General features: G+C 39.9%; 42 protein-coding genes, 1 tRNA gene and 1 pseudogene (1 of these 44 running past the window's edge). 34 read left to right on the top strand and 10 right to left on the bottom strand.

The genetic code is table 11. The annotated features are described in order from the left end of the window. Positions 1 to 518: 518 nt before the first annotated feature. From dmeF to OHT75_RS10405, 3 genes are all read left to right on the top strand, one after another. Positions 519 to 1,511, top strand: a complete 993-nt coding sequence (dmeF, locus tag OHT75_RS10395) for a CDF family Co(II)/Ni(II) efflux transporter DmeF (RefSeq protein WP_264726412.1) — start codon at positions 519 to 521, stop codon at positions 1,509 to 1,511. A 116-nt stretch (positions 1,512 to 1,627) separates the two neighbouring features. Further along, positions 1,628 to 1,704 (top strand) — tRNA-Trp (locus OHT75_RS10400). A gap of 455 nt (positions 1,705 to 2,159) precedes the next feature. Continuing rightward, complete coding sequence (locus OHT75_RS10405; RefSeq protein WP_264726413.1) at positions 2,160 to 3,917, top strand: class I SAM-dependent methyltransferase; 1,758 nt, start codon at positions 2,160 to 2,162, stop codon at positions 3,915 to 3,917. Between the two features lie 155 nt (positions 3,918 to 4,072). Here OHT75_RS10405 and OHT75_RS10410 read toward each other — a convergent pair whose 3' ends face one another. Continuing rightward, positions 4,073 to 4,939: a helix-turn-helix transcriptional regulator gene (locus OHT75_RS10410; protein WP_264726414.1), complete on the bottom strand. Its 867-nt coding sequence runs from the start codon at positions 4,937 to 4,939 to the stop codon at positions 4,073 to 4,075. A 141-nt stretch (positions 4,940 to 5,080) separates the two neighbouring features. On the opposite strand from OHT75_RS10410, the gene OHT75_RS10415 reads away from it, so the two are divergent. Both OHT75_RS10415 and OHT75_RS10420 read left to right on the top strand, forming a co-directional pair. Beyond that, positions 5,081 to 8,551 (top strand): hypothetical protein, encoded by a 3,471-nt coding sequence (locus OHT75_RS10415; RefSeq protein ID WP_264726415.1) that lies wholly within the window; start codon positions 5,081 to 5,083, stop codon positions 8,549 to 8,551. A gap of 17 nt (positions 8,552 to 8,568) precedes the next feature. Beyond that, positions 8,569 to 10,539, top strand: a complete 1,971-nt coding sequence (locus OHT75_RS10420) for a hypothetical protein (RefSeq protein ID WP_264726416.1) — start codon at positions 8,569 to 8,571, stop codon at positions 10,537 to 10,539. Between the two features lie 267 nt (positions 10,540 to 10,806). Here OHT75_RS10420 and OHT75_RS10425 read toward each other — a convergent pair. Both OHT75_RS10425 and OHT75_RS10430 read right to left on the bottom strand, forming a co-directional pair. Then, a pseudogene (locus OHT75_RS10425) lies at positions 10,807 to 11,055 on the bottom strand (Arm DNA-binding domain-containing protein); the annotation flags it as partial. A 247-nt stretch (positions 11,056 to 11,302) separates the two neighbouring features. After that, positions 11,303 to 11,506 carry a helix-turn-helix domain-containing protein gene (locus OHT75_RS10430; RefSeq protein WP_264726417.1) on the bottom strand — a complete coding sequence of 68 codons (204 nt, stop codon included), beginning with the start codon at positions 11,504 to 11,506 and terminating at the stop codon, positions 11,303 to 11,305. A 128-nt stretch (positions 11,507 to 11,634) separates the two neighbouring features. On the opposite strand from OHT75_RS10430, the gene OHT75_RS10435 reads away from it, so the two are divergent. From OHT75_RS10435 to OHT75_RS10445, 3 genes are all read left to right on the top strand, one after another. Further along, positions 11,635 to 11,841, top strand: a complete 207-nt coding sequence (locus OHT75_RS10435) for a hypothetical protein (RefSeq protein WP_264726418.1) — start codon at positions 11,635 to 11,637, stop codon at positions 11,839 to 11,841. A gap of 12 nt (positions 11,842 to 11,853) precedes the next feature. Beyond that, positions 11,854 to 13,017 (top strand): site-specific integrase, encoded by a 1,164-nt coding sequence (locus tag OHT75_RS10440; RefSeq protein ID WP_264726419.1) that lies wholly within the window; start codon positions 11,854 to 11,856, stop codon positions 13,015 to 13,017. Positions 13,018 to 13,446: 429 nt separating this feature from the next. Further along, on the top strand, positions 13,447 to 13,812 hold the full coding sequence (locus tag OHT75_RS10445) for a hypothetical protein (protein WP_264726420.1): 366 nt from the start codon (positions 13,447 to 13,449) through the stop codon (positions 13,810 to 13,812). A gap of 9 nt (positions 13,813 to 13,821) precedes the next feature. Here the strand turns inward: OHT75_RS10445 and OHT75_RS10450 are convergent, their stop codons facing one another. From OHT75_RS10450 to OHT75_RS10460, 3 genes are read right to left on the bottom strand one after another with little or no spacing between them, the layout of a single operon-like run. Further along, positions 13,822 to 16,851, bottom strand: coding sequence for a tyrosine-type recombinase/integrase (locus tag OHT75_RS10450; protein WP_264726421.1), 3,030 nt, complete (start codon positions 16,849 to 16,851; stop codon positions 13,822 to 13,824). Then, complete coding sequence (locus tag OHT75_RS10455; RefSeq protein WP_264726422.1) at positions 16,844 to 19,072, bottom strand: hypothetical protein; 2,229 nt, start codon at positions 19,070 to 19,072, stop codon at positions 16,844 to 16,846. The genes OHT75_RS10450 and OHT75_RS10455 overlap by 8 nt, the downstream gene beginning before the upstream one ends. After that, complete coding sequence (locus OHT75_RS10460) at positions 19,062 to 19,682, bottom strand: hypothetical protein (RefSeq protein ID WP_264726423.1); 621 nt, start codon at positions 19,680 to 19,682, stop codon at positions 19,062 to 19,064. The genes OHT75_RS10455 and OHT75_RS10460 overlap by 11 nt, the downstream gene beginning before the upstream one ends. 1,221 nt (positions 19,683 to 20,903) lie before the next feature. Between OHT75_RS10460 and OHT75_RS10465 the strand changes: the two genes are divergently transcribed. The 14 genes from OHT75_RS10465 to OHT75_RS10530 all read left to right on the top strand — a co-directional run bounded on the left by OHT75_RS10465 (position 20,904) and on the right by OHT75_RS10530 (position 39,296). Beyond that, on the top strand, positions 20,904 to 21,185 hold the full coding sequence (locus OHT75_RS10465; protein WP_264726424.1) for a helix-turn-helix domain-containing protein: 282 nt from the start codon (positions 20,904 to 20,906) through the stop codon (positions 21,183 to 21,185). Next, the gene (locus OHT75_RS10470; protein ID WP_264726425.1) at positions 21,185 to 22,492 is read left to right on the top strand and encodes a type II toxin-antitoxin system HipA family toxin; all 1,308 of its coding nucleotides are present in this window, start codon (positions 21,185 to 21,187) and stop codon (positions 22,490 to 22,492) included. Before OHT75_RS10465 ends, OHT75_RS10470 begins: the two co-directional genes overlap by 1 nt. Before the next feature lie 1,036 nt (positions 22,493 to 23,528). Then, positions 23,529 to 24,467, top strand: coding sequence for a DmsE family decaheme c-type cytochrome (locus OHT75_RS10475; RefSeq protein ID WP_264726599.1), 939 nt, complete (start codon positions 23,529 to 23,531; stop codon positions 24,465 to 24,467). A gap of 14 nt (positions 24,468 to 24,481) precedes the next feature. Then, positions 24,482 to 26,476, top strand: a complete 1,995-nt coding sequence (locus tag OHT75_RS10480; RefSeq protein WP_264726426.1) for an MtrB/PioB family decaheme-associated outer membrane protein — start codon at positions 24,482 to 24,484, stop codon at positions 26,474 to 26,476. Between the two features lie 32 nt (positions 26,477 to 26,508). Beyond that, the gene (locus OHT75_RS10485; protein ID WP_264726427.1) at positions 26,509 to 28,908 is read left to right on the top strand and encodes a DMSO/selenate family reductase complex A subunit; all 2,400 of its coding nucleotides are present in this window, start codon (positions 26,509 to 26,511) and stop codon (positions 28,906 to 28,908) included. 22 nt (positions 28,909 to 28,930) lie between these two features. Continuing rightward, the gene (locus tag OHT75_RS10490) at positions 28,931 to 29,557 is read left to right on the top strand and encodes a DMSO/selenate family reductase complex B subunit (protein WP_167680093.1); all 627 of its coding nucleotides are present in this window, start codon (positions 28,931 to 28,933) and stop codon (positions 29,555 to 29,557) included. Between the two features lie 35 nt (positions 29,558 to 29,592). Further along, on the top strand, positions 29,593 to 30,222 hold the full coding sequence (locus tag OHT75_RS10495; protein WP_264726428.1) for a TorD/DmsD family molecular chaperone: 630 nt from the start codon (positions 29,593 to 29,595) through the stop codon (positions 30,220 to 30,222). 79 nt (positions 30,223 to 30,301) lie between these two features. Further along, positions 30,302 to 30,754 carry a hypothetical protein gene (locus OHT75_RS10500; RefSeq protein WP_264726429.1) on the top strand — a complete coding sequence of 151 codons (453 nt, stop codon included), beginning with the start codon at positions 30,302 to 30,304 and terminating at the stop codon, positions 30,752 to 30,754. 498 nt (positions 30,755 to 31,252) lie between these two features. After that, positions 31,253 to 31,783 (top strand): type IV toxin-antitoxin system AbiEi family antitoxin, encoded by a 531-nt coding sequence (gene abiEi, locus OHT75_RS10505; protein ID WP_264726430.1) that lies wholly within the window; start codon positions 31,253 to 31,255, stop codon positions 31,781 to 31,783. 22 nt (positions 31,784 to 31,805) lie between these two features. Then, the gene (locus OHT75_RS10510) at positions 31,806 to 32,690 is read left to right on the top strand and encodes a nucleotidyl transferase AbiEii/AbiGii toxin family protein (protein WP_264726431.1); all 885 of its coding nucleotides are present in this window, start codon (positions 31,806 to 31,808) and stop codon (positions 32,688 to 32,690) included. Between the two features lie 1,054 nt (positions 32,691 to 33,744). Then, positions 33,745 to 36,576, top strand: coding sequence for a xanthine dehydrogenase family protein molybdopterin-binding subunit (locus tag OHT75_RS10515; RefSeq protein WP_264726432.1), 2,832 nt, complete (start codon positions 33,745 to 33,747; stop codon positions 36,574 to 36,576). A gap of 2 nt (positions 36,577 to 36,578) precedes the next feature. Further along, on the top strand, positions 36,579 to 37,109 hold the full coding sequence (locus tag OHT75_RS10520) for a (2Fe-2S)-binding protein (RefSeq protein ID WP_264726433.1): 531 nt from the start codon (positions 36,579 to 36,581) through the stop codon (positions 37,107 to 37,109). Next, the gene (locus OHT75_RS10525; protein WP_264726434.1) at positions 37,109 to 38,332 is read left to right on the top strand and encodes a c-type cytochrome; all 1,224 of its coding nucleotides are present in this window, start codon (positions 37,109 to 37,111) and stop codon (positions 38,330 to 38,332) included. The genes OHT75_RS10520 and OHT75_RS10525 overlap by 1 nt, the downstream gene beginning before the upstream one ends. Then, positions 38,319 to 39,296: an XdhC family protein gene (locus OHT75_RS10530; RefSeq protein WP_264726435.1), complete on the top strand. Its 978-nt coding sequence runs from the start codon at positions 38,319 to 38,321 to the stop codon at positions 39,294 to 39,296. Before OHT75_RS10525 ends, OHT75_RS10530 begins: the two co-directional genes overlap by 14 nt. Positions 39,297 to 39,579: 283 nt before the next feature. On the opposite strand, the gene hutZ is transcribed toward OHT75_RS10530, so the two are convergent. From hutZ to OHT75_RS10545, 3 genes are all read right to left on the bottom strand, one after another. Continuing rightward, positions 39,580 to 40,122: a heme utilization protein HutZ gene (gene hutZ / locus OHT75_RS10535; protein WP_264726436.1), complete on the bottom strand. Its 543-nt coding sequence runs from the start codon at positions 40,120 to 40,122 to the stop codon at positions 39,580 to 39,582. A gap of 64 nt (positions 40,123 to 40,186) precedes the next feature. Next, positions 40,187 to 40,696, bottom strand: a complete 510-nt coding sequence (gene hutX / locus OHT75_RS10540; RefSeq protein ID WP_264726437.1) for a heme utilization cystosolic carrier protein HutX — start codon at positions 40,694 to 40,696, stop codon at positions 40,187 to 40,189. Between the two features lie 169 nt (positions 40,697 to 40,865). Continuing rightward, positions 40,866 to 42,875, bottom strand: coding sequence for a TonB-dependent hemoglobin/transferrin/lactoferrin family receptor (locus OHT75_RS10545; protein ID WP_406682011.1), 2,010 nt, complete (start codon positions 42,873 to 42,875; stop codon positions 40,866 to 40,868). Between the two features lie 388 nt (positions 42,876 to 43,263). Between OHT75_RS10545 and OHT75_RS10550 the strand changes: the two genes are divergently transcribed. The 10 genes from OHT75_RS10550 to OHT75_RS10595 all read left to right on the top strand — a co-directional run bounded on the left by OHT75_RS10550 (position 43,264) and on the right by OHT75_RS10595 (position 54,773). Then, entirely contained in the window at positions 43,264 to 44,040 is a 777-nt protein-coding gene (locus tag OHT75_RS10550) for an energy transducer TonB (RefSeq protein WP_264726439.1), read from the top strand. 20 nt (positions 44,041 to 44,060) lie between these two features. Next, complete coding sequence (locus tag OHT75_RS10555) at positions 44,061 to 44,807, top strand: MotA/TolQ/ExbB proton channel family protein (protein ID WP_264726440.1); 747 nt, start codon at positions 44,061 to 44,063, stop codon at positions 44,805 to 44,807. Then, positions 44,807 to 45,229 carry an ExbD/TolR family protein gene (locus OHT75_RS10560; RefSeq protein ID WP_264726441.1) on the top strand — a complete coding sequence of 141 codons (423 nt, stop codon included), beginning with the start codon at positions 44,807 to 44,809 and terminating at the stop codon, positions 45,227 to 45,229. The genes OHT75_RS10555 and OHT75_RS10560 overlap by 1 nt, the downstream gene beginning before the upstream one ends. 59 nt (positions 45,230 to 45,288) lie before the next feature. Continuing rightward, positions 45,289 to 46,194: a heme/hemin ABC transporter substrate-binding protein gene (locus OHT75_RS10565; protein ID WP_264726442.1), complete on the top strand. Its 906-nt coding sequence runs from the start codon at positions 45,289 to 45,291 to the stop codon at positions 46,192 to 46,194. Positions 46,195 to 46,251: 57 nt separating this feature from the next. Next, on the top strand, positions 46,252 to 47,268 hold the full coding sequence (locus OHT75_RS10570) for a FecCD family ABC transporter permease (RefSeq protein ID WP_264726443.1): 1,017 nt from the start codon (positions 46,252 to 46,254) through the stop codon (positions 47,266 to 47,268). 28 nt (positions 47,269 to 47,296) lie between these two features. Continuing rightward, positions 47,297 to 48,142: a heme ABC transporter ATP-binding protein gene (locus OHT75_RS10575; protein ID WP_406682008.1), complete on the top strand. Its 846-nt coding sequence runs from the start codon at positions 47,297 to 47,299 to the stop codon at positions 48,140 to 48,142. Between the two features lie 98 nt (positions 48,143 to 48,240). Further along, the gene (locus OHT75_RS10580) at positions 48,241 to 50,115 is read left to right on the top strand and encodes an ABC transporter ATP-binding protein (RefSeq protein WP_264726444.1); all 1,875 of its coding nucleotides are present in this window, start codon (positions 48,241 to 48,243) and stop codon (positions 50,113 to 50,115) included. A 182-nt stretch (positions 50,116 to 50,297) separates the two neighbouring features. Continuing rightward, a complete protein-coding gene (hutW, locus tag OHT75_RS10585) occupies positions 50,298 to 51,671 on the top strand; it encodes a heme anaerobic degradation radical SAM methyltransferase ChuW/HutW (RefSeq protein WP_264726445.1) in 1,374 nt (457 codons plus the stop codon). 614 nt (positions 51,672 to 52,285) lie between these two features. Further along, positions 52,286 to 52,786, top strand: coding sequence for a pilus assembly FimT family protein (locus OHT75_RS10590; RefSeq protein WP_264726446.1), 501 nt, complete (start codon positions 52,286 to 52,288; stop codon positions 52,784 to 52,786). Between the two features lie 304 nt (positions 52,787 to 53,090). Beyond that, positions 53,091 to 54,773: a cation:proton antiporter domain-containing protein gene (locus OHT75_RS10595; protein WP_264726447.1), complete on the top strand. Its 1,683-nt coding sequence runs from the start codon at positions 53,091 to 53,093 to the stop codon at positions 54,771 to 54,773. Between the two features lie 66 nt (positions 54,774 to 54,839). Here the strand turns inward: OHT75_RS10595 and OHT75_RS10600 are convergent, their stop codons facing one another. Continuing rightward, positions 54,840 to 55,742: a LysR family transcriptional regulator gene (locus OHT75_RS10600; protein WP_264726448.1), complete on the bottom strand. Its 903-nt coding sequence runs from the start codon at positions 55,740 to 55,742 to the stop codon at positions 54,840 to 54,842. Between the two features lie 97 nt (positions 55,743 to 55,839). Between OHT75_RS10600 and OHT75_RS10605 the strand changes: the two genes are divergently transcribed. Both OHT75_RS10605 and OHT75_RS10610 read left to right on the top strand, forming a co-directional pair. Continuing rightward, on the top strand, positions 55,840 to 57,438 hold the full coding sequence (locus tag OHT75_RS10605) for an NADH-quinone oxidoreductase subunit L (RefSeq protein WP_264726449.1): 1,599 nt from the start codon (positions 55,840 to 55,842) through the stop codon (positions 57,436 to 57,438). A gap of 1 nt (position 57,439) precedes the next feature. Continuing rightward, positions 57,440 to 57,671, top strand: partial view of a YbcC family protein gene (locus tag OHT75_RS10610; RefSeq protein ID WP_264726450.1) — the 5' end (the start) only. It continues 2,216 nt past the right edge of the window; only the first 232 of its 2,448 coding nucleotides appear in the window; its start codon is at positions 57,440 to 57,442; the stop codon falls past the right edge of the window.

Raw genomic sequence — 57,671 nt, forward strand, 5'->3', positions numbered from 1 at the left:
TGTGGGGTCTCCCCATGTGAGAGTAGGTCATTTCCAGGCGCCTAATTTACTCGCAAGAGTAGTGATAAGCCCGTTACAAATGTAACGGGCTTTTTTACATGTGAAATTTGAGCATGAAAGTTATGTGGCCGACATGCCCATGTGGGAGTACGTCATTTCCAAGCGCCTAATTAACTCGCAAGAGTAGTGATAAGCCCGTTGCAAATGTAACGGGCTTTTTTACATCTGAAATTTGAGCATGAAAGTTATGTGGCCGACATGCCCATGTGTGAGTACGTCATTTCCAAGCGCCTAATTTACTCACAAGTGTAGTGATAAGCCCGTTACGAATGTAGCGGGCTTTTTTACATCGGAAATTTGAGCATAAAAGTTGTGTGGACAACATGCCCATGTGGGAATTCGCATTATTATATATGATTATTCGCTCACAATTTTTACTCGCAAACTTGTTAGTTTTGGCAAAGCTGTATATAACTTTGTGGTAACTTAACGCTATATTGCCCATCCTTAATGCAACTATGAAAACTCATTCAACAGAAAAATGGTCTCAAACACATAATTTTAATCATCATAACTATGAAGGTGAAAAAAATACCCGGTACGTTCTGATATTGACCGTAGTGACAATGATCATTGAGATTGTTGCTGGTACCGTTTATGGTTCTATGGCCTTGTTAGCTGATGGCTGGCATATGGGAACCCATGCTGCAGCCTTTATGATCACCCTATTTGCTTACCATTATGCTAGAAAGCACGCGGACTCACCGCAGTTTGCATTTGGTACTGGTAAAGTAAGCGTGCTGGGTGGTTTTACAAGCGCAATAGCGCTGGGTATGGTGGCATTACTCATGTTGGCAGAGTCGTTATCGCGAATAGTTAACCCTCATGAGATTCAATTTGAACAAGCTATATTTGTTGCCGTGATTGGCTTAACCGTTAATATTGTTAGTGCATTTTTGTTAAAAGATCATCATTCTCACGACCATCACGACCATCACGACCATCATTCACATGCCCATCATTCGAATGAGCATAGCCATCATGGGCATCACCATCATGATCACAATTTGAATGCTGCCTACATGCATGTTTTGGCAGATGCTCTGACATCATTATTAGCGATATTTGCGCTTGTGTTAGGTAAATACTTAGGTTGGTTATGGCTTGACCCTATTATGGGAGTCGTAGGTGCAATTATCATAACCAAGTGGGCCTATGGGCTCATTATGCATACAAGCCCAATATTATTAGATGATAACCAAGCTGCAAAACAGCAAGAAGCCATAAAAGTATATGTAGAACAACACTATGCCTGTGTGATAAGCGATATCCATTTATGGCGAGCAAACTCTGCTGATTTTGTATTGGTGCTGTCAGTGGTGACTCATGAACAGATTGATAACCTGCAATTTAAACGGCAATTACAGTCAAAATTTAACCAAGTTAAACACATTACCCTTGAGGTTCATCAATGCGATTTACCTGAATGTGCTGCTGAAATAGTTAACTAATTTGGCTTTTAAATGATTCCAATGGCTAACTTGGCTGAAAATACTTCAGTTAACGGTTTTTATTGAAAAAGTGCTTTACCTTTTACAGTGGTTTTTGCATAATGCCCCTCGTCAACAGGGGTGTAGTTCCAATTGGTAGAACAGCGGTCTCCAAAACCGATGGTTGCGGGTTCGAGTCCTGCCACCCCTGCCAAATTTAGAAGGCCTAGCAGAAATGCTAGGCCTTTGTCTTTTCTAGCTTTTTTAAATTTTTTACTCTTCAGTTTAGTCTCAATTCATTACGCTATAAAAGCTCAATTTTGCAAATGGTGACCAAATGGTGACCAAATGGTGACAACAACTTTTTCTGATGCAGATTTATGTTCAGACACTCCTAATTAAGATAGTGTGATTTTTTGGAGTTTTGCTATTAGATTAATTAGGCTAAGACGTACTATAAAATGAATTGATATGGCTTGTTTTTGCTAATATCGATACATTATCTTCATACCATTTTTAGTCATTATCAAATCATGAGTAACATAAAAGTAATTGACGATAAACCGTCGTATTGATTACATGATACAAAGATGGGTAATGCTATTATTTTATCACTTAATCATAAATTAATCAGATTTGGCATATTAACTATCGTTCTAAGGTGGATCATTGGCGACAGAATTTTATAATCAAAACGCAAGTAACCTAGCACAGCAATATCTTTCAAAGTCATTTGAGGAGGTACATGAAAGCTGGGCAGATTTTTTGCCATCAATTATTAGTAATCCCAATGCTAGAATTTTAGATCTTGGCGCTGGTGCTGGGCGAGATGCAAAATATCTATCTTCCTTGGCTCAGGACACCCATCAAGCAAATAATAATATCCAAGTACTAGCAGTAGAACCGGCTTTAGAACTATCAAAAATCGGACAACAGAGTACTCATGATTTAAATGTTAAATGGTTAAGTGATACTCTTCCAGCTCTTGATTCTGTAACAAAATTAGAAGTCAGTTTTGATTTAATACTACTTAGTGCTGTATGGATGCATATAGCTCCCAGTGACCGTGCGAGAGCCATACGTAAGCTAGCTAACATTCTTAAGCCTGGTGGAAAAATTGTTATCTCACTTAGGCATGGGCAGACAGAAGAAGATTTTACGAAGCGTAAAATGTACGTTGTTTGTGCAGATGAGTTAAAAAAGCTCGCCTCTAATGTAGGGCTGTTTTGTAAGTTAGAGACGCCAAAAGAGATAGACAAGCTTGGTCGTAATCATGTTTCTTGGCAAACTGTTGTTTTACAGATGCCAGACGATGGCACGGGGGCATTTCCTTTCATTAGGCACGTTGCCATAAATGATGGAAAGTCAGCCACACATAAGCTTGCATTACTGCGGGTTTTATTGAGGATTGCCGATGGCCATCCCGGAGCCGTAATAAGAAGAGAACCGTCAATATTTGGTGATAGAGTCATATTGCCTGTAGGTCTGGTCGCTTTGTATTGGTGCCATCAATATAAAGATTTAATTGACCAACATAAGCTTTTTCAAACGCCAAACAATAAGCCCAATATGGGGTTTATGAAAGATGATGGTTGGCACAAATTAACTCACCGCACAGCATCAGATTATCGCATTGGAAATTTGTTTACAGGGGATGATGCCATTGCCTTGTATAAAACCATTTCGGCATCAGTACAAAATATAAAAACAATGCCTTGTAAATATATTACTCTTCCAAATAGTAACAAGGCAGTATTTGAAGTTGATAATAAAACGGTAAGGGCTAAGGACAGTATTTTTCTCGACTTACCAACTTTAGAGCAATGGGGTGAATTTTCATTACCAGAGTCCACTTGGTTAGCTTTCAATCGTTATGCATGTTGGATCGAACCTGTTCTAATTAGTGAATGGGTTAAAACAATGGCAACCTATAAAGGTAACGCAAAATTCCGTGATCCTGATAGCCATCTTCATTTATATCGAGCTTTGAATTGGCTTGAGCCAAAAAGGACAACAATAGAAGTAAGAAATCGATTCGAAGAGTTGAAATCGATGCATGATATACCGTGCGTTTGGTCAGCTAAGAAACTTACAAAAAATTACGATATAGATCATAGTCTTCCTTTCGCTCGTTGGCCTAATAATGATCTTTGGAATTTACTACCAACAGATAGCATTATAAACAATCAAAAAAGTGATAAATTACCAACTGAGTTAAGGTTATTAAGTGCTAAATCAAGAATAACTGAATGGTGGAAAGATGCATGGCTAAATGCAGGTGAAGCATCTCATCATAGGTTCTTTGCAGAGGCGAATATAGCATTGCCCGGTTTAGACTCACATAATGGTTCAATTGATGACTTGTTTGAAGCATTGGTTACACAACGAGGTCGATTACGGGAAATGCAACAATTGCAAGAATGGTAAATTACCGGTTAAGCTTGAGCATCTTCATTATATGACCGCAATCTTTAGTGTTTTGGTAGAGATAATAGCCCTGATCTTGACATCGGTCTAAACTGGTTCTATTTCTAGCAGACCTAAATTATTAGGGAGTCTGCCAGAGTAGTTGTAACTATGGGCTATTTATAGGTTGGCAAAAAGGACTTAAGCTCATCTAAATTTCTTACAATAATTTGTTGCCCTTTAGGATTTGAATCCAGAGTATTAATATCGATATTGTAAGCATTTATAACGTAGCGAATCAACGAGGCATTAGTCGGTATTTTAAGGATGCCATCTTTCATCCCGTAGTCTTGGGCAATAACCAAGGCCTGTGCATCGGATAATCTTGGATCAGGTATGATTTCAATGGAAATTGAAGTGTTCCACAAGTCATCTTGCTTCTTACCTATTACTTTATTACTTTCAATAATTGGAATACCTCTAATTCGGCTGAGCACGAAATCGCGAAAGCCTTTTGCATGTTCGCAATATGCCCGAACATGCCAGCGTAATGGAGTGCATACAAGTGTGTGGGGTGAGATAATTCTCTCTGTTTGTTCCCCGTCACTGAGTGATGTGTAGCTTATATCGACACGTTTTTTTTCTCTAATGGCTTGCACGAGAGGGCGAAGTATCTTGGGTGAAATGTTACGTGTTACGGGCCTGACCATGGTCGTATTATCAAAACCCATATCGAGTTCTTTAAAGGTAATAGTCATATCTTCAGTGCGTGAGAGGATATGTAAATATTCATCGGCGTGACCGCTTGTTAATTTTGGGGCGAAGTTTTTATCTGGCTTGTAGCCTTTTAACCATTTGTCATAAACAAGGTTGCCTGGTGCAATATCAGCTAAGTAGCTATTAATGTCTTTTGAAGCTTGCTGTCTGCCAATCCCAAAACTTTGAATTAAGTGGTTGGTCGTTAACCTACCTTCCCATAGTGCAATGACTTCTATCAGTCGGTAACGCGATAGTAGATCCCAGCGTATTGGCCATTTACCCATGATTTAATTCCTGTCTAGTTACGCTACGTGTATATGTATTCAGTGTTTACCTGTAATCAATGGCGACATATTATGATTTGGGTATTCTATCGTCAAGTTGATAGATTGCTAATTGCTAGGAGTTATTATGGGACGAGGGTTATGAGCGCATTACTTCACACATATCTAGAGATAGCAGGTCCTGGAACCTGTCAGTCAAAGGACGGTTTTTTGGCAATCATTGATGCTCAGACCGGCCTTGGAAAGACCTATCAGGCTACTGAACTTCAACTTGAACATCTTTTAGCTGATTCGCAAATAACACTAATTTACTCAACGAATTTAAGAGTTAACGTGATGGAAGCGTACGAAGCTTTGCTTGAGCGTATCGATGAGAAGGCGACGCTTAGTGACATACAAAAAGAAAAATTGAAACGCAACGTTGTTTGGATTCCGGCCCAAGATACCGCCATTGCTGAATTATCAGTTGAGGATTGGGCTACGATATTCGAGGTGCTCGATACACAACAGCAAAGAGAAATTAAAACAATACTTGATAAGGTCGAGTTGCTAAGTCAAGCGAAGTGCAGCAGTAATACCTCAGTATTTGATGAAGAATTACGTGCTCAGCGCAGTAAGATTTTCACATTACTTAAAGCATGCCTTAAAGGGAAAGAAATCCAAGGTGTGAAGATAAATGAAATACTAGATTGTATATTCCCGGCAAGAAGGATAGAACAGGGTAAAACTCAGGTACTCTTTTTAACCACATCTAAGTTGCTCTACCCGTGGCATGGCATTGATAAAAGCTACAGAGTGAGTGATTTTCTTGAAAACTCACTGTTGATCCTTGATGAATTTGATCGTCAACAAGGTGAGTTCCTTACTCATTTAATCAATACTGTCTCTGACTACGATATCATTGATCTAACACGCAAGTTTTATTCGAGTTTTGACAGCTTCAGAATTCATGGTTCTCCTGAGTTTAATGGCGTTGATCAGTGTTTTGACCGTTTTCGTCATGCGCTTAAGGAATATCAAAACAAATGGTTTGTTAATTATCGTCCTTTTATCACAGATGCAACTATACAGAAGGGGAGTGAAAACCAAAGGCGGATATTCACGCTACTTTCTGACAGAATGTCCATTCATGCTATCAACTTTAAGCACGATGTACTGCGGTCACAATTCAATCATGTGTTAAGTAGCCATGAGATTGGTCCAGGTGGCAGTGAAAGTGCAATACAATTTATTAACAATGGCGCCCAGCTTGTTAGAACATTTTGCAACGGAATGCTAAGTGCCGTTCTGAAGCTAAAACAGAACTTAGAGAGTTTAGAAGATCCAAAAACCTACACCACAGAGAATCTAGTAGGTAAAGTGCTCAATAACTTAGGGCTGGTGGAGCTGACTCCAAGTATCATGTCGTTAATCTCTGCCAGGTTGAGCTTCAAAGTTCAAAACGAACATAAAGCATATAGTTTCCACGATAGCGGGTACGAAATCGCTAACATTGCTAGATACAATGACACAGACAATACCGCTAGCGCTTACACGTTTGATTTAGCGTTAACATCAACAGGCTTGCTTGCTCACTGGGTTTTGGCTGGAGCAAGGGTCCTTGGAATTAGCGCAACTGCCACAAGTCGTACCGCAATCCATAATTTTGACCTTGAGTATCTAAGTGATGTTCTGTCTGAACGTTTGGTCCTTCTCAATCCCACACAGAAAGCGGCCATACAAGCAGAGTACAGTGATAAGCGAAGGTATGAAGAAAACCAAATTCAGGTTTGTGTGCAAGGTATCTCTGAGCGTGTAAATTGGGGGGGAATTGAAGATTTATATCAAGAATTCAGAGGGATAAAGATTCATCCAGCATTACTTGAAAATGAATTGTGCCAGCTATTAAGCGTGGAGCCGAGGCAATTAAAGTTTGCCGTAAATCGAGCCAATAAGTTGGTAGAATCCATTCGTCAATTTTCATTGCATTCAAGCAATCGATACCATTTTTGCATGCTGAATAAAAGTTATAAAAATCCTGAGTTTATCGACTTTATGGCTAGAGTTAGCCAAAAGCACGGGGTTACAATTTTTGAGAATATCAATGCCGCTTCGTTCAGGAATGATAAGTTCCAGGCAATATTAAACCTGTTGGAAAATACCACGGAAAAAGTTGTGGTAATAACCAACTATCAGGCCACTGGAGCTGGGTTATCTCCGTCGTACAAAATTGGTGAAAACCATACATTAACGTATGTTGGTCCAAAGGGGATTGAACCATTTCAATATAAAACGGATATTGATTCTATCTATATAGAACAACCCACGAGCCTGATTGGTAGTCGAATTGGCGAGGCGCTGGTTGGGAAGGAGCGAGATCTTGCAATTAAAAAAAACATCCACGATGCGCTAATGCTTCACGAAAAAGGCATTGTCGTTGCGAACGAAGTTAAAGAAAAGCTCAAGTCTCTCATTTCACCAAAGGTGAATAGCTTTGCCGTAGGGGCAATGATCAGCACCTATAAGGGGAGTGAAGACTACCGATATGCCGTTTATCGTTTCATCGAGCAAGCGCTTGGTCGAATGTGTCGTACTGAGTGGAAGCAAGCTGAAATCACTATCATGTATGACGCGACTGCTGATTTTGTCGAAACATTGGCTAAAGACAGTCGTAACCTTTCGTATCTGTCATACGAGTATCAAGCATTAATTACGGATATTAAGAAGTGCTACAAAGTACAGAAGCATGAAAAACAATGTATGTCTTATCATCCAAGGGCTTCTCGTAATTATGCGCATATCCAAAGGTTGGTAACCAGTGTTTATGAACACCAAAACGAGAACGCCATTGGTCAGTATGAGAGGTTGCGTTTGTGGATGCTTAAAAAGCCTACCATGCAGTTAACGCCAACAGGTGAAGAGGTTCGTTACTATGTTGATGTGCAAGCTCCATTGGGGGAGTATCAGTATCAAATCGATTACTCTAATGACAAAGGTATCACTGAAATTTTTGTTAATCCTTCAGATGTCTCGGGGGTGCGAGAAGTGTCAGAGCATTCGGCCCGGTTACCTTTGCTTATGCAGAATTCTTTGGTCAAGGCACATTTTAAAGCGAATGACTTTGCTACCACATTTGATAGTGCTCAGTTTGTGCTAGCTCCGGCAATGTTTGATCTTTATATGGGGGCTCTTGGCGAAGAAGCTGTAAAGGCAATTCTGAGGAAGTTTGACCACGAAATTTTACCCATGCCGAAGGGATGTGTTGAGTGGTTTGATGGATACATAGAGCTTGGTAACCGAATTTTGTTGATTGACGTTAAACACTGGGATTTAGAATTGGGTTGTTTGGTTCATGAAAACACCTTGGAAAAGTGTCAGGCCAAATTGGAACAAATCAGGATGAAGCCTCCCATTGAATTTGCAAACAAGGTTTTGCAAGCTGTGTATATCAATACTATTTGGAGCGGAGCAGAAGGGATTAATTCACGAAAATACGTGAGTAATGAGCTTCAGTTTGTCGAACACAGTAATCCAGAACTAGCTGACGTTATCGAGATCCCAGGAATCATCGACTGTGTATCAGGTACTAATAACGTCCCGCCAATGACCCAATTAATTGAATTACTGAACTAATTTTTGGAGTGAAGAACATGAGTCGAAGTTTAACTACTCTCATAGACCTAACCTTTGATTTTGAAGCGTTAAGCCAAAAGTACATTATTTACAAAGCAACATTAGATAAAAGCATGGGGAAGGTCGATTACGCTAAGCAACTTAGTTTAGTCGAGCAATCATCTGCCCCTAAAGCGTTGATCAGACACTCAGGCTACCATTGGGTCTTATGCGACAAGCAAAAAAATACTAAACCTGAATCAGCAGAAATCGCGTTTGAACATGTGAAGTTTGAAGATTGTGATCAGCTTTTATTGGGGCGCCTTTTTGTGCGCGCGCTTGGCAAAGTGGCGCCAAACCAGTTTTTTTCAGGGCTTGGTGAGACGTATCTTTTTGTTGAGCCAGATAGTTTTTTTGAGCATACATTGTACAAGTGTTTAAAGTTTGAACTAAAAGAGAGTGTACGCTTTAACTCTCTATTTATTTCTATGGATGGTACAACCTTTTCGCCTATCGAAACGGTATACAAGCCAACAGGATACATTGAAAAACAAGCCAAATTTGAATTTGACTTGGGAAGTGGATTATTGAGACGTAATCCAAATGGCAATCTTATTGTTTATAGTCCAGGGAATAAAAAATTCACCACCAATGCTATTGATATTTCAGGTCAAGAACCAATATCGCTGCAAAAGACGAAAACAGGCGCCATTTATCAATTCGTTGAGTTGATGAATACACATTTCTCAGGTTATTTATCGCTGCAATTAAAACCTATTGAGGCCAGTTGGCGTGAGCACTACAAGAAACGTGATGTTGAAGCAGTTTACCAGCGTATTTATCAAGTTATTGATAATGCTGGTGGCCTTCAAGTGGTGAATGCATCCTTGAAAGAGGATGGTTACGAGAAGTTAAAACATCAAAATTGGCCAGTTCAAGTTGAATTTATTGACCAGACTGAAATTGATAATAAAAAGCCGTTGCTTGTGGTTTTAGACTCTGCCGAAGAATATGAAAAGGCTGGTCTATCTGATCCTAAAGCGGAGTTCTATTCATTAGAAAGAGTGTCGCAAAGTATCTACAACTCGACGATAACCTCTGTGCGTCTGAAGCTTAAGGGAAATGAGTTAAACCCAATTATTGATGCCGTAGTAAAGGAGCTAGTAATCAAACAAGAGTGCTTGCAAGGCCGTTTTGGTATTCAACATTTGCTGGGAAATTATTGGTTTGTCGAGAGAGAAGATCCTAAGTATGGAGATCAGGAACCAATTTTCCATATTTTAAAATGTGACAATGGCGCTTTTCAATATGAGCAACAAGATGAGTTTTACTTTGATGAACTCAATATCGAATTGCCTGAAAAGCAGCGCTATTTCGAAACGTTAAACTACGTGATAGACATGGCGCAGCAACCACCTAAAATCTGCATCATTGTTCATGAAGAAATCGCTGCTATTCCGGATGCAGAAAACCTTTTTGAAGTACTTGACCACCTGAAGGCTAGTAATCAACGTGGTATAAGTCGTGAATTTATTGATCACTATTTGTCAGATTCTAATTACTTAAGCGATCCAATTCATGACAAACTCAAGTCTATGTTGGAAATGCATCCAATACAGAGTGAATTTTACAAAGAAGACTTAAAAGCTGCCAATATAGGTTATCGTTCCATTGCCGAACAAGCGCTTATTGATGGTTACTTTGAAGAGACTGGAGTGATGCTGAATTATTCATTGAAAGGTGAACACAATGAATATCTAGAAGCATTAACAGGACACTTCTTTGATGCAGAGCACTCCGCCTATTTTGTTGGCAGTGAGAAGGGCGGCTTTAAGTTTAGTCGTGGACAATTCAATCATATTAGGTACCTTGAGGGCCCAGATGAGCTAAAGCAACTTTGTTTAGATTTAACCAAGAGCTACTTCGTTCGCAATAAGCTTGCTACAGTGCGACCTTTTCCATTTAAGTACTTATCTGAATGTCGAGAAAGTCAGAAGTGGCAAAAGTGAACTGTTGCTAACAATAAATTGAAGGAAAATTAGATTGTTTCTGAGTCTCAACTTGTTTCTTGTTACATTGAGTCGATTTACGACAACCGTTAGCTGATTGTGTGCTTCACAATATAGTCTTGGGGGCTACGAAGATGATTTTAAAACTACCTATGAGTGTCAAAAATGATTGGCACGTCAAGGGCTGAATGCTCAGCCTTGACGATTATTGGACGTTGGTGCGAATACGTTAAGGAAAATATGTTCCTTAATGTTGACTCTTATTCCTTAGCGAATTGCACGGTAGGTAATAATCAGCAAAGAGATCATTGATGGTTTTAATTTTGGCTTGTTGGCGCGCTTCTTGGCAACGAGAGGATCTAAGCCATCAAGAAACTGCTTCATTTTAATTCGTGCATTTGCCAATGAAAGATCACTGTGTTTAGCCAGTGTCATCTCTTTGCGTTTTTTGTTGGCGGTGTAGCGGAGCATCCAAAATGGTTTGCCGGATTTGGGAACGACAAAATATAAACCTTCACCATCAGCGAATCGACTAAGCTTTCCCTTGGTTTTTGCTGTAACTACCTTCGCGGTTAACTTCCCCGTAAGCCCTTAGACTCCAGTCAAAACTATGGCGGGTTATTTACCCACCCAATTACCCACCATTTTGTGTTGGTAAGTGGTGGGTGTTAATGGACCTCTTTAGACTGATATTTAATTAAATCTTTTAAAATCAATGATAAAAAGTTTTGCTTCATTCAATGTTTTGAATTTTCTTATTGAATTAGTCGTCAAGTATTTCCAATAAGTCACCTATTTCCACATCTAAATATCTGCATAGTGTTTCAATCACATCTAGTTCAACTCTTGTCGCTGTCTCATTGTAGAGGCGATGAAGAGTATTCTTGTTGATGCCAGTTACCCTCGCAACCTCAGCAACTTTTAACTTTTTGTCTCCAAGTATTTTGGACAGATGGCACTTAATCATAACCCTCCAAGGTAAAAAATACCTGTTGCGAGTATTTTTTACTTGCAAATGTCTTAAATGATGATAATGTACCTTCTGCGGGTACAAAATTGTTGTTTAAGTTATTTAGTTTGTTTAAGGAGTATATTATGTCTAATACCTATTTAACAGCGGAAGAGTTATCAATGCGCATTAAATATGATGCGAGAACAATTCGTGATCAGTTGAAGGATGCCATTTTGCTGGAGGGCGTGCACTACATTCGTCCATTTGGCGGTCGGAAGATTTTATTTATTTGGGAAAGTGTCGAGCAGTTAATGCTGTTTGGTTATTCAGATGTTTTACCAACAAAATAGAGGTGGCTTACCATGGGTAGTATTAATGTTCGCTACAACAAATTACAGCTTGATTTTAGATTCAAGGGGATACGTTGCAGAGAAATGACCACGCTTGAGAATACTTCTGCAAATCGCAAGCGAGTGGCAGCTGTGCTAAAGCGGATTGAAGCCGAAATCCAACTTAATCAATTTGAATATGCTCGTCATTTTCCAAATAGTAAATTTGTGGAAAAGTTTGCTGCTTATGATCGCCTAACGGCCCAAGGAGGAAAATCGGATTCAATCACACTCGAAGAATTTGTTGAGCAATGGCTTATCGAGAAAAAAGCTGAATGGCGTCCGTCTCAACTTCGAACGATTGAAGATATCTTGAACCTTTATATTTTACCTCGATTTGGCGATAAGGAAATTAGCTCTATTACCAAGTCTGACATTATGAAGTTTCGAGCGGATTTAGTAGACGGTCAAGCATTTGCAAAAGAGCTGTCAGCTTCACGTATTAATCAAATATTGTCACCTTTGCGCGTGATATTAAATGATGCAGCTGAGCGATATGAGTTTAGTAGTCCTTGGAAATCAATTAAACCTTTGCCTGTTAATCGTAAGCCGGTTCATCCCTTTACGCTTGAAGAGGTACTTAAATTTTTGGACTTTGTCCGTCAGGATTTTCGCTGTTATTTCTTAGTCCGTTTTTTTACAGGGCTTCGTACCGGTGAAATTGATGGTTTGCAATGGGAAAATGTTGATTTTGAACGTCGTCAAATACTCGTTCGCCAGTCATGGGTAAGAAACAAATTGGGCCCGGTAAAAACAAAAACGTCTCTTCGTGAAATTGATATGAATGACTTGGTATATGAGTCAATGGTCCAGCATTTCAAACTCTCAGATGGTCGTGGTTTTGTTTTTCAAACATCAGGTGGCAAGCCTATGAACAACAAGAATATGTCTTATCGTGTTTGGTATCCCACATTGGATATCTTAAAAATACCAAGACGTAACCCATATCAGACTAGGCATACAGCGGCTACCTTATGGTTGGCTTCGGGTGAGTCACCTGAATGGATAGCGAAACAAATGGGCCATGCTAATACCAATATGCTTTTTACTGTGTATTCGCGTTATGTACCTAATTTAACTCGCCGTGATGGCAGTGCTTTTGAAGCATTTTTAAATCAAAAACTGAAAGGGGAATAACTATGAACCATGATACTCGTGTTAACCTTGCGTATTACTTATGCCAACGATTCTATTGTCAACCAACAGGAAGAGAGCTGAGCTGTATTTTGGATTTACCACGTTCTTCTAATAATTTAGCAGCATTGGTGGAATGGATTAACCAATTGTATTTTACAGAAAGAGGTAATGATTTGTTGTGGTGGGAGAGGCGGTTGCAAAGACAACTGGAGTCTAAGGGGTATCAACTTTGACATACCGCAATGATTAATTTTAATTGACGCTAATAACCAAAATGCACCTTCATTTTTGATAGGTGTATTTTGCTTATTAATGTTAGTGATAAATACCGGTAATCAATTCGTTTTCAGGCATATAATTTGACGACAATTAGCTTGAAGAACACAATAAATTCAAGTCATGTAATATTATAATGGTAACGAGGTGCATATGAGTAAAGATAACCTTATAGATGAAAATATGGCAAGAGAAGAGCTGAAAGCCGCCTTGATTATTTTAGATAAATGGCAATGTAATACTGCGCAGATTGAGAAATTACTTGATTTGGAGTTTGCTGATAGTGAATTGAAATTTGCACCTGATTTGACTAGAAATCAGCAATTAAGGATCAGCTATATTCTTAATATACATGCTACTTTACGGAGCTTATTTTCGAACTCTGACAATATATACGGTTATATGAACATGATAAATCATAATGCACTATTCAATGGCTCGACGCCGCTTGATGTTGCAATGGAGCATGATGGGCTAAAGCGCGTGATGGATCATGTGATGATTATGGGGCAATGGTAGGTTAGTGGATTACTGTGGGTTCTCTGCTTTTTTCATCATTATACCCATCATATGAAACAGAAATATTATTGAGCTAGACGAGTGCTTTTTCTGTTTGCCGTGGGCAATGATGTCTTTTTCATCAGAATGTCTTAATTCTAACCAGACAGCCCCATTTCCTGTTCGCCCCTTACTTGAAGATGATTTAGACGTAACAACTTGAATGTCTTTGTAAGCATTTTGCCAACACTTTTTCTGAATGCTGTGCTTCATCGAAAGGGTTAATACACGCCATTTGTTTTTTGAAATAGCAAATGAAAAGGCATCAACAAAGCGCGCCAAATCGTCTGGTGATGAGAAATATATACCAGATTTACTGTAGCTTTTATTATTAAGTGCATAATCTAGCCCCCATAGGATCTCTTGACGATTGTTGGGGAACTCGTGTCTGACTTTGGTAATAATTGTATCAAGCCATGCTAACTCTGTTTTTGCATTTGGTTTGGAAGGAAGCAGTGATTGATTGCTACGTTTTGTTTGTAACCGAGATGAACCATAACGTGTTTTTATTGACATTAATGCCTTGGCATTGCTGCACCATTTATCAATTATATTTGGTTCAATATGGTACTTAAAAGCTAATTCTATCGGATCTATTCCGCGTTCTATTTGAGCTAAAATACTATAACAAGTTTCAATGTTTATAATCGGTTTTGGCGGCGATTTTGGTGATTCTGACGATACAGACAAAGGTGCTTTTGTGTCTGGTGCCTGTATTGGTGTGATCTTAAGTTTTTTCGTGGTGTAATCAAGAAAGCTATCTATGCGCCAACACTCGTTTTTATTTTTTGATTGGGCAAATTGACGTAAATGCCTTCTAGACCCAAGGCCTAGATTAACTAATTGTTTTTGGGTTAGATCAAGTCTCATTTTAAGTAAGTTACAGTAAAGTATTAAATCACAAAAATGAAAGTAGTGATTAAAGCAGGTCTCTGGCGATGAATGGCCATCAAATGCAGCAATGGCGTAATATTTATTACGTAATGTTTTACCCGTTATGATGTAAGTTATTTTGTCGATTTGCTTGGCTGTATAGGGAACAATTTCAGAATAATTGGCACAATCTTCCGCGCCAAGCTCAAACATGAATTGTAATCTAGATACCGCACTATGTCTTAAGTGATGAAAAACCAAGTGCTCAAGCCCTGAAATCGCCCTAAGAGCCGTTGAGGTAAAGTTCGATATTAGAAACCTATCTATCGGTTGGTTTTTATCTTGTCCAATCGTAAAGGCTAAACGGTTCTCTGTCCCATTGATATTGTCTTGTCGTGACATATTAAGTGATGCTGTAACAATCTTTATTTCATGCTCGAGTAATAATATATAAAGCGGCACTTTTCGCAGTGAAGAAGAGCTCTTATTATTACCAAATTTGTTTTCTCTAACTTTGAGCCAGCCTTCTTGTGAATTTTCAATATCTATAAATCTAAGTTTGAGGGTTTCGCTAATACGTAAGCCACATCGATAAGAAATAATTAATATGCTTTTTATAACTAGCTTGTTTTTAAAGTCTAAATCAATAATTTGATCAGCAGCATCTAAAAGTGCCTTAAATAGTGTTTCATCGACAAAACCTGCATTAGTATGACTTTTATGTTGAGAATCATTGGATATCGGCTCTAGTAATAATGGAAAATCATATTCTTGGACTGCAAAAGCATGAAAGTCACTTAGTCTAGCTGCAAGTTTAGTTTTTTGTTTCTGGTAATAAGTGAGTTCGATTAATTCATTGTAAAGATCTTGAAAATCTTGCTCTTCAGCATCTTCTAAATTGATCCCTTCCGTTTGATATAACCATTTTCTTGATAAGGTCGAATGATAGGTTCGAATTGTTGATGGTTTGCAAGTCTTGAGTTTATCAATAAACCATTTAATGAGCACTTCTTGCTCTGTTGATAAGTCATATCCACTGACGAAATTTTCGAGCCTTTTGGACAAGGACTGAGATGTTAATTTCTTCTTAGCATTTTCCTTTAACTCCTCCGTTAAAGTCTGGTAAAAATTTGACAGAGGTAAGTTAGGTGTTAAACGCTGTTTTGATTTTCTTTTATTCTGCCTTAATGGGGTAAAAAAATGAAGCTTAAGGGGCTGTTTAGTTGGGCAAGTAGCCAATCGAGCTAGATTGTTGTTAGGTAAGCTATACGCTTTGTTATTTCCCATTGAATATTCAATTATTGCTTGTGATATTCTCACATTAGGTGTCTGTGAAATTAGGTTTGCAGCAGATTTTGCAAGTTTTTTTAGGGTATTAGCCAAAGGTATGGGACCAACATAATTTTCAACGATCAAAGCGTGGATGTTTTTATTTTCACAAGGAGCTTGCCAAAGTGCATTTTTATTAACTTTTTTAAGAGTTAAATAATGGCTGATGCAGCTAATGGTTATCGGGGATAAGTAGCAAGTGATTTGGGTTGAATGTTTATCTGAATTAACAACATTTGTATTGAATCCACCTTCATCAATTTCTAGGTTTATAAATGGTAAATTATTGATCGTTGAAATGTCTAATGTGCCATTTAATTGATTTGATAGTGCTTTTAAAAGATGGTGGTTTAGGCAGCCTGAGTGACAAATGAATGACATAATAATATCGCGATAAGCATCTACTATATTGTTACTTTTTCTATTGTTAGATAAGTTGTCAAACCAATGGGTATAATGCCAAGTAAATGCAAGTCCATCTTGAATAAATGTTTGAGTGTAGATTGAACTTTCAGCTTTTTGAGTGATCAAATAAGAAGGAATATTTATCTCACTTTGCTTTTCCTTGATAAGAGCAATGCAATGATTAAAGGCTCTTTTAAAGTCTACTTGGGATCTGAAAATCTTAGTGAGGTCTTCAGTTAGCTCAAGCCAAATAGATTCAATATTTTCTGATGGTGGCAAGTTTGCTCCACTTGGAAAATACTTTTCACTCCGCTCTTTTGCTTTTTTTAGTACATTATTTTGATGGCGATTGCGTCGCTGTTGGCGTGCCTCTTTACCAATGAGTTTAGACAAAACTTATCTCCTTACAATTGACAGAAGTTAGTTTTTTGTTGATTAAGCTACTGATTTTATTCAAGTCGCCAATGGAGTAAGAACTAAATCGAGTAAATGCTGGTTCATTTAATTGAGCATGTCCCATCCATGCTGCAATCAGTTCGGGATGTATTTCTTTCTTAAAAAGTAGTGATCTCACGTAATGTCGATGCCAATTTAACGGTAATGGAAGTACGCTATCAAAATGAGCTGCCATGGTTGAAGGTGTGACTTCTTCGATTGCATCATCAGTAATGAAGAAAAACAGATGTTGTTCTCCTGTTATCGCTTGTTGGTACCGAGCTGAAATATCTAAGTTGACTCTACTGGCATCAACTGCTCCTGCTTTTAAATACTGTAAATAACGTTTTAAAATTCGTAATGCTATTTTCGGAAGAATGATGAGCCTACCTGTCTCAGATTGGAGCATTTCTTTATCAGAGATCCAAAGGCTTAAATTCAATAGATTATAATCAGTTATTTTCCCAAGCCATCCTGTAACTGGGCGATATCCAGAAGATATAGCGAGAGTAAATAATACATAGTAGGTGACAAAATTATGCTGCTGCGAAGAGTAGCTTCCTGATATTGAGTTAATTCTTGTTTCTAAGGTTTCAAAAAAAGTGCTAAGAACTTCATCACTCATCACCAGCGGACTGCCAATTTGGCCTTGTATTGTTCTACAATCTTGATGTTCAAACTTTATTTTTGTTGTTTTGCTACTGAGGTTCTCTAAATAGGATAAAAAGCGATCATATGTTTGCTTAACATCTAGATCTGATAGATGCGTATAGGATAATTCGGGGTTTGTTTTCGCCGTTTCCCCTTGAATTAATGCAATTATGGTGGGATCAATAGACTCTTTTTTAAGTAAGAATCGTAGGTATGACGATATTTTTGTTGTGGTTAAGCGTGTCCCATGTTTTTTATTGATAGTGCTTAACAATTTTGAGATTTTGTCTGAGGTGGAATCATCCAAATCATTCAGTAAGTTTGCAGTAATATCATATGGTAACGCAATAAAAAATGTTGTTTTTGTAGGTGTTATCAGCTTAATTATTGGTTTGCGCTGCTTTTGTGTTGGTAGTGTGTGTTCTATAACTAAACTGTTATTTGCACTATTAAAATTTAATTGGCTAACACGCTCAAATGACGATCCTAATGTTAATGATGCTAAAAGAAATGAACGTGTTTTTTCACAAACTATGCTGGGATTCATGCAATATGAAAGTAATGTTTGAATTTCAAACTTTGTTGCTAAATTAATATTGCAAGGTAAAAGCAGGTTGTTTTTCTGAATTTGATTGCCGATAGCTTGAGCTTGTAATTTTTGAACTGCATAGCCATTGTCACTCGCATTTTTTATTGATATCAGTAGCTGTCTTTTCGTACGCTCAGATGCGGCCTCCTCATTTGCCCAAACTTCTTGATGAGCTTGAAATTCCATTAATTCAGTAACTTGAAATGTGTCTACATCGGTTCCTTCAAGTTCAATTGTATTGACTATGAGTGTTGTCGGCGGTGTGCCGGGAGCGCGCAGTCTTTTGCTGCGCAAAATGCCATCTTTGTTGTAAAAGCTATCATAATAAGGAACATGAATTTTTGATAATTGCTTCCCCACTCTTGATGACTTGCTTATTTCAAGTTTTTCTTTTCGTTTTGAATCTAATTCATCAATTAATCGTTTCATGTCGATATCAATAACATCAGGTAAATTATTTGCGAGATCATTTCTTTTCCCAAGAGACCATTGGCGTATTTCATTACATACAGTTTTGATCGGTGTTTCATGATTACCCATGGCGTATAACTTTGCACAAACTAGTAGGGTTATCGCTTTATAGTGCTCAAATTGTTGATGATCATGGGAAGGTGATCGCATAACACTGACGATAAAGGCGGTGAAATAATACTTTAAAATTTTCTTTTTTTTATGGAGGGCTTGGTATATGAATGTGAGATTTTTTTTATGTTCATCTACAGGTATTTGCGTGTTAGATATTTTAAGTTGAGCCAAAGACTTTATCGTTTCTAGCTCAGGGAAATCTAACTGATATTGATAACTCAAAGTTTGGGATAAATTAATGATTTCTTGAGCAATACAAGAGTGGCTGTCGACTAATTCTTGAGGGAAGGCATTATTTAGGACATTTTTGAGTGTCTCAGAATCAAATCTTGAAATCTCTGATTTATTGTTCATTGATTGATTCCTTCAATTGTTCAAAAATTGTTATTGATTTATCTTGTGGAGGTTTATTTTGACGCGATTTTTGTTTAGCAATGGCGTCCTTAGATTTTCCTGCCATTTGAGCTAAGTAGTTTTGACTTAAGTGGGTGCGATTAAAGATTTGCTTTGCTATTTTGGAGTCAACAAGTTCATTGACTTTTGTATGTAAAACATTGAGGTTCTTGCTTGAAATTGATCTTAAAAAGCAGTTTGTAAATACCCCAATCCAAGCCTGTAGCTCAATCTCTGAATCACTGATATCATCGTCGAGAATAACGGTGCATTCAGTTAGATTAATCGTATTAATATCAAAAAGAATTGATTCAAATCCAGAATATATTAATAGTTCATCACCTACTTTTTTTGCATGTAAAACTAGACCGACAGTTAATAATTTTTTATTAACTAGATCTTGTTTTATTGCGCCACAAAACGAAAAGTCGAGACTGTTAACAAACTCAAATACTTTGTAAGCATTTGGATGGATTTTGACCTTTTTACACGATTTTAATGCTTTTATCGTAGCAATATTTATCGGCATAAACCCCTCAAAATAATATCCTATGCTTAATTTATAAATCATGATGAAGTCGGTGTAAATAGATTAAGCTTCTGAATATAAAGATAAAATTTATGTAGTACATGATAAGTATATTGAGGCGTGGAATTTTGTGAATTTGCCGTTTAAGGTATGTGAAAGTCATTTTGACTCACGCGTGAATTTGACAAATTTATATCATAAAATTGGTAAGGCCTAAGAAAAAGATACTGCTCTTTATGGGGGCTCGTTATGGAGTTTTTGTGTTGCTAACTAAAATTGAGCACATCAATAGAGTATTTCAATATGTTGCTTATCCGAGCATTTACGGAATTACCCAAGCGTGCACCAATAGATGATATGACTGATTTGCTGCCGTGGAATGTTGATTTAGGTGAAGCAGATAAGCCCCTGCCAATAAGTGAGGTTTTACTAACTTACAATTTTCAGATTGTTAATCATTAAGCTGTTCAAGCTTTTGAAGTGGCAATACTTATTTCTTAGTTCGATACAAAAAAAACTTTAAAATATTAGTATTTAGATAAATTTAGGAACAACTAAATTGACTTTAGACTTTCTGCATCCGACCAAAACACAACGATCTTTAGGTGAAATATCCCCAGCCAAAACTCGTTCAGCATATCTCTTTTGTCGTGAAAGCTTTTCTTGTTTGATAGAGTAGAAGTCGTTTAACATGAGATTGATTCCATAGACCGTTAATAGTTGAGTTATACGCTCTGCAGTGTTTATTGCAAGATTTATCACTTAAGATAATAACAACATGCTTTCGATCCAATTCTAATATCCTAGATATTAGCGCGATAAATACTGAGAATGCTACATTATCAATACTCTAATAAATTTTAATTTTACGAAACAACCAACTATCAGGATAAATGGCTGATTTTTTTGATAATTTATTCGTGTATCCAAATGTGCGGGGCAACAGAATGAGTATTTTTTGAACTCCACATTTGGGCTGCAAGCAAAAGAACAAGAAGTCACCCTAACTATGAATATTTAATGGACTACGGCAGATCATTAAGCGATCTAGTTTTGTTGGGTAAATGTTCACGGTTTCGTCTTGGCAATGACTCCCTAATTTCTTTTGTATTTTATGGTCAGACTACCCGCTGCTGCGGGGTGAACTTTTTTTAACGCCAGTAGCGTGTTAATGCGCTTTTAACGGTTTAAGCGTGTAAATATTGATTTACCTGCTTCAGCGTGTTAAATAAGAGTTAAGGACAGTCTAAAGGTAAAGCTATCATGAAGGTGACCAACGCAAAGCAGCTTAGTGTGTATCTAAAAGATGTGCGACTGAACGAGCAGCTCTCGCAAAGCAAGGTGGCGAGCAAGGTGGGTATTCGCCAGGATACCGTTTCAAGCTTTGAGCTGAACCCGGATTCAACCAAATTAGAAACGCTGTTTAAAATACTTTCTGCATTAAACCTTGAATTAGATATAAAGGTTAGGAATCAAGAGCTGGTGAATGAACGCAGTCATGAAAACGCCATTGTGCCCGACAGCGGATGGAAGGAGGAGTGGTAATGGCTGTGCTTGACGTTTATATGAATAGCTACCTGGTGGGGGATTTTATCAAGTCATCTACAGGCTCTCATCAGTTTAGCTATTCACCTCAATGGTTAGCGATTCCCGGTAGTCGTCCAATTTCTTTGTCTATGCCGCTTCGTAAGCAAGCCTATAAAGGTGATGAAGTTTATAACTTCTTCGATAATTTGCTACCTGATAATCTTGAAGTGAGAAACAGAGTCGTTGCTCGACATAATGCTGATTCGACACAAGCGTTTGATCTACTAGCTAAAATTGGTCAAGAGAGTGTGGGTGCATTACAGCTTATCCCCCATGGTCAGCCTCCCTTTGATATAAAAAAGATTGAGTCTAAACCTCTATCTAATAAACAATTGGAAAAAGTACTCAAGGGTTATCAGTCAAATATCCCATTAGGCATGTTAGCCGATGACGATGACTTTAGGATTTCTATTGCCGGTGCTCAAGAAAAAACAGCCTTACTTAAAATTGACGGACAGTGGCGACTGCCAATCAAATCGACACCCACTACTCATATCATTAAGCTGCCGATAGGTCAGATAAAAAGCCACTCCCATAGCATAGATATGTCTAACAGCGTCGAGAATGAATACCTGTGCATGATTATAGTCAGAGAGTTTGGTTTAGATGCACCTGAGTGCTCAATAATCAAAGTGGGTAATATTAAAGCGCTTGCAGTAGAGCGCTTCGATCGTAAGTTCTCTTCAGATGGCACATGGATTATGAGGCTGCCCCAAGAAGACTTTTGTCAGACATTAAATATTTCACCAGCGAAGAAATATGAGATCCATGGTGGTCCGGGTATTGAACAAATTATGCCTTATCTATTAGGTTCGATGAATTCAGAGCGAGATAGGTATAATTTCATGAAGTCCCAAGTGCTGTTTTGGCTGCTAGCCGCAACAGATGGCCATGCTAAGAACTTCTCGCTGTTTATCGAGGCCGATGGCGGATATCGACTAACGCCTTTTTACGATATTTTATCTATGTACCCTGTCATCGGTGGTAAAGGCTTAAATATTCGCGATGCCAAGCTTGCCATGGGTCTTAAGGCAACTAAAGGTAAGAAGTATCAAATCAACCAAATTTTCCCACGGCACTTTATTCAAACAGCTAAAGCTGTGGGCTTTGATACTGCGATTATGATGGAGATGATGCGTGGCATAGCTGACAAGGTAGAGGCTGTGATCATGAAGGCTAAAGCGCAGCTGCCAAATGATTTTCCAGCACACATACGGGATTCAATATTGAACGGTTTAACTGACAGAGTTAAGCGCATAGTTTAAAAACGGTAATGATTAGGTGACATTAGTGGCATCGACTCAACTCAAGCCGTTTCAACTTTGCTTTGGTTTTAAATCAGTTGTACGTGTCGATTAATTGCTGTTTTGTAAATATGTTTGCACTACATGTCGATTGAATCGACATCAGGCATAAATTATTAAGTTATTTTCTTTCCCCATTTTCATCTTGAAGAAGCAAAAATTGTCGATTGGACTAGGTGTCAATTTAACCCTCCGACTCCATGCTAGTTGTGTGGGCAGGTATCACATGTGTCATTACTGAACATGTTACCAATATTATTTCATTTATTTGCAATGTGTGCATTTTTTCTGTTATTTCGACTGTCATGAATTCCTTTCGGTGCCGACTTAACTTATTAAAATTGTGGAGCTCTAAACTCATTTTTTACTAGTTTTATCTAAAAACGGTATACTTTTCACACCAAAATTGGTGAGGTTTTGTCCAATGGATATGTATAATTTTATTCAGTGGAATATTGATTTAGGTAAAGCTAAATAAGCTTCACCGGTTAGCTAATGCTTACAAAAAATATACTCCCATACGGTTGCTCTTCCTATATTCCTTGTCAATTTTTATTCAATCAACTTTAAATATCAAACTCAGCTATTAAAAATAAATATTATAGATTAATTACTACTTTAGTTTGAGTGTAATTACTAATTAACTTCATATTTAAAAGATGTATTTAATTGGCTTTTTAATAAGTTTGACATAGATCTTATATCAACATTTCCTTCTATATAACAAACATAAAACACATCTATCACAAAAGAGGTAGTTGTTTTTTAAGTTTTTGATATTTATCGTCTTATGCTTTTTGTTTTAATAGTAATCATTATCGTTTGCTGGAGGTTTAAATCTCGTTTTTACTATTTTTTAGTGATTTATCACAATTCTTGATTGTTATTTTTTAACAAAAGATAATTTGTTTAATTACATATTAAGCTGGTCATCAATTTAAAAAAATCAATTTAATAAATACTTATCTTATTTAAGGGGATTATATTTATGAGAAAAATGGCCTTCATGTTAATAATTGGAGTTTCTTCAATATTAATTCCCTATTCAAGTGCTAATGCTACCCCATGGGATGATCTTAGTGCTGAACAATTAGAACAACAATTAGTTGATAAGTTTGCTGAAGGAAATTACTCCCCTAAAGGCGCAGACAACTGCTTAATGTGTCACCGTAAAAATGAAAAAGTGATGGATATCTTTAAAGGCACCCACGGCAACTTAACCAATAGCGAATCTCCTATGGCGGGCCTTCAGTGTGAAGCCTGTCATGGCCCACAAGGCAATCACAACAAAGGCGGAAAAGAGCCCATGATTGCCTTTGGTAAAGACAGCAAGCTTTCTGCGCCAACTCAAAACACCGTTTGCCAAGGCTGTCATAACGACCCAGAGCAAATGGCATGGCATACCAGCACTCATAATCTTGAAGAAATTGCCTGTGCAGACTGCCACACCGTGCATGCAGCCAAAGACCCAGCGCTAGACAAACTGTCAGTAAACGACACCTGTACCTCATGTCACACCCAAGAAAAAGCCGACATGAACAAGCGCTCTTCTCACCCAATGAAATGGGACCAAATGACCTGTATTGATTGCCATGCTCCTCATGGCTCAATGAGCGAAAGCGCACTGGTTAAGCCTACAGTTAATGACACCTGTTACAGCTGTCACGCTGAAAAGCGCGGCCCATTCCTATGGGAACACGCCCCGGTCACTGAAGATTGCAGCAGTTGTCACAACCCACATGGCAGTGTGAACGACAACTTACTTGATAACCGCGCACCGCAGTTATGTCAGCAATGTCATGCCCCAGATGGTCACGCATCTCGCGTGGTACCTGAGCTAGGTATGGATGCATTTGGTGGTGGAAAAAGCTGTTTGAACTGTCACAACCAAATTCACGGGTCTAACCACCCCTCTGGCAGTCTGCTGCAACGCTAATGGAGAGCAAGATTATGTCATTTAAATTGAATCTTATTACCCTGTCACTGCTGGCGGTATCAACCTCTAGCATGGCGGCTAACTTCGGGGTAGGCCAAGCCAATACTACCGCAGTTGACACCTATAAATATGAATGTAAACGCTGCACTAACGTAGCAGGTTATAGCGGTGAAGTGAGTGTCGCTGCTGGCTATAACGATGTCAGCGATGTGGATGCAGGCAATACGTTAGGCACAGGTAAGGATGGCGGCATTGGTGCGGTCAGTGGTGATGTTAAATTCCAAGGTGACTCAGGTTATCAAGCGCAAATTCAAGCCCATCAATTAGGTATGGATAATGGCTTTGCTCATATCTCTGGTGGTAAAGCAGGCTTGTATGAGTTTAGCCTTGATTATGATGCGATTAAAACCTATCAAGCTGGTGATGTGGAAAGTCGTTTGTGGCACAACGACGGCATGTTGACGCCATCTGATGCCATCAACACTTTCGACTTAGCTCAACACCGCGAAAAAGTGGCATTAGGTTTTGACTATGGCCAAGATTTTTATGGTGCATTTGTGAAATACAGCCAAGAAGACAAAACGGGTCATAAATCAGCAAGTCTGGTGTCGCCTAGTCCGATCAACTTTGGTCTGCCTATTGATGCCACTACTAAACAGTTTGATGCCGGTATTCACTTCTCTGGCCAAAATTGGCTCACCGAACTGAGCTATTTTGGCAGTGTATATGAAAACCACATCGACCACTTAAGCTTGCCTTATGCCAACGATGTCTATTCTGCCGCGCCAGATAACCAAGCCCATCAAGTGTCATTGTCAGGTCAATACAATATCAATCGCACCTTCATGAACGGTCGAATTGTTACTGGACGTATGATTCAAGATGACAACCTGATTCAAATGACCGGCAACCCGCTACAAAACTGGGATGGTCAAGTTGATACTCTTGATGGCCGCTTTGCGCTGACCTCTATGCTTACTAATCGTTTACGCTTAGGTGGCAGCATTGATTACAGCAAGCGTGATAATAAAAGCTCAACCGCTGAATTTGCTCAATACAACTTCAATAGCTTAACCGGCGCCTTTAGACAAAACGTGCCACAAGACATTGAGCGTAATACCTTCAAAGTGAACGCGAGTTACCGCATTGCAAGTGGTTACCGTTTGCAAGCTGGTTACGACCGCAAAGAAGTGGAGCGCACCTTCAGTGATCGCGAGCAAACTAATGACGATAATTTATGGCTAAAACTCAATGTTCGCGCCTTGGATAAGGTTAACTTTAACCTGAAAGCCGAGCATGCGAATCGCAGCGGCTCTGCCTATGAAGCCAATGAGCTGACCTCATCTGAAAACAACGCTTTATTACGCAAGTACTACTTAGCTGACCGTACACGCAACGCCGTTGAATTCAAGGTGAACTACACCCCAATCAACTGGATGAGCCTAGACATTAGCACCCGTTATGCTCAAGACGAGTATGACCAGACCCAAATTGGCCTGACTGAATCTGAAGATTACGGTTATGACGCTAACCTTAACATCGCCTTTAATCAGCATGTTGATGGTTATGTATTTGCCGGTCAGCAATGGATTAACTCTAACCAAGCTGGCAGCCAAGGTTTTGCTAGCCCTGACTGGGCAGCCGACATTGAAGACGAATTTATCAGCTTAGGCGCAGGTGCAAGCTACAGCGGCTTGATGCAGGACAAGCTTACCTTAGGTATTGATTACTTATTTAGTAACTCAATTAGTGACACAAATGTCACCGCCGATAGAACCAATCCGTATGGGGATTATTACTCATACAACCACAGTGCCAGCATGTACGCCGATTATGCCTTGAGCGAGCAAATGGCGCTGAAATTAACATACCGCTATGAACGCTATTTCGATACCGATGCAGCCAACGTAGGGGTCAATGATATTCCGGGGATGATTACTCTGGGCGATATCAACCATAACTATAACGCACACCAAGTGATGTTGTCGTTTACCTACAAGTTGCGTTAACACGCATCGTTTTAGTTACTGAGGATAAATGAATGGAACGTAGAAGTTTTTTAAAAGCCAGTGCCGCACTAGGCTGTGCAGCAACCATTACCGGCTGTAAAACCAGCTCTGATGAGCCAAATAAAGTCCCTGAAGTGCCACCTGTAGGGGAGAAGGTTGATTGGTCTTGTTGTACTTGTAACTGTGGACATAACTGTCCGTTAAAAGTTATTACCGTTGATGGAAAAATCACACGAATTGAAACTGATGATGTTGGTGGTGATGAATTTGGTACTCACCAAGTTAGGGCGTGCCTCAAAGGTCGCTCTTCTCGTAAAAAAGTCTACTCACCAGACAGGCTAAATCGTCCAATGAAGCGTGTTGGACCTCGTGGCCATGCAAGTAGTTTCATAGAGTGTTCGTGGGATGAAGCTTTTAATACCATTGCTGAAAATTTGCAAAAAGTCTATAACGAAGCCGGACCTTCTGCAGTATACCCCCACTATGGCACAGGCCGACTATACGCTAGATATTCTGGCGGTGATTGGCGTTGGGCAGGTCAATGGGGCGCAAAACTTTTATGTGAAATGGGGGGATATTTAAGCCACTATGGAACTTATAGCTCTTCACAACAGTTGGCAGCTATGTATTACACGTATGGTACAATCACATCAAGCACATACACTGAAATGTTGCACAGTGATTTAGTTGTTGCATTTGGTTTTAACCCAGCAGAGACACGCATGAGTGGTGGTGGTGGAACTTACGACTGGAGTACATGCACCCAAGGCAAAAAAGTTATCATGATTGACCCTCGCTATTCTGATTCTGCATTAGGCAAAGAAGATAAATGGTTGGCAATCCGTCCAGGTACTGACGCAGCTTTGTGTGAAGCTTTAGCTTACGAGATTATTCGTCAAGGTAAAGCTGATAAGGCATTTCTGGATAAATATTGTATTGGTTATGATAGCGACACTTTACCAGCATCTGCTAAACCAAATAGCGATTATAAGTCTCATATCTTAGGGCTTGGCGAAGATGGTATAGCTAAAACACCTGAGTGGGCAGCAAAAATTACAGGTATTGCTTCAAATGAAATTGTTGCTTTGGCTCAAGATTTAATGAATGCCTCAACCCCTTTTATATGCCAAGGTCTAGGTCCACAACGTCACGCAATTGGCGAGCAAACTGTACGCTCAATTGTCATCTTACCTTTATTACTAGGGAAAATCGGTATTTCTGGAACTAATTCAGGTATTTGGCCTAGTCATGGGAGAAGTTCCATAAGTCTCTCACCTAAAGGAGACAATCCATATTCAGGCAGTATTTCATTCTTTACTTGGAGTGATGCGATTGTACGTGGTGTTGACTTTACGCCTGAAAAAGATGGTCTAAAAGGTGTTGAAAAACTAGATAGTAACATTCGATTTATTTGGAATTATGCTGGCAATGCATTAATTAACCAACACTCTGATTCATTTGGCACTCATGAAATTTTAGCCAGCAGAGAAGCTGATGAGCTGTTTATTTTAGTGCATGATGTGTTTATGACACCAAGTGCAAAATACGCAGATATTTTGTTACCTGATTTAACTGATTTAGAGCATACCGATATTAGTGCATTCGGTGGAACTAACCAAGAAACAGTTATTCCGATGACCACCTCAGTAAATAGCCCTGTAGATGCAAAAGGTTGCTTTGAAGTGACTTATGAAATTGCTAAACGCTTAGGTCTTGAAGGTGCAGTGTTTGAAGGTAAGAATTACGACCAATGGCTGGATGAACTATACAAGCGTGACCAAGCGAACAATGCCAAGTTACCTGATTACAAAGATCTTGTTGAGGGTGGTTTGTATAAAATACCAAATCCAGACTTCAAAAATGTCGCGTTCAGTTCATTTTTTGCGGACCCTGAAGCAAATAAACTCAGCACTCCAAGTGGTAAAGTAGAGATCTACTCAGAAACACTTGCAGCAATGTCAACTCAATGGGAACTCCCTGAAGGAGATTTAATTCCGGCCATTCCAATGTATCACAAAACATGGGAGAGCTATGAAGACACCGAAACTCGTGAACAATTTCCATTACAACTAATCGGTCATCATACAAAAAGTCGAACTCACTCAAGCTTTCATAATATCAAATGGTTAACTGAAGCTGTTGAAGATGCAGTATGGATAAATCCTAAAGATGCAGCAGAGCGTGGTATTACTGATGGTGCCAAAGTTGAAATTAGTAATGATCGCGGGAGCGTCATTATTGCTGCAAAAGTTACGCCGTTAATCATGCCAGGCGTAACATCTCTAGCACAAGGAGCTTGGTTAAATAGCGATAATTTATCAACAAAAGTCGATACTGGCGGTAATGTTAATGCATTAACCAAATACCACCCAACACCGATTGGTAAATGCAATCCACAACATACTAACCTAGTTGAAATCCGTCTAGCTTAATAAACGGTAACGAGAAGATATGATGAATAATTATACCCAATATGGTTTTCATATAAACACTGAAAAATGCAGTGGTTGCAAAACATGCCAAATTAGTTGTAAAGACAAAAATGATATTGATTTAGGACCTATGCTACGTCGTACCTATAAATACGGCGGTGGCAGCTTTCAAGAAATAGAAGATGGTGTATATATTAATGACGTATTTGCCTACTATGTGTCTATTAGTTGTAATCATTGTAATGAACCAGTATGTGTGAAAGCCTGCCCAACAGGAGCCATGCATAAACGGCGCGAAGATGGCATTGTTGATGTTATGACAGATCTTTGTATTGGATGCTCAAGTTGCGCACGAGCTTGCCCATATGATGCACCTCAGCTAGATACTCAACGCAAAGTGATGACCAAATGTGATGGATGTAAAGACCGAATTGCACAGGGTAAAAAACCTTCCTGTGTTGAGTCTTGCCCACAACGCGCATTAGATTTTGACAAAATTGAAATCTTGGAAAAAAGATACCCTATGGCTGTTAGAGGTGATGCTAGACCATTACCGAGTAGTAGTATTACAGACCCTAACTTACTTATTACCGTAAATCGTTACAACGACCGCTCGGACGGTTCAATCCAAAACGAAAACGAAGTGTAATCTTAATGAGTTATTAGGCATGGGTGAAGTCACCCATGCCTAAAACCACTCAGTTAATAACAACAGAGATTGTAATGAACCAAGCCACTTTTGAAAATTCAGCAGCTATCTGTAATGTACTTTCTTGTATGTTATTCAATACACCAACAGAAGCTTTTTACCAACACGTGAATGATGAAATTATCACTAATTGGCCGACTCTTATTTCGCCAACTGACGATATTTGTATAAAAATGAAAAAGGCGTTGTGTAAACATAGTTTCATTGAACTCAGTAATGATTATAAACAACTTTTCGTTGGACCTGGAGTTAAGTCTGCTTACCCTTGGGGGTCGGTCTATACAGATAAAGATCAACTTGTGAATGGACAAAGTTGTATCGAGTTTGAACAATTTTGTCAGCATAACAATATCGATATAAATACGGCTTTTAAACAGCCTCGTGATCATATTGGACTAATTATCGCTGTGTTGGGTAAGTTAATGACCGAAAAAAAGTCAAAATTGTCTATTATTTTGCTCACTGAACACCTATTGCCTTGGGTAGATCAGTTTCTAACATGTGTAAAAGTCAATGCAATAACTGAATTTTATAGAGGAGTTGGTGATTTGTTAAAAATTTTAATTTTCGACTTGCAAATCCTGCTTAATATTAAAGCAAAGTGAAATTTTTAGTTGAGGTGAAACATTTAATTTACTTCTTGAGTATCATCCCAATGCGTTTATATCGCTAGTAGGAAAGCTAATGAGTGTCATTCGATCAGTCGCCCAACAGTGGAATAAAGCTGACTTTGCCCAGCAATTACAAAAATACTTTGCTGAGGATAAAGCTATTGAGGAATTATTTGTCGGTGCTACATCCTGTTCGACAGTGTGTAGCCTCATAGCGGCTATGATCGAATTACCCCCAAAGCCTAAAAATGAACACTACAGTATGGATAAGGAACAAGTTTTTGATACCTTGTACCAATGCTTTTTATTAATGTTTATTAAGGAGCTAGAACACAATAACCTCACTCAAGCTGAGCAACTTATTATGTCGCTGGCGGTGCATTATGCTCAAACAATTTGTGATGATAAACAAAATGCCGATTCAATACTGTACGATAAAGCGCAACGAATATTAACCGCTATGGCACGTTTGTCCTCAGAAAGACAAAAACACCGAAAACAACAATGTAATATGGGCAAGGTTTAGGATAGGGCAGCTCTTTACCAACCAATTAACCTAATGAGCTATTCTGAACGAAATATCGGGATCAAAGCTGCGCGTCGACGCTTACCCCAATGCTATCTTTCTTATCTTTAACTTCTCCATCAAGATTGGTTTTATTACTCTAGCTATGGCATTCACATTACTACAGAGCTTGACTTTATCTTGAGTGTACCTTGTTAACCGGCCTTTGGAAGGTTCAGAAAACTGCATGATCTTTATTTTTAAGCTACTGCAAAAGTGATTTTGTATTCAGTTTAATGCTTTGGTTGCAAGATACGTATATGGTTGGTAAGAGTTGAAAATTGGGTGCAACTTTTAAAAATTCGTGCAGGTGAGTGCATGGTAAGCATCTAAGGTGATACAGACTTAAAAGGTCTACATATTGTTATTTAAAGAGTAACAATATGTAGACCTTTGTCTTTCGCAAGCTTTGTGTAAGGTCTACACTAAGTTACTTATTTGGTAGTTTAGTGTAGACCTATGGCAAAATCTGATGAGTTATTAAAAGCATTAGCTAAAGCGGTGTACGCTGGTGGTGGCATTCACAGTGCAACAGAGCTTGCTTTTATGCTAAGTGTGTCTTGTAATCCAGCTTTTAGAAAGTTTCTAGCAGATTGCGTTAAAAAAGGCCTATTAAGACGTGTGGTAAAAGGCTTCTATGAAAGCGTTATTACACCACCTGAGCCAGATACTGCCATTTATAAAATCATCAAAAAGCTGCGTAGTGGTGTATTGAACTACATCAGCTTAGAAAGTCAGCTAAGTCATACTGGTGATATTTCACAAGTCTTGATCGACAGAGTCACTATAGTGACTAAAGGCCGTAGTGGTTGTTTTGATACGCCTTATGGGGTGATCGAATTTACCCACACTAAGAAACCCGTTGAACAAATTGCTCCTAATTTGTACTTTGATTCCAACATCAAAATGTATCGCGCGCACAAAGAACAAGCAATTGCAGATCTAAAGCATTGTCAGCGAAATTTACATATGTTGGAGAGCCAAATATGAGGACTCGTGCGGGAGAGGAAGTATGCTGAAACAACAAATTCGTCAAATCGTCCAGTCAAACCCTGACTATGCAGCAGTGACACCCGTAATTGAAAAAGAGATCTTGCACCATGACATTATGGATGTGTTGATTAAACAAGGCGTCATGCAGCGATTAACCTTTATTGGTGGCACATCATTACGTATGTGTTACAGCAGCAGGTTATCGGAAGATCTTGATTTTAACGGCGGCCATTATTTCAAACCGTCAGAGTTTGATGGGTTAGAGTCCGAAATTCAAACCTATATTCAGAACAAGTACGAAACCGATGTTTGGGTAAACAAACCCTCTGCCGAGCAGCAAGGGGATACCGTTTCGTGGAAAATTAGTATCGTGAAAGAAGCTAATCGTCCTGACTTGCCACGGCAAAAAATGCATATTGACGTCTGTGCTATTCCGTCATTCGATATCGAAAAGCGCCCGCTAATCAATCATTACGATATTGTTGTTCCCACTGAAGGGATCTTGGTTCCGGTACAGTCGTTACAAGAAACTTTGGTGGATAAGCTGATCGCGTTAGCGTATAGCGCAAGACGTATCAAGCCTCGTGATATCTGGGATATTGTTTGGATCAAGCAGCGCGGTATTGATGTATCTAAAACACTGGTTGAAAAGAAGCTCACCGCAAGGCAAAAGCAAGCTGAAGACTTTCGACAGGCACTGTCTGTTTCGTTAGCTAAGCTAATGTCGGAAGATGAAGTACGCAATGACTTCAATATGGAAATGAGTCGCTTTATTCCTAAAAAAATTAAAGAAAGAACCGTCGATAATCCAGAATATTGGGCGTATGTTCAGAGTGAGATAAATGCCATCGCGTCCGAATTACTTAATGATGAAAGGCCAAAAAATCCATTTGATATGGGTTAGTCCTATACCTTTAAATTCATAAATTTGGTGGCTGTTAACCTCATCGGCATTTTATTTGTCTTTGGTTTATTGGTATCTATTGTGAGTCAATGGCTAAATCAATTTGGTCGATTTTGGTATTAGATTATTAAAACCATTAAGTGCCTTTATAGGTGAATTTAACCAATGTTTTTTTACGTGGAACATCTAAAGTTAGTATACTTTTTACACCAAAGTTGGTGACCAAAAAAGCGATCCATGACCTAAAAAGTGGTTCAAAACGGCTAAAAGTGATACTAAGTGATATGAGTTTGTATTTTATTCAAGTTATTGTTAATAAATGAAATATCGTTTTATGTTAAGCTGGTTCATTTGATATCGATTAACAACATTTGGTCTTCTCGCGGTCTCCAAAACCGATGGTTGCGGGTTCGAGTCCTGCCACCCCTGCCAAATTTAGAAGGCCTAGCAAAAATGCTAGGCCTTTGTCTTTTCTAGCATTTTTAAATATTTAACTCTCCAGTTCAGTCTCAATTCATTACACTATAAAAGCTCAATTTTGCAAATGGTGACCAAACCGTGCCCACAACTTTTTTCTGATGCAGATTTATGTTCAGATTCTCCTAATAAGGTAGTGCGATTTTTTTGGTGTTTTGCTATGAAATTATTTTGGCTAAAACGTACTATAAAATGAATTGATATGGCTTGTTACTGCTAATATCGATACATTTCCTTTTACTATTTTAGCAATTAACAAATAGTTCAATCGAAATTGAAGTGTTCCATAAGTCATTTGTTCCACCCTCTTCTCATTACTTTATTACTGGTTATTGGCTTCTAAAAATCTGTGACGCCCATCCTAAAATTACTCAAAAGTTTGATTTAAGTATTGTTGTTTTAAGGTGAATGTTATTTTTTTTTACTTTGTGGTTGGGGTTGTGTTGTTGGTGAGTTAATTGAGGGTAATAAATGAGCCACTTTTTATAAGCCTATAGAAATATTGAGCATGAGTTTAGTTAAACTGTTTCCCTAATATATATGGTAAATAATAAATATATGGTCATTTGGGGTCAGTATGTCATCGCAACTCAATCTTTCAAGACGAAATTTCATTAAGCAGTGCGTTATAGGGGGCGTTACTATTTACAGTGCACCAATGCTGTTTAATAGCGTCCAAGCTGAAGAAAAAAGTAATATCGAAAAATTTAGATCAAACTGGAATAAAGATAAGAAACCGCGTTTTAGGTTTGATGCTATCGAAAAAGTGACTGGCCAAAAAATCTATGGGCGCGACTATCGTGCGGTTGATATTCCAACTTGGCCAAATGAACAGCATTATGCTCTTATGATCCGTTCGTCAATTGCAAATCGAGTCTATTTAGGGTTCGATATCTCTTTCTTGCCTGCTGAAATCCAGCCTTATAAAGTTATAACAGCAGAAGATCTAAAAAATCATAAATTAACAGAGTTAATTGAAGACTTTGGTGGAAACATGTTACTAGAAAAGGGCAATACGCCTGATTATCTAGGTCATGAAATTGCTGTGTTATTATTTGATACATTTGCAGCATTCAACAAAGCTAAAGGTCGCATTCAATTTAATAGCAATGTTGTGCAATATGGTGAAGAGACTGAGCTTGTTGCTAAATCAAAAGATCCATATGCGTCATGGCGGATTGTTCGCGAAGAAGGCCAATTAGGACAAAATGATCGTTATAGCACTCTGCAGGATGGTTTATTTTTCCCTAATTATGTAGCACATAAACCGGTATGGCCAAGCGCTGAAAATAGCATTGAAGACAATGGAAAACGCGGCATGTTTTATGCTGAAAAATTACATAGTGATGTTGAGACGCGCAAAGATTGGTTTGTTTTAGACCGAACTTACCAAACTCAGTCAATTGAACCTATGACATTTGAAGCTGAAGCATATAACGGCTGGTATGACAAAGCGACTCAGTCGATGCATATCGTTATTTCGAGCCAGGCTCCACAAGATTTTTACTATAAAGCCGGTAAGACTATTGCTAAAAGTCCATTAGCGAGTGATATCAAAAATGTCATTGTTCATACCCCTTACATCGGTGGAGGATTTGGTGCAAAAGATCATACTCAATTTCCTTACTATGGGATTTTGGCATCATTATTTGCCAAAGCGCCAGTTTATCTTGCGAATGACAGATTCGAGCAGTTCCAATCAGGCTTAAAACGTCATCCTTTCGTCATGGCTAATAAGTTAGCTTTTGATAAAAATACTAAAAAGATAGCGGGTCTTGTATCTGATATGGAGGTTGATGGTGGTGGCCGTATCAATTTCTCTGGTTCAGTGACAATGGTTGGCGCTAGTGCTATTCAAGGTATTTACTATATTCCACGTAATGATATTACTGCTGTTTGTTATCCATCACAAACACCCCATGCAGGCTCTATGCGTGGATACGGTACTTTACAATCAATGTCAGCAATGGAAATGATGTTTAACGAAGCCGCAGCAGAGTTAGATGTTGATCCAATTGAACTACGTAAAATTAATGCGTTAAAACCAGGCCTTAAAAATACCCAAGGGGCATTACCGAATGGCGACATGCGCTATTTAGAGATGCTTGAAATGGCAGCGAAACACCCTAAGTGGGTTAATCGCCATAGTGCCAAAGCCGAATTTGAAGCTAAACATCCGGGAAAATTATATGGTGTTGGTTTTGGTATGGTTTCTAAAGATTATGGTACCGGTGCCGCAGCACCTTCTTCAAGTGTAGAAATCACTCCTGAAGGAAAAATTATCGTTAAAACCTGCTCGGTTGAAATGGGCACGGGTATTGATACTTCACAAGGTTCATTAGTATCTCAATATTTAGGCAGTGCAGCTGATGAAATTGAAATGGCCGTTACTGAAGAATTTGATGCCATGGAGTTATTTGCTACTGATAATCCGTACCTCATTTCGCAGGAGCGTCAAGATCAAATGCTAAAGGACCCTCGTTGGACCCCTGCAGTATCAATGGCTTCAGCAGCCAGCATGTCAAGCTTCTATCAAACACAAACAACAGAGAACGCAGCGAGGATCTTACTTGAAAAAACCTTGTTTCCTGCAGCAGTAGAGATTTGGAAAAATACCTATTTTAATGGTCAATTTGCAACACCTGATTTTAATGATGTGAGCAAGGCTCGTTGGTCAAACGATGGATTAACGATTAATGGTTATCCTCCAATATCACTTGAGTTACTTGCGAAAAAAGCACATGCCGACGGCATGATTACTGGGGTAATGACACATGCATTTAATCGATGGGCATGGGCTTCTGCTGAGTTTGAGCTGGAAGGTGAAATAAAACGTTATCCACTTGATGCTATTGCTATTAAGCGCGGTATTGGTGCACGTAATGTAAAAACTAACCGTTTTGGTTATCAAGTTATTGAGCGTAAAAGTGTTGATTACCCTAAAACTGCATTGAATAACGCCATGGTGACTTACTATGCTCCTTGTGCAACGCTTGCTGAAATTGCTGTCGAAAAAGCCTCAGGTAAAGTTGAAGTTTTGTCTACCCACACCTGGTTAGAGCCTGGAAAGGTATTAGTAAAAGAGCTGGTAGAAGGTCAGATAGAGGGCGGACTAACCATGGGGGTAGGCCATGCTCTGTATGAATATCTTCCCTTGGATGAAAGCGGCGCAGGAAACGGTACGTGGAACCTTAATCGCTATCAAGTGCCTTTGGCTAACCATAATGGTGTCTGGAATATGAACTATACCATATTGCCGCCACTTTCTGAGTCAGATCCTGCCAAAGGGATTGGTGAAGTGGTCATGATCCCTATTGTTCCGGCATTAGTCGAAGCTATTTATCAAGCCACTAACACCCGTTTTTATCACACCCCTGTAACACCTAAAGATATTGTAGAGGCTATTTAATCATGACCATGATCAGTGTAACCATTAACAACAAGGTATATGGCCCTTTAGAAGTTGATCCTGAAGTGAAAATGACCGATTTTCTACATGAATATGTCAACTTAACAGGCACTAAATTTGGTTGTGGGCAAGGTATTTGTCAGGCTTGTACCATCATTGTTGATAACGAAGATGGTACTAGTGACACTGTACGCACCTGTATTACTAACGCCATGGTATTTAATGGTAAAAAGTTACGTACAATTGAAGGTCACGCAAAAACATCTAAAACAGGTGAAATCATAGCGCTTCATCCTGTGCAAGAAGCATTTGTGAACAACTTTTCTTTTCAGTGTGGTTGGTGTACGTCAGGATTCACCAATAAGACCGTGGCATTAGTTGAAAAGCTAAAGCGCCAACCTATTGCCAAAGATCAAGTTCAGAAGATTATAGAGACTGAACTTAAAGATCATGTTTGCCGTTGCACCGGTTATGTGAAGTACTACAAAGCGGTTAAAGAGCTCATCTTATCCACAGAAGGAGCAACCGTATAATGCAAAAAATTGCTTCTTTAGCCATCATATTTGCTATTAGCCCAACGGTTATGGCGACAACAGACAATGAGTTAATTAACAAAGGTAAATATTTATCACAACTTGCTGATTGTTATGCATGCCACACGGCTACAGGTGGAGAGCCTTACGCGGGTGGATTATCTTTTAAAACGCCATTTGGCGTTATTTATTCAACTAATATTACTTCAGATAAAACACAAGGTATTGGTGATTATAGCTTTGAGGATTTTGACCGAGCAATGCGTCATGGTGTTGCTCCTAAAGGTAATTTATATCCAGCAATGCCATATACATCGTTTGACAAAATTACGCAGGAAGACATGCGTGCGTTGTATGTTTACTTTATGAATACAAAACCTTCTTCTCAGGCTAATCTTGATAACGACGTGATGTTTCCAGCCAATATACGTTTGGGGCTAAAAGGTTGGAATTTACTCAACCACAAACCTCAAGAATTTGCTGCAGATAACAGTAAAAGTGATAGTTGGAACCGTGGCAATTATATTCTAAATAGTTTTGGACATTGTGGTGAGTGTCATACACCTCGAGATATGACTATGGCCATGGATCATTCTAAGCATTATCAAGGTGCAATGATTGGTAATGTGTGGGCTCCGGATATCACTTCTCAATCATTAATTGAGCAAGGTTGGAGTTCGCAGGATATTAAAGATTTACTCGGTACAGGCTATTCTCGTAAAGGAACCGTAGTTGGTGAAATGTATACTGCAATTTACCACAGTTTAAGTAAATTTGATGAGCAAGATTTACATGCATCAGCGGTATATTTACTTGATAGTGATGAAGATGTTCCTGGTAAGCCATTAACCTTTAATGCACAAGCAAATACTGGAGAAGGTTACCAGTTATATATGGGGTACTGTGCTAGTTGTCATGGTATTGAAGGTGAAGGTAAGCCAAACTTTGCTCCAGGTTTAGCGGGTAACGAATCTCTGGCGCACGAAAATAGTATTAATTTGCTTGTGGCAACGTTATACGGCATCAAACCACAATTTTATTCAACATTGGTATCATTTGACGCAATGCCAGGATATGACAATAAGTTGAATGACGAAGAGCTTACAAATCTAGTCAACTACCTCAAAGCAGCTTTTACCAATTCTACAATTCGTTTTACAGTAAAAGAAATGGGCGTGCTACGTAAGGAAGTAGAGGGAAATCAAGAAAATGCAGCTCACTGACCTTAATGTTTTAAGTGGTATCCAACAATGGATGCACGATAAAGAACCGTTTTGGTTATGCACTATAATCGGCACGTATGGTTCTGCTCCAAGGCCTTGCGGGTCATTATTTGCTTGGAATGGAAAACAACGTTTGGGATCTATTTCTGGCGGCTGCTTGGAAGATGCGTTTATTACGCATTTAGATAACTCAAACGTTGAACAGCATTTTCCATATGAGTTTTGCTACAGTAAAGAGTTAGTCCAAGATGGGACACAGGTGGAACTGCCTTGTGGTGGTGTTATTCGATTATTAGTCGAAAAAATTACGCCAGGGCTTTATCAACATTTACAGCATGTATATCAGCAAGCGGTTAGTCATAATGCTTTTTCTCGACGTATAAACCTAACCTCAGGTGAAGCTGAGGTGCTTGAAGCAAAAAAAGTAAGTTCTTCAATTATCTTTAATGAGGAGAATATCACAATTGTTTACGATCAAGTTTGGACCATTTTGATATTGGGTATCAGCCAAGTTAGCGAATGGGTCGCCAAACTAGGGCTAATGTCAGGATGTGATGTTAAAGTTTGCGATATGAGAAAAGAATTAGCAGATAGCTGGACTTTTAACGCTGTTGCTGGTGGTGTCGATGTTACTTGGTGCTCGCCAGACTTGTTTGTGGATAAATATGCTGACAGTAATTCTGCAGTACTTGCTTTGGCTCACGATCCTCGTATTGATGACCTAGGACTCATGGCGGCAGTTGAATCAAAAGCGTATTACATCGGTGCCATGGGTTCTCAAAAAACGACAGAAAAACGTTTTGAGCGATTGCAGCGTATTGGTGAATTAACTGATGCTCAAATTGATAAAATCTATGCGCCTATCGGATTGCAAATTGGCAGTAAAACCCCATTTGAAATTGCAGTTTCGATAATTGCTGGTTTAATTGATAAACGCCATAAATTAACCGCTGAACTATCATGACATTCTCTTGTCAATCATGGCACTTGGTATTCTAAAACACCTTCTAGGAATTGTGTTTCTCTCACTTTTAGAGAAACACAATGAAAACCTATCTATTAAAGCATTTTTAAACAACCTTGCATTCTTTGAAGGCTGTTTTGAATAATCGCAATCAACAGTCTTCCAAATCTGCTTATTTACCAAAACGAAAATAAAAGATAGTGAATAACGGCATGGCACTTTATGTTAACTACGGCAAAGTAGTGCGGTATTCGTCAGCCCTAACTGGGGATGTGGGAGCTAATCAAGCTTCTACAATCATTTCTTTTGGGGAACCATGATGTCCATCTCGTTTCCAATCGATATCTAACAGCTCGGCTCCAGATAAGCTAAATGCTTGGCCAAAACCTTTAACGTATAGACCCTGGTGTGGATTTAACTTAAATAAATTAAAATCGTTAAGCGCGGCTAAGTTATCAATCATTTCGCCAAATCGGTTTGATAATGCCGCCACGCCTTTGGTGAAGGTTTCACTATCTCGTGCAACAATTTCAGCGGTTGCATCAAATGTGAGTCGTTTACGGGCAAATACACTTTTAGACTCTGATTCATCTTCAACTAACATAACTGATAGTTTTTTAGACGCTTTTAAGTTGGTGCCATGGCGTGCTAATTCACTGACTAAAATATAAAAACCATCATCTGCTAGGGCAAAAGGCGCATAACTGGCATTGGGTAAGCCATCTGCATCTAGGGTGGCCAGCTGCAATGTGGAGCGCTGTGCCTTAAACTCTTCAATTTCAGGTAGTAATTTTTCTCTTAAACGTTGTTCTTTTTCACTCGACATTATGCATTCCTTTTATTCTATTATGGTATTTTTAGCGGTGATTCGCTGTGTGTGAAAGATCACATTAAGCGGCTACTTTTATGCTGGCTTTTAGTGCTTGAAAACGCTCAACTTGATCGCTTAATAGCACGCGGTTTTTGTCTCGACCTAAATACACTTTAAATATCACTTCACCTTTTGCGCCAAAGAAGTTGATTGAGTGGCTTTCAGTGCCTCTGAATGGCTTACTAATTAATGCGATAGCACTGATATCATCTAACTTTAAATGGCCATGTAAGCCTTCACCCTTGGTGATTAAATTGTAATAACCATGGGCATATTTTCCTTTAGGGAAGCTGCCTTTAAATTCAAAAATACTGCCTGATGCCGTGACGATTGTGGTCATATTGCCCCACTCAGGTAACGATGCTAACAAGTTATCTTTTTCCGCTAACGGCAATAATGCCAATTGCTCAGCTGGTAGCGCTGTCACCACCTCAAGCTCAGTAATTGATAACTCAGCTGCCACTTGAGCTGGCATTGTCATTGGGTTTTCGAGTAGATATTGTTGAATTTGTGCAACTGAAACAGCCATGGAAGATCTCCAGATAATTGAGTTAACTAATGTGCGACACATAAACCTCGAAAAAGCCGCTCAAGTTATGACGTTTGAGAGGCTTGTGGCGATAAGATTTGCGCTGCCATCAATGACAACAGCGCTTTCCTAGATTTGGGGTTATGTTCACTTCAATAGGGCGTTAAGATTAAAACGCGTAGCGCGCTGATAATTTGAAATTCCGGCCTTGCTCATACAAGGTTTGCCACGCTTGGCGATATTCCTCATCCCCAATATTTTCAATTGCGAAATCGACACGTAAGTCTTCAAAAGTCCCCGTTGCAGGTTCCCACGCTACGTATACATCCCACAATTTATATGAGTCATATTGCTCATTGTTACCTGTTGGTAAGTCTTGTTGCTCTGCCACGTAAGTGAAACGCGTGCCTAACTTCATATCGCCTTCCATAATGGCTTGCGATAAATCTATCCCCATTTTCTTAGCCGGAATATTAGATAAATACTCGTCGGTATTTTTGTCTTTACCTTCTGTCTGACCATAGTTAAATATCACCCGTGTTTGCTTAAAGCGGTAGCGAGTAATGAATTCAAAACCAGTTAATTTGGCTTTATCGACATTGTCCCAAGAGGTCGTTTTTTCAAGGCCGGGGATGCCGTATAACGGGTTGGAAACCGTTTGTTCGATGAAGTCATCCACATCGTTTCTGAACACACTTAACGTCATGGCAAGTTCGTCATTACCCGCTAATTCAGTAAAACGCATATCCGCTTTAAGCTCTTTGTTTTGCGCTTTTTCAGCTTGTAAATCAGGGTTTATTTCGAAGGTATTACATAGGCCATTAGGCAAGAAACCTGGGATGGAAGGTATACAGTAGTGGGAACCGGTTGAGTACATCTCTTCCATACTCGGTGCACGGAATGCTTCATCATAGCGGGCACTTAACGTTAACCACTGCGTGGTGTTCCATAATAGTCCTATTGAAGGGGTGAAGGCATTATCATCATTTGATAAATCTAAGCTGTTACTTTTATTTTCAAAGGTGTCATAACGCACGCCAGCATCTAATGCGACTGTCTCGGTTAACTTAATGTCCGCTTTGGTAAATGCTCCCCACACTGTGGTATCGCCATCAATATTATCTGGTCGCTGGCCTACTTGACCATTGTCATCACGCACAGTGTTAATGCTATCTTTATAACCATCCACACCGTAAGTCAGTACAGTATTACCAAAAGTTGAACTGTTATTGACACTAAAACCAATGGTTTCAAACTCAGTGCTATCAAACTGATTTTTGGTAACACGATCTTCATCGTAATTGGTGTTGTTCCAATAAAGGGTGGCATTTAAATCTAATAATGGTGTATTAGCTGGGTTGAGACTGTAATCTAAAGTGACATTCTGATCTTCAGTATTACGTTGCACTAAAGGCACTGAACTGCCGACATTTGTTGATGGGTTACTTGGCACTAATTCATCGGTATTAGAAAATCGAGCTGATAGTTGTAAACGTTGATCATCCGAAGGTTCCCAACCTATTTTGGCCAAGCCGCTTGTCGCGTCAGAAGCACTGTTTTCAAGCGTTTTATCGTTTCCAATTTTGATATTATTACTGTCGTGGTAACTACCACTTAATAACCAGTCAATATTGTTAGCTAAACCATATAGTGTACCGCTGGTTTTAATGTTATCGCCGTTGGTTTCAAAACCTTGTTTGATATAACCACCGAACGTATCGTTTTCATCTAAAAAATCTTGGGCAGATTTGGTGTTTTGCGCGACAACACCACCAATTGCGCCGCTGCCCCATAAGCTACTTGCTGGGCCGCGCACCACTTCGATAGAACTGAGTAATTCAGGGTCAATAAAGTAAGTGCCACGGTGACCTGAATTGGTATTTTGACGCGCACCATCAATAGTTTGCAAAACGCGCTGACCACTTAACCCCCGAATTTCAACGCCCTGAGATGACGAACGCGGGCCATTAGTCACACTAATATTTGCTTCATTTTTTAACGTATCAGCAACGGAAGAGGGTTGTAATTCTTGCATTTTTTCTTCGTTGATCACGGTAACGCTACGGCTGGTGTCGGATAGTTTTTCGCTAATTCGAGTGGCAGTAACAAGTACTTCATCAAATTCAGTCACTGCTTTGCTTTCTTGTGCGTATGTGGTGGTGCTAAAAACCATTGCCATTGCTACAACGAGTGGCTTTTTGGTCATTATTATATCCTCAAAGTAATAAATCCGAAATTGGGTCTAGTCAGCGTTTTTAATCACTCATGATTGTCAATTTGGTAAATGTTTTTGAATCGCTGATTCGAAAACATTTAGTGCAAAGTGATATTGCTGATTCACTATTTTGCGAACTTTACCTGAGAATAAAATTTAGATCAAATAAAAATCATTATCATTTGCGATCTTATTACTGTTGGTGTACATTCATCATCATAATAATTGATGTTGGATGTAACCGATTGTTAATAATAGTTTTGTAAAGAGTGTAAAGATACAAGGCTAACTAATTGATAATTGGTCGTGTTTGATATTTAACCACTTTGTTGATTGTAGAAGCATATTGCAGATGACACCTAAACGATATTTTGCTTTTGGATGTTTAACCATTTTAATTCAAGGCGGGGTACTTGCTTCCCAAAATAGCGAGCCCACGATTCAGTTATCTGAAGGTTCAGCTATGGGGGCGAATCAAGCTGTTAGCATCATGATTGCAATGAAAGTCAGCAGCCAAGCAAGCAGTAACGTTCAAGCACCGATTGAAGTAAAACCCATATCGAAGGCTGAAAAACCGATTGAACCCGTAAAGAATAAGCCTGTTAAGATCGCTAAACCAGTACTTGAACCCGTCGAAAAACCACAAATGGTAGCCAAATTACCCCGGGTAAAAGCGGATAAAAAAGCGCCATTGACACATGCTGAACAGCCCAAGGCCTTGATCTCTGAAACAGCCATTAATCTCGATGAGTCTCAAATCTCAAATACCGAATCGAATACCGAATCGAATGCAGTATTGACCGTTAACAATCAGCAACCAATCGATTCCACACAAGGGGTTACTCAAGAAACGGTTGCTTTACCGCAGCCGACATTTTTAGCTCCACCAGTACAACCAAACTACCCCAAAAAAGCCCGTAAACGTGGCTTTGAGGGCACTGTGACAGTGGAAGTCATGTTTAATCAAATTGGTGAGCAATTATCACTGACTCTCGTCGACAGTTCTGGTTATAGCCTACTTGATACCGAAGCGATTAACGCGGTTAAGCAGTGGCAATTTGCCGCACCATCACCACAAACCGCTTTAGCTTACACCGTCAGGGTGCCGGTGAAGTTTGCTTTGAATTAGCCTGAAAATAGGAAACCTACATGTCGCAATCATTATATTTTCAACTCTCAGAGCAACTAGGCTACTTAACTTGGCCACTTTTTATTTGTGCGTTTATTGCCATCGTCATCATTTTTGAACGGCTCACATTAATGGCCAACGAGTTATTAAAACGGGATGCATGGCTGACAGAGTTGAGAAAGCAAAGTCGTAGCGCAAGCCAAGAACAAAGACAGCAATTGATTACTGAGTTAACGCAAGGTCGTAGCATGTTAGCCAAAGGCACTGCATTGCTGTTATCCCACGGCGATCAACAACGTGCCATGCGTGAAGAAATTTTAAATTTATGGCTAATTAAGCAAAAAGAGAAGCTGCAATCGGGTTTAAAAGTTTTGCAAATCATAGGGGTTATTACCCCACTTCTTGGTTTGTTGGGTACGGTTTTAGGTCTTATTGAAATGTTCAGTCAATTAGGTGTTTCCGATGGTCCTGTCACGCCATCACAATTGGCTACAGGCCTAGGGTTAGCGATGAATACCACCGCAGCAGGACTTATTATTGCCGTCCCCGCGATCACTATGTCTCACCTAATCAGTTTATGGGCTGAAAAGCGCTGTAATAAAATTGCCCATGCGTTGAATCAACTTAATCTTTGGTTAGAGGGCTTTGATCAAGCATTGAACATAGGTTGTGATGCGCCTTGCGGTGCTAATGCGCCATGCCTTAAAAATGCGACGACAGACAACAATTCACAATCTCGCTCAGCAAAACTGTCGGAGTCACATTGATGATCAGCGCAAACCAAGGTGGCGATGGTTCAGCTCAAGCAAGTATTGGCATCGATTTAACTCCATTGATTGATATCATTTTTATTGTGTTGGTGTTTTTGTTGCTTACCGCCAACACCCAACTGCTTACATTGCCTGTAGATGTGCCTAAAGAAGCCGATTCAGAGCTGACGGGGTTATCCCAAGAGCAACATCTCTCTATCACTATTTTGACTGAAGCGCCTCATTGGGCATTGAACGGTCAACCCTTTGAAGAATTTGATCAATTTGAAGCTGCTTTTATCCAAGCATATACAGACTCACCCGCTATTAATGTGGTGGTCGCGGCAGATAAAAATGCGCCCGTGCAGCCTTTGATGACCGTACTGGCATTGTTGCAACGCCAGCAAATCACTAATACCCAAATTTTAATGGAACCCTAAATCAAGCTTATTTAGCCATCAAGGCGTTTCAGTGTTTTTTTATTTATTCGGAGTTAATTATGCTCAAGCTACAAATATTTAATGCTAAAAATGTGTTACTCACCAGCATGATGGCTGCAGCGGTACTGCTCTCAGGTGCTTTATTTAGTCAAACGACTAGCATTGAAAATAGAGTGGTCAGTGCTGGCGCGGGTATCACTGAATTGGTATTAGCCCTTGATGCAAGCGATGAATTAGTCGGTGTTGATTCCACTAGCCAGATACCAGATGAATTAAAGTCGGTCGCAAAACTTGGCTATCACCGTATGCTATCTGCTGAAGGCATTTTAGCGCTGTCACCGAGTATGCTATTGGGCTCTGAAGCCATGGGACCTAAAAGTACTCTTGAGGTACTCACTCATGCCAACGTTGAGGTGGTGTCTTTGCCAAGTGCTAATACCCAAGCTGAACTGGTTAGTAACGTTGAACTTTTGGGTAAATTACTCAGCCGCGAGTCACAAGCCAATGAATTACAAAAAAAGATTAATTTATCATTTGAACAATTAGATGCCAAACAACAAACAATAGCTCAACTCGGTGATGCGCCAAAAGTATTGTTTCTTTTATTGCAGCAAGACCGGCCAGCCCGCGTTGGCGGTGATAACACTGCAGCAGATATTATTATCAAGCTCGCAGGCGGACAAAATGTGGCAGGTTTTGATGGCTATAAAAGTGTTTCACAAGAAGGCATTTTAGCCTTACAGCCCGATGTGATCTTGATTTCCAGCCGCAGTGAAACGGAAAAAAGTGATCCTGTGAATGATTTACTCCAAGCCATGCCATTACTTAACCACACTCCCGCAGGCGAATATAAACAAATTATGAATCTCCCCCCGCAAGCGTTAATTGGTGGTTTAGGTTTAAGCGCGATTACTGCGGCAGATAAGCTTGCAAGTGACTTTATCAGCATCAAAAAACGTCAGTGATAACGACTCATATTTGATAGAAACCCACGAAATTAATCAGTTTTACTAGGATGTATTATGCAACATCAACGTTGGCTTTGGCCTTGTTTGATTACCGCCTTGGTGATGACAAGCCTGTTGTCGGTCAGCATCGGACCATTACACATAAGTCCTACCACCAGTTTTAATGCCATGTTGAATTGGGCGAGTGGTCAAGAGTTGGCATCTGTTGCCCCCCACGAGCAATTGGTGATTAATAATGTCCGCTTACCGCGCACTTTATTAGCGCTAGCTGTTGGGGCAATGTTAGCGCAATGTGGCGCCGTGATGCAGGGGTTATTTCGTAATCCGTTAGCAGACCCTGGCATTATCGGGGTGTCATCTGGTGCGGCTTTGGGTGCAGCAGTGTGTATTGTACTATTTCCTAATGGCGGCGAATACTTAGTGGCTTTTAGTGCCTTTGTTGCAGGTCTTGTCACTACATTAATTGTCTATCGTTTAGCCGCAAGCCCCAGTGGTACCTCGGTGGTGCTATTGCTGCTTTCGGGGGTGGCAGTTGCTGCGCTGGCTGGTGCGGGGATCGGTGTTCTTACCTATATGGCAGATGACATGGCCCTTAGGGATTTAACCTTGTGGCAAATGGGCTCAATCGCTGGAGCCCAATGGCATTATGTGGTGTTAAGTTTATTGGCACTGGCTGTTATCAGTTGGCAATTTAATCACAGCGCAAAAGCCTTGAATGCGCTATTGCTGGGCGAATCAGAAGCCCGTCATCTTGGTCTGGACGTTGACAAACTAAAGTTAAAACTCATTGTGCTGTGTGCTATAGGTGTCGGTATTGCGGTGGCGGCAACGGGCATTATCGGCTTTATTGGCTTAGTGGTTCCCCACTTAGTCAGAATGATAGTTGGGCCGGATCATCGTTTATTGCTGCCATTAAGTGCTATTTTAGGTGCTGCGATATTGATGGTTGCAGATATCGGCGCCCGTTCTATTGTGGCGCCATCAGAATTACCAGTGGGCTTAGTCACGGCATTGTTAGGGGCGCCTTTCTTCATCATTTTATTACTCAAACAACGCAATAAGTTGGTGTGATATGTTGAGAAATCTAGAACTACAATCCATGCAAAAAATAAATACAACCAGCGTGCAAGCTAGCATCTCTCAAGCATCGTCAACTGCTCAGCAATCTGGGCAAGATACAGTGATAAGCATTGAAAACGTATCGGTACATATTGGCAATAAAACGGTATTAAACGCTATCAATTTGGATATTAAGCCTGGTCAGGTTACTGCATTACTGGGCCCAAATGGTGCAGGTAAATCCACCTTGCTAAAAAGCTTGTGCCAGGAGGTATCGCTCTCATCTGGGATGATCTCAGTTTTGGGTAAACCATTAGCTCAGTGGGATAGATCTCAACTTGCTAAATCTTTGGCTGTGTTACCCCAACATGCTTCTTTAACGTTTCCGTTTAAAGTGCATGAAGTCGTGCAAATGGGCTTATACCCATTGACCATAAGTCAGCACCAAGGGCACGAACTGGTTGATGAACAACTTAAAAAAGTGGCACTGTCAGCCCTTAAACACCGCAGTTACCCGACACTTTCTGGCGGGGAAAAACAACGGGTACAATTAGCAAGAGTCTTGACCCAACTGGCTCAGGCGCAACGCAGCCCGATATTATTATTAGATGAACCCACATCGGCATTGGATTTAGCCCAGCAACATAGAGTACTCGAGCTCGCACAATCCCTAGCGCATGACCACAATTACTGTGTGGTAGTGGTGTTACACGACTTAAATCAAGCCTGTCGTTACGCCGACAGATTAGTGGTATTAGAGCAAGGTGAGGTGGTCAGTGATGGCGAGCCCCATCGTGCACTTACTGCCGACATTATCGAAAAGGTTTGGCACTACACTCCCACATTGGTGATTGACCCTAAAAGTAAGTTACCACTTATTTTTTAAGCTCTCTTTTTATTAAAAAACGTCTCCAATAGCGATTAGCCTTGATATTACCAAGGTAATAGCACGGGGGCGCATTGGTTTTTTTAAGGATATGACTCTTGCAGCAACCTCATTCTCGGCTTAATTGGGCTTGGTTAAAACTCAAAGTCCTGGCTCATAAGCGCCAACTCATTCAAGCCAACCTTATTGCAGTGACCGCCACTCTATTAAGTCTGCCCATTCCGATGTTAATGCCATTTCTGGTTGATGAAGTGCTGCTTAATAAACCTGGATGGCTGCTAAATACGCTGCAGCCGATATTGCCACAAAGTATGCACCGCGCTGGGATTTACATTGCCATTGTATTGGTTGCGGTGATTGTACTGCGCTTACTCACTATGCTCACTCAGGTGGTTCAGGCCAGAGAGTTTACCAAAATAGCTAAGCGGATCAGCTTAGATGTAAGGCAGCGCATGCTGTTGCAATTACCTAACATGCAAATCAGTGCCTTTGAAAAATACGGCAGTGCGGGTTTAGCCTCCCGCTGCATTACTGATGTTGATACCGTTGAGCGCTTTGTGAGCGACACCTTGTCGCGGCTTATCATTAGCGTGCTTACCATCGTGGCTATAGCCAGCGTGTTGCTTTGGCTTAACTGGCAACTTGGTTTGATGATTATTCTGCTTAATCCCTTAGTCATCTATTTATCTTCTCGTTTTGCTGGGCATGTAAAAAGTTTACGCCGTAAGGAAAATGCTGCTACAGAAGCGTTTCAACAAGCCTTAGTGGATACCATTGATGCCACCCGAGAGTTGCGTTTAGCACAACAGGAAAAGCATTATTATCAACAAGTATTTGGTTTAGCCTCGCAGCTAAGCCAACACGCCATCGCCAACCAATGGAAAACCGATGCGTTGAATAAGCTCAGTTTCACCACCTTTTTACTGGGATTTGAGTGCTTCCGTGCGATGGCAATTTTTATGGTGTTAATATCAGACTTATCCGTAGGTCAAATTTTTGCCATCTTCAGCTACCTTTGGTATTTAATGGGCCCTATTCAAGAGTTATTGAACATCCAATACGCGCGATTTGGTGCGCAAGCATCAATGGAGCGACTCAACGCCTTATTGGATTTAGACACAGAATCGGTAAACACGGATAGCCTTGATGCAAATACTGTTGAAGTTAAAGCGCGGGTAAAAGGTGCTGCTCAGTTAAGTGAAACATCAGGCAGCGGCGGTCAGTTAAATGCAGTTAATGCCCTAACGCCATCAACAGGGTTGCAGATCCAGTTTGATAATGTGAGTTTTGGTTTTGAGGAAACGCCTCATTTATTCAATCAGCTGAATTTACATATAGCGGCAAATGAGTCGGTCGCATTATTGGCAATGAGTGGCGGTGGCAAGTCGACGCTAGTGAATTTACTCTTGGGCTTTTATCAACCTCAGTCTGGGCAAATCTCAATCAACGGCCAACCTATGGCAGAATATGGCGTTAATCAGCTAAGAAGGCAGGTTGGTTATGTGCCGCAACATCCCAAATTAATTGCGGGCTCATTACGAGAAAACCTCACATTTGGCGCACAGATTGATGATGCCACGTTGTGGCAAGCGCTTGAGCAAGCGGAGTTAGCCACCACAGTAAGCCGTTGGTCTAATGGCTTAGACACGGATTTAGGCCGCAGTAGCGCTCGCTTATCTGGCGGGCAGCTTCAACGTTTAGCTATCGCAAGAATGTGGCTTACTAAGCCAGATTTAGTTATTTTAGATGAGGCCACTTCAGCACTCGATACAGCCACTGAAGCAAAAGTATTGGCGAATTTACAGCTATTTTTACAGCAACGAAGCTGCATTATCATTGCCCATCGGCTCAATAATTTAACTATGGCCGACCGAATATTAGTATTAGACAACGGTAAAATTGTCCAGTCTGGCAACCAGGCCACATTGAAGCAAGAAACCGGATTATTTAAACAATTGTTTGCCTCCAATTAATGGCATTATCTGCGATCACCACCAAAAAGGGCACGCGTTAAGCGTGTCCTTTTATCGATTTCATTGCCGTCTATATAGGCAAAAATTTACAATGCAAAGCGCGATAATTTGATCTAACAAAACTTAAACTTAAATGGTAATAGTTATCATTACGGCTTGTTTGAACTTTTTTCTGAGCAACTATGATATTAACTTCCACCATGACAGGCATTGACAGTCCTGATCCTTTACAACATGCATTTAAAGTCAAAAGTGCCCCCCATGCAGCCCGAAGTGGCAGCCGCCCTGTGACAGTTGATGATGCGCTATGGCAACAATGGTGGCAAACTCCAACTCAAGCAGACAAACGCGCGCTGTATATCCATATTCCGTTTTGCCGTAAGCGTTGCAGCTTTTGTAATTTCTTTGAAAATGGTGCTAAACCTGAACGCATAAGCCACTATATGACAACCTTATGTCAGCAATTGACGACAGCAGCGCAAACGCCACTCGCACAAAGTCAGCCATTTGATACCGTTTACGTTGGTGGTGGTACTCCAACCGATATCACTGCAGATGAGATAGCTCAACTAGGCCAAGCTATACAAGGGTTTCCCCTAGTCGCAAATGCTGAGGTGACCTTAGAGGGGCGCTTAAATGGCTTTGATGATGACAAGTTTAATCATGCCCTTGATAACGGCTTTAATCGGTTTTCGTTTGGGGTACAAAGCTTTGACACCGAAGTACGTAAAGCGGCTGGACGCTTTGATGATAAAGACCGCTTACTTGCTCGATTACAACAACTCAGTCAACATCCAACAGCCAGTATTGTTATCGATTTAATTTTTGGTTTACCGGGACAAACGATGGATATTTGGCAGCAAGATATTCAGGCGGCTATGGACAGTGGCGCCCATGGCGTTGACCTGTATCAGCTAATTGCTCTAGCCGGTAACCGTATAGATAAAGCCGGTGAAAAAGGCAAAATTTTGGGCACTGATAACAGCGATTTTCAAGCTGACAGCCAAACGCGCGCCAACATGTATGCTTATGGGGCCAAAACATTTGAGGAAAATCAATGGCAGCGCTTATCAAGCTGTCATTGGCGCAGTGACGAACGTGAGCGCAGCATTTATAACTCGCTAGCAAAAAGTGGCATTGAAATTTTACCTTTTGGCGCTGGTGGCGGCGGTAATATCCATGGCTATAGCATGATGAATGCGAGAGGGTTAAGTGAGTGGCATCAAGCGCAAGTGACGACTGAAAGTTATTCTAGCGATGCATCGTTAGCGGCTAAGTTGGCACCAGCAAAAGTCCCCGCAATGACACTAAGCCCTAATCCATTAGTCCATTTTGACGCCATATTTAAACGAGGTTTAGATTCTGGTGTGCTTGATTTTAATAACTTAGCGCCCAAAGTGGTGGCTCATTTAAAACCGTTATTTGAAGCATGGCAGCAACATGGGCTGGCGACGCTTGATGACAATGGTTTAAGTCTGACCCTTGCAGGCCGTTTTTGGAATGTAAACATGCAAACGGGATTATTTGAGTTTTTCGATAAAAATCCAATTGTCTAGAAACAGCGGGGAGCAGACTTTCGCATTGTTCCCTCCTTTCATTGCTATTTTTGCTCAGGCTAGCCGTTATCGCTGTTGGTGGATGCTTAACGGCTTAAGAGTAATATTTGTATGAACCTTTGAAGAAAAGGGGTCTTTGGGGTATTTTAACGGCCAGTGAAGGCATGTTTATGCTTGCAACAAAAAGCTTTCCCTGTTTAACATTACCATTAATAAACCAAATAATTTTCTATGTTAGATAGGTTTTATCTTGCTATCTGATTCGAGTTATCAAAGCTAAACCCAAGATAGCAAGCCAACCAACGCTGCAGTTTTTTATCAGCGCAAACAACAATCTTCCACATTTATCAAGCAATCGTCTGGTCAATACACATTAATCGCCAATAATCGCGATTACTCACCCATTTATGCGAGTAGACAAATGAAAACCTTTGCTCGTTTTAAGCAGGTCATCAAATCGGCAGGTTTTATTTAATATCATGTGATTTTGTTTTAAGGTGTCGATTGCATCAACCGTTGCTGGGATTGATTATATAAAAGCTTCGATTTTTTTTTGATAATATTTCAATGTGTTACTAAGCTTTGTATAGTGTTGAACAGAGCAGGCGCATTCAATGAAAATACCAATAAGTAAAGGTTTTACGCTTATCGAATTAGTGGTCGTGATTATCATTTTAGGCATATTGGCTGTAACGGCAGCACCTAAATTTATTAACCTTCAAGGCGATGCTCGTGTATCTGCATTGAGTGGTTTAAAAGCGGCGATTAACGGTGCAAATAAACTTGTTTATTCTAAAGCGGTGATATTGGGGCAGGAAAAAAGTTTCAAGACAGACATTACAATAATACCAGGCGCAGTGCCTGCTGATAATGTAGATGTCACAATTGGGTTTGGTTATTTAAGGCCCAACTTTAATGATTTTGTCGCCGCGTTAGATATCAGTATTTCTAAGCGTTCTAATCCTCTTAACACAGATTGGATATTTGATAAGCAAAATAGTATAGGGTATTTTTGGCCAACTGGAGCCCCCGAAACTTGCTTCATTACTTATACTCAAGCCACTGCAACTTCACCGCCTATTATTTCAGATGTACCAAAAGCATCAGATTGTTAAATGATCAACGAGTGAGAAATGCCATCGATTTTAAAGGTTTTAGCCTTACTTAATGATGCATTTTTGCCACCTTTTATCTTTCACCTGTTAAACAATATACCCAACTAACTGATTATCGATACCGAGCTTGAAAATCGATTAAGGTGTTATTGATGGGTTTAGTCCATCAAGTACGATTTTAATTTACTGTGTCAAAGGACTAAAATCCCCTTAACTTGTTCACTTTAGTGTTCTTGGATGATGATTTCAGATATTTATTTGAACATTCTTTTTTAACGTCTGCCGCTAATTAAATGAGACCTCCATGGATATCACTAGTCATTTATTTCCTGCCATCAAAGCATTATCGATTATCACTTTATGTATCATCTTTTTCTCTCGATTAGGTGTTGGCACCATTGTGGGATTTATTGTGGCAGGCATAGTCTTAGGTCCTAATACACCGGGCCCGATCGCAGCGACTAATATTGATGCACTACAAAGCATTGCTGACTTTGGGGTGGTGCTATTTTTATTTACTCTTGGTTTAGAAATGAAGCCACAGCAATTGTGGCAAATGAAAAAAACAATTGTTATTCAGGGGATTGGCCAGGTATTGGTAACCTCGGTCATATTTTCTATTATAGGGACTTTGTTGGGGATAACCTGGCAAGTTGGTTTCATCATAGGGGCAATATTTTCACAATCATCAACGGCGGTTGTGATGACGTTACTGCAAGAAAAACGGCAATTGAATGCGCCACACGGTAAAAATATCTTCTCTAACCTCATGGCGCAAGATATGAGTGTGGTGCCAATTATGGCGTTGATCCCCATTTTGGCTCACCAACAAAGCACTAGCGGTCAATCAGTAATCTACAACATTTTGTTGGTTTTGGGTTTTTTGCTGGCAATTTTTTTAATGGCTCGATATGTATTGCCACTATTGCTAAAGGTTTGCGCTTTTAACGATAACAAAGAAGGTTTTTCGTTAAGTTTATTTGTGGTGATTTTATTTACTGTGTGGTTATCGGTAAATGCCGGCGTATCAGAAACACTCGGTGCTTTTTTACTGGGAATGTTGCTGTCGACATCTGATTTTAGATTGATGCTAGAAGAAGTGGTATCACCATTGAAAAAGTTATTAATGGGATTGTTCTTTTTGTCAGTGGGAATGTCGATTAAACCTGATGTGTTACTCGATGATTTTGGGATCATTTTATTATGGTTGTCGGCTGTATTACTCGTCAAAACCCTAGTATTTATTTTGTTGGCATTAATTGATGGCAAAGAAATGCCGGTAGCGATTAAATCTGGTTTTGCACTTAACCAAGTGGGAGAATTTGCATTTGTGTTATTGGGGGTAGCAACATCGGCAGGCATGCTGGATGCGCATTCTAGTGCAGTCGGCCTTATCATTGTGAGTATCAGTATGATTATGACGCCAATGATGAACCGTATCGGAGATGTGGTCGCGAGTAAATACTTGTCTACCATTGTTGGAGATAAGGTGGATATTGCGGTACCAGAATTAGTGATTGTAGGGTTAGACGAAGTAGGGCGCTTAATTGCGATGTTAGCTGAACGTGCTGGGATCAAGTATGTGGCTTTTGATAACGATTATGAATGTGTCAAAAGAGGTATCGCATTGGGCTTAAATGCCCATTATGGTGATATTTTGAATCGCGGCATTCAAGAAAAAGCCAAGTTAGCTGAAGCACAAGCGGCTTTTATTTCGATAACCAGTTCCGCTTTACTTAAAAAAATCGCGTTAAAACTTAAAAAGTATAAGCAGTTAGACATTTATGCCCGAACTAACTCTCGAATCGATGAGTTATTTTTAAAACAAAATGGCGTTAAGTATGCGGGTTCTGTGTATGTTGAAAGTACTTTACAAAGAGGGCGTGAGCTGTTGATTAACTTTGGTATTCCAGAGCAGGATTGCATGGCTTTGATCAATAGTGTCAAGCAGGAGATAAACCCTCAACCCATGAATATAAAAAGCTAATTTTTGGGAGTTCAAACATGGGTGATTTATCGTGTAGCGGTGAATTTCATCGCCCATTTTTGTTGACTATTTTGATTGCTTTTGTTCGGTTTCAATATGCTGGTTAAGTAGGGTTAGTAACACTTCTGGGACAAACTTTCGTTGTGCGGTAATCGCGTAAAATTGCTCGTAAAGATCTGGTAGATGTTGATAAACCGCTAATACGCCCTGTTCTATTTCATCTTTTACCACCACAGGTGGTAGCACCACAAGTGCACCACTGTCTCGTGCTAACAGCCGTAACATGGCCATGTCATCAGCTTCCGCTTTTATATCTGGTTGATATTGATATGTCGCACACAAAGCATGAAAGGATGACCTTATCTCTGTGTTTTTAGCCGGCAATACCCAGCGCCTATTTTGATAGCCTTTGGGAAAGTTATCATCAATTATGTTGCTAGACGGGCCTATGATGGCCAGTGGTTGTTTAGACACCAATTGTGTTTGCCATAATGGGTCTGTTTGATCTGAATTAATCGGTTGATTAGTCAGCACTAAATCTAATTCATGATTAGCTAACCCATTCAATAAGTGAGTTATTCCCTGAGAGCTTAAAGAAAAACTCACTTGCGGATTTTCCAGTAATGGACTAATAAAACTTTCAATAAAATTTCGCGAAAGCGTGGTTAATACCCCAATAGATAAATGCTGCTTTTCGTTAATGCACCCTTTACGTAAAAAAGATTCCAGTTCTTCACCTTTGCTGAATATCTCGTTGGCGTAATCCAATACTCTGTGGCCATGAATGGTGAGATTAAGCCTGCGTCCTTTGCGCTCGAATAAGTCAACATTCATGTTATGTTCAAATTGCTTAATTTGAGCTGACAACGCAGATTGTGAAATATGCAGATCTTTGGCCACTTGAGTGAGGTTGCCCACAACCGCAATTCGCCAAAAATAATAAAGGTGGTGATAATTTAGTCGGCTCATTTTAGTTAATCAAAACAGAACGTTTAGTTAGTTTATATATGTTTTTATTAAATATATAGCTTTGTCATACTCTTCCCACTAAATAAAGGGGAGTGTTATGAATTTAGATCTAATATCCATAATGTTGTTGAGTATCCCAGTCACCTTGGTGCTGGCTAGCATCTGTAGCCAACGCATGAGCAATGACCAAAGAGGGATGTGGCTCGTCAATGCCAGCTACTTTATTGTGTTGTTATTCATTACCGCTGTGGTGATGACGTTAAATAGTCCAAATATCAGCCCAGAAATCCAAGTCATTAGCCACACTAATATCAGTTTGATCATGCTAGGATTAGTGGTGTTCATGAGCGTGATTTTGATCGCTTTCTCACGCAACTATATGGCAAGAGAGCCCAAAAATCGGACCTACTGGTTTTGGTTACTTAACACACTTGCAGCGGTATCTTTTGTGGTGATAAGTAATCACTTACTCCTGTTTTGGCTAGGTTGGGTGTTTATCAGCCTAGCGTTACATAAGCTGCTGACCTTTTATCCTGAACGGCCTCGGGCAGCGCTGGCTGCCCATAAGAAGTTTTTATTAGCCCGCTGTGCTGAGTTATCGTTATTCATCGCCATTGTATTGTTGTATCAGCAGCATGGCACATTGCTTATCAGTGAGCTAATGACTCACTTTATCTATGTGGCTAATGATGATGCACTGAATTTAACGGCCATAGAGCAGGTCGCTGCGGTGCTTATTGCACTGACTGCATTGATAAAATGTGCGCAATTACCGCTGCATGGTTGGTTAATTCAAGTGGTTGAAGCGCCAACGCCTATCAGTGCGTTACTGCATGCTGGAGTGATTAATCTAGGTGGTTTTTTACTGATACTGTTCGCGCCTCTGTTTATTCAATCTGTGGTTGCTCAGTGGCTAGTTATCATTGTGGCTGGTGGTACCTGTGTGATAGCCGCGTTGGTGATGGCCACTCGAATCAGCGTTAAAGTTCGCCTCGCTTGGTCGACGAGTGCTCAAATGGGTCTGATGTTACTTGAATGTGCATTGGGATTATTTGAATTGGCATTGCTGCATTTAATCACTCACTCAGTTTACAAAGCATACGCATTTTTAAATTCTGGTAATGCCGTGTATGAGGATATTCAGGCTAGGCTTGCACCTGCAGCCATACCTAACTGGCAAGATTGGTTATTTGCTGGCTTATGTTCATCGGCCATGGTTATTGGCACTGTCAATCTGTTTGACTATCAAGGGGTATGGAGCGTATGGGTGTTATTCATATTGGCACTGACTCTGTTAATCGCCGAGCGTCATAATCTAGGGACGCAAACTCAATTTATGCCAGTACTGGTGACAAGTATTTTGCTGCTGGTGAGTTATAGCACATTCAAAGGGGTGTTTGGTTTTATTATCCCCCATGTTCCAGCATTAAGTGTTGCTGCGTTCAGTGCCGCCGATGTGGTTAGCATGGCCCTGTTTATCAGCTTATTTTTATTGAGTTGGCTTGTGCGTTATAAGGCTGGCCACTCCAGTATAAAGCGACTGTCTATCATCTTGTTTGCCGGACTGTATTTAGATGAATGGTTAACTCGACTCACCTTAAAAATCTGGCCTATCAGATTACCTAACCAAGCCAAAATAAAAATATTGAACAGTACAGAACCCTGTAAAGAATCCAGCAAAGTTGAGGGAATTTAAAATGAGCGCCATTAATCAATCTGCTTTTGTATTGCAGCTGACTGACAAGCAATTGTCACAACTGACAGCCGCATCGCTTAACATTGCACCTGCTTGGCCGCTTGACCAAATGATAGCTGTTAACCCTTTGTGGCAAATGCGCGATCAACCTATTGAACAGGTCAGTGCACGTGTGTCCGCCCTTAACAACATTCATTATTTAATGCCACAACAATACTATGCTGAGCGATATG

Source organism: Shewanella subflava (genome assembly GCF_025971955.1).
In the GTDB taxonomy this organism is placed as follows: domain Bacteria; phylum Pseudomonadota; class Gammaproteobacteria; order Enterobacterales; family Shewanellaceae; genus Shewanella; species Shewanella subflava.

Excerpts from the sequence above, each read along its gene's own strand:
- dmeF (WP_264726412.1), top strand. The coding sequence starts at position 519 with ATGAAAACTCATTCAACAGAAAAATGGTCTCAAACACATAATTTTAAT.
- OHT75_RS10410 (WP_264726414.1), bottom strand. The coding sequence starts at position 4,939 with ATGGGTAAATGGCCAATACGCTGGGATCTACTATCGCGTTACCGACTG.
- OHT75_RS10415 (WP_264726415.1), top strand. The coding sequence starts at position 5,081 with ATGAGCGCATTACTTCACACATATCTAGAGATAGCAGGTCCTGGAACC.
- OHT75_RS10420 (WP_264726416.1), top strand. The coding sequence starts at position 8,569 with ATGAGTCGAAGTTTAACTACTCTCATAGACCTAACCTTTGATTTTGAA.
- OHT75_RS10430 (WP_264726417.1), bottom strand. The coding sequence starts at position 11,506 with ATGATTAAGTGCCATCTGTCCAAAATACTTGGAGACAAAAAGTTAAAA.
- OHT75_RS10435 (WP_264726418.1), top strand. The coding sequence starts at position 11,635 with ATGTCTAATACCTATTTAACAGCGGAAGAGTTATCAATGCGCATTAAA.
- OHT75_RS10440 (WP_264726419.1), top strand. The coding sequence starts at position 11,854 with ATGGGTAGTATTAATGTTCGCTACAACAAATTACAGCTTGATTTTAGA.
- OHT75_RS10445 (WP_264726420.1), top strand. The coding sequence starts at position 13,447 with ATGAGTAAAGATAACCTTATAGATGAAAATATGGCAAGAGAAGAGCTG.
- OHT75_RS10455 (WP_264726422.1), bottom strand. The coding sequence starts at position 19,072 with ATGAACAATAAATCAGAGATTTCAAGATTTGATTCTGAGACACTCAAA.
- OHT75_RS10460 (WP_264726423.1), bottom strand. The coding sequence starts at position 19,682 with ATGATTTATAAATTAAGCATAGGATATTATTTTGAGGGGTTTATGCCG.
- OHT75_RS10465 (WP_264726424.1), top strand. The coding sequence starts at position 20,904 with ATGAAGGTGACCAACGCAAAGCAGCTTAGTGTGTATCTAAAAGATGTG.
- OHT75_RS10470 (WP_264726425.1), top strand. The coding sequence starts at position 21,185 with ATGGCTGTGCTTGACGTTTATATGAATAGCTACCTGGTGGGGGATTTT.
- OHT75_RS10475 (WP_264726599.1), top strand. The coding sequence starts at position 23,529 with ATGGCCTTCATGTTAATAATTGGAGTTTCTTCAATATTAATTCCCTAT.
- OHT75_RS10480 (WP_264726426.1), top strand. The coding sequence starts at position 24,482 with ATGTCATTTAAATTGAATCTTATTACCCTGTCACTGCTGGCGGTATCA.
- OHT75_RS10485 (WP_264726427.1), top strand. The coding sequence starts at position 26,509 with ATGGAACGTAGAAGTTTTTTAAAAGCCAGTGCCGCACTAGGCTGTGCA.
- OHT75_RS10490 (WP_167680093.1), top strand. The coding sequence starts at position 28,931 with ATGAATAATTATACCCAATATGGTTTTCATATAAACACTGAAAAATGC.
- OHT75_RS10495 (WP_264726428.1), top strand. The coding sequence starts at position 29,593 with ATGCCTAAAACCACTCAGTTAATAACAACAGAGATTGTAATGAACCAA.
- OHT75_RS10500 (WP_264726429.1), top strand. The coding sequence starts at position 30,302 with ATGAGTGTCATTCGATCAGTCGCCCAACAGTGGAATAAAGCTGACTTT.
- abiEi (WP_264726430.1), top strand. The coding sequence starts at position 31,253 with ATGGCAAAATCTGATGAGTTATTAAAAGCATTAGCTAAAGCGGTGTAC.
- OHT75_RS10510 (WP_264726431.1), top strand. The coding sequence starts at position 31,806 with ATGCTGAAACAACAAATTCGTCAAATCGTCCAGTCAAACCCTGACTAT.
- OHT75_RS10515 (WP_264726432.1), top strand. The coding sequence starts at position 33,745 with ATGTCATCGCAACTCAATCTTTCAAGACGAAATTTCATTAAGCAGTGC.
- OHT75_RS10520 (WP_264726433.1), top strand. The coding sequence starts at position 36,579 with ATGACCATGATCAGTGTAACCATTAACAACAAGGTATATGGCCCTTTA.
- OHT75_RS10525 (WP_264726434.1), top strand. The coding sequence starts at position 37,109 with ATGCAAAAAATTGCTTCTTTAGCCATCATATTTGCTATTAGCCCAACG.
- OHT75_RS10530 (WP_264726435.1), top strand. The coding sequence starts at position 38,319 with ATGCAGCTCACTGACCTTAATGTTTTAAGTGGTATCCAACAATGGATG.
- hutZ (WP_264726436.1), bottom strand. The coding sequence starts at position 40,122 with ATGTCGAGTGAAAAAGAACAACGTTTAAGAGAAAAATTACTACCTGAA.
- hutX (WP_264726437.1), bottom strand. The coding sequence starts at position 40,696 with ATGGCTGTTTCAGTTGCACAAATTCAACAATATCTACTCGAAAACCCA.
- OHT75_RS10545 (WP_406682011.1), bottom strand. The coding sequence starts at position 42,875 with ATGGCAATGGTTTTTAGCACCACCACATACGCACAAGAAAGCAAAGCA.
- OHT75_RS10550 (WP_264726439.1), top strand. The coding sequence starts at position 43,264 with ATGACACCTAAACGATATTTTGCTTTTGGATGTTTAACCATTTTAATT.
- OHT75_RS10555 (WP_264726440.1), top strand. The coding sequence starts at position 44,061 with ATGTCGCAATCATTATATTTTCAACTCTCAGAGCAACTAGGCTACTTA.
- OHT75_RS10560 (WP_264726441.1), top strand. The coding sequence starts at position 44,807 with ATGATCAGCGCAAACCAAGGTGGCGATGGTTCAGCTCAAGCAAGTATT.
- OHT75_RS10565 (WP_264726442.1), top strand. The coding sequence starts at position 45,289 with ATGCTCAAGCTACAAATATTTAATGCTAAAAATGTGTTACTCACCAGC.
- OHT75_RS10570 (WP_264726443.1), top strand. The coding sequence starts at position 46,252 with ATGCAACATCAACGTTGGCTTTGGCCTTGTTTGATTACCGCCTTGGTG.
- OHT75_RS10575 (WP_406682008.1), top strand. The coding sequence starts at position 47,297 with ATGCAAAAAATAAATACAACCAGCGTGCAAGCTAGCATCTCTCAAGCA.
- hutW (WP_264726445.1), top strand. The coding sequence starts at position 50,298 with ATGATATTAACTTCCACCATGACAGGCATTGACAGTCCTGATCCTTTA.
- OHT75_RS10590 (WP_264726446.1), top strand. The coding sequence starts at position 52,286 with ATGAAAATACCAATAAGTAAAGGTTTTACGCTTATCGAATTAGTGGTC.
- OHT75_RS10595 (WP_264726447.1), top strand. The coding sequence starts at position 53,091 with ATGGATATCACTAGTCATTTATTTCCTGCCATCAAAGCATTATCGATT.
- OHT75_RS10600 (WP_264726448.1), bottom strand. The coding sequence starts at position 55,742 with ATGAGCCGACTAAATTATCACCACCTTTATTATTTTTGGCGAATTGCG.
- OHT75_RS10605 (WP_264726449.1), top strand. The coding sequence starts at position 55,840 with ATGAATTTAGATCTAATATCCATAATGTTGTTGAGTATCCCAGTCACC.